This is a genomic window from Pseudoalteromonas luteoviolacea NCIMB 1942 (genome assembly GCF_001625595.1).
Classification (GTDB): Bacteria; Pseudomonadota; Gammaproteobacteria; order Enterobacterales; family Alteromonadaceae; genus Pseudoalteromonas; species Pseudoalteromonas luteoviolacea_A.
Map to the genome: position 1 here is coordinate 1 of NZ_AUXT01000153.1, position 57,671 is coordinate 57,671.

The 57,671-nt window shown below is 40.6% G+C and carries 48 protein-coding genes and 1 pseudogene; 26 read left to right on the plus strand and 23 right to left on the minus strand.

The window, feature by feature from the left end:
* The first annotated feature begins 215 nt into the window (after positions 1 to 215).
* From N482_RS25620 to N482_RS10330, 3 genes are all read left to right on the plus strand, one after another.
* Positions 216 to 317 (plus strand): hypothetical protein, encoded by a 102-nt coding sequence (locus tag N482_RS25620; protein WP_331245814.1) that lies wholly within the window; start codon positions 216 to 218, stop codon positions 315 to 317.
* An 85-nt stretch (positions 318 to 402) separates the two neighbouring features.
* Complete coding sequence (locus tag N482_RS24810) at positions 403 to 564, plus strand: hypothetical protein (RefSeq protein ID WP_196765330.1); 162 nt, start codon at positions 403 to 405, stop codon at positions 562 to 564.
* 546 nt (positions 565 to 1,110) lie between these two features.
* The gene (locus N482_RS10330) at positions 1,111 to 1,305 is read left to right on the plus strand and encodes a hypothetical protein (protein ID WP_063376962.1); all 195 of its coding nucleotides are present in this window, start codon (positions 1,111 to 1,113) and stop codon (positions 1,303 to 1,305) included.
* Between the two features lie 751 nt (positions 1,306 to 2,056).
* Here N482_RS10330 and N482_RS10335 read toward each other — a convergent pair.
* From N482_RS10335 to N482_RS10400, 14 genes and pseudogenes are all read right to left on the minus strand, one after another.
* A pseudogene (locus tag N482_RS10335) lies at positions 2,057 to 2,352 on the minus strand (transposase); the annotation flags it as partial.
* 262 nt (positions 2,353 to 2,614) lie between these two features.
* A complete protein-coding gene (asd, locus tag N482_RS10340; RefSeq protein ID WP_063376963.1) occupies positions 2,615 to 3,724 on the minus strand; it encodes an aspartate-semialdehyde dehydrogenase in 1,110 nt (369 codons plus the stop codon).
* Between the two features lie 782 nt (positions 3,725 to 4,506).
* On the minus strand, positions 4,507 to 7,221 hold the full coding sequence (locus N482_RS10345) for a TonB-dependent receptor plug domain-containing protein (RefSeq protein ID WP_063376964.1): 2,715 nt from the start codon (positions 7,219 to 7,221) through the stop codon (positions 4,507 to 4,509).
* A gap of 81 nt (positions 7,222 to 7,302) precedes the next feature.
* Positions 7,303 to 8,934, minus strand: a complete 1,632-nt coding sequence (locus N482_RS10350) for a hypothetical protein (protein WP_063376965.1) — start codon at positions 8,932 to 8,934, stop codon at positions 7,303 to 7,305.
* A gap of 200 nt (positions 8,935 to 9,134) precedes the next feature.
* Positions 9,135 to 10,436 carry a tetratricopeptide repeat protein gene (locus N482_RS10355; protein WP_063376966.1) on the minus strand — a complete coding sequence of 434 codons (1,302 nt, stop codon included), beginning with the start codon at positions 10,434 to 10,436 and terminating at the stop codon, positions 9,135 to 9,137.
* A gap of 21 nt (positions 10,437 to 10,457) precedes the next feature.
* Positions 10,458 to 11,063: an energy transducer TonB gene (locus N482_RS10360; RefSeq protein ID WP_063376967.1), complete on the minus strand. Its 606-nt coding sequence runs from the start codon at positions 11,061 to 11,063 to the stop codon at positions 10,458 to 10,460.
* Between the two features lie 9 nt (positions 11,064 to 11,072).
* Complete coding sequence (locus N482_RS10365; RefSeq protein ID WP_039610430.1) at positions 11,073 to 11,483, minus strand: ExbD/TolR family protein; 411 nt, start codon at positions 11,481 to 11,483, stop codon at positions 11,073 to 11,075.
* Between the two features lie 16 nt (positions 11,484 to 11,499).
* A complete protein-coding gene (locus N482_RS10370; RefSeq protein WP_063376968.1) occupies positions 11,500 to 12,027 on the minus strand; it encodes a MotA/TolQ/ExbB proton channel family protein in 528 nt (175 codons plus the stop codon).
* Positions 12,028 to 12,030: 3 nt separating this feature from the next.
* Positions 12,031 to 13,398, minus strand: coding sequence for a MotA/TolQ/ExbB proton channel family protein (locus N482_RS10375; RefSeq protein ID WP_063376969.1), 1,368 nt, complete (start codon positions 13,396 to 13,398; stop codon positions 12,031 to 12,033).
* Between the two features lie 12 nt (positions 13,399 to 13,410).
* On the minus strand, positions 13,411 to 14,163 hold the full coding sequence (locus N482_RS10380) for a DUF3450 domain-containing protein (RefSeq protein ID WP_063376970.1): 753 nt from the start codon (positions 14,161 to 14,163) through the stop codon (positions 13,411 to 13,413).
* 186 nt (positions 14,164 to 14,349) lie between these two features.
* The gene (locus N482_RS10385; RefSeq protein ID WP_063376971.1) at positions 14,350 to 16,239 is read right to left on the minus strand and encodes a methyl-accepting chemotaxis protein; all 1,890 of its coding nucleotides are present in this window, start codon (positions 16,237 to 16,239) and stop codon (positions 14,350 to 14,352) included.
* Between the two features lie 173 nt (positions 16,240 to 16,412).
* On the minus strand, positions 16,413 to 17,177 hold the full coding sequence (locus N482_RS10390) for a basic secretory protein-like protein (protein WP_063376972.1): 765 nt from the start codon (positions 17,175 to 17,177) through the stop codon (positions 16,413 to 16,415).
* A gap of 1 nt (position 17,178) precedes the next feature.
* Positions 17,179 to 19,533 (minus strand): GH92 family glycosyl hydrolase, encoded by a 2,355-nt coding sequence (locus N482_RS10395; protein ID WP_063376973.1) that lies wholly within the window; start codon positions 19,531 to 19,533, stop codon positions 17,179 to 17,181.
* A gap of 158 nt (positions 19,534 to 19,691) precedes the next feature.
* Complete coding sequence (locus N482_RS10400; protein WP_063376974.1) at positions 19,692 to 20,963, minus strand: sugar MFS transporter; 1,272 nt, start codon at positions 20,961 to 20,963, stop codon at positions 19,692 to 19,694.
* Positions 20,964 to 21,190: 227 nt separating this feature from the next.
* Between N482_RS10400 and N482_RS10405 the strand changes: the two genes are divergently transcribed.
* The 3 genes from N482_RS10405 (at position 21,191) to N482_RS10420 (ending at position 24,817) form a co-directional block, all read left to right on the plus strand.
* On the plus strand, positions 21,191 to 22,381 hold the full coding sequence (locus tag N482_RS10405; RefSeq protein WP_063376975.1) for an AGE family epimerase/isomerase: 1,191 nt from the start codon (positions 21,191 to 21,193) through the stop codon (positions 22,379 to 22,381).
* Positions 22,381 to 23,331 carry a carbohydrate kinase family protein gene (locus tag N482_RS10410; protein WP_063376976.1) on the plus strand — a complete coding sequence of 317 codons (951 nt, stop codon included), beginning with the start codon at positions 22,381 to 22,383 and terminating at the stop codon, positions 23,329 to 23,331. Before N482_RS10405 ends, N482_RS10410 begins: the two co-directional genes overlap by 1 nt.
* Before the next feature lie 394 nt (positions 23,332 to 23,725).
* Positions 23,726 to 24,817, plus strand: a complete 1,092-nt coding sequence (locus N482_RS10420) for an MBL fold metallo-hydrolase (protein ID WP_063377004.1) — start codon at positions 23,726 to 23,728, stop codon at positions 24,815 to 24,817.
* A 56-nt stretch (positions 24,818 to 24,873) separates the two neighbouring features.
* On the opposite strand, the gene rnd is transcribed toward N482_RS10420, so the two are convergent.
* The 3 genes from rnd to N482_RS10435 form a co-directional block, all read right to left on the minus strand.
* The gene (gene rnd, locus N482_RS10425; protein ID WP_063376978.1) at positions 24,874 to 26,007 is read right to left on the minus strand and encodes a ribonuclease D; all 1,134 of its coding nucleotides are present in this window, start codon (positions 26,005 to 26,007) and stop codon (positions 24,874 to 24,876) included.
* Positions 26,008 to 26,056: 49 nt separating this feature from the next.
* Entirely contained in the window at positions 26,057 to 27,706 is a 1,650-nt protein-coding gene (fadD, locus tag N482_RS10430; RefSeq protein WP_063376979.1) for a long-chain-fatty-acid--CoA ligase FadD, read from the minus strand.
* A 118-nt stretch (positions 27,707 to 27,824) separates the two neighbouring features.
* Complete coding sequence (locus N482_RS10435) at positions 27,825 to 28,700, minus strand: alpha/beta fold hydrolase (protein ID WP_081227879.1); 876 nt, start codon at positions 28,698 to 28,700, stop codon at positions 27,825 to 27,827.
* Between the two features lie 187 nt (positions 28,701 to 28,887).
* On the opposite strand from N482_RS10435, the gene N482_RS10440 reads away from it, so the two are divergent.
* Positions 28,888 to 30,180 (plus strand): alkaline phosphatase, encoded by a 1,293-nt coding sequence (locus tag N482_RS10440; RefSeq protein ID WP_063376980.1) that lies wholly within the window; start codon positions 28,888 to 28,890, stop codon positions 30,178 to 30,180.
* A 307-nt stretch (positions 30,181 to 30,487) separates the two neighbouring features.
* Here the strand turns inward: N482_RS10440 and N482_RS10445 are convergent, their stop codons facing one another.
* The 5 genes from N482_RS10445 to N482_RS10465 form a co-directional block, all read right to left on the minus strand.
* Entirely contained in the window at positions 30,488 to 32,569 is a 2,082-nt protein-coding gene (locus N482_RS10445) for an EAL domain-containing protein (protein WP_155730561.1), read from the minus strand.
* A gap of 86 nt (positions 32,570 to 32,655) precedes the next feature.
* Positions 32,656 to 32,946: a hypothetical protein gene (locus N482_RS10450; RefSeq protein ID WP_063376982.1), complete on the minus strand. Its 291-nt coding sequence runs from the start codon at positions 32,944 to 32,946 to the stop codon at positions 32,656 to 32,658.
* Between the two features lie 36 nt (positions 32,947 to 32,982).
* On the minus strand, positions 32,983 to 33,669 hold the full coding sequence (tsaB, locus tag N482_RS10455) for a tRNA (adenosine(37)-N6)-threonylcarbamoyltransferase complex dimerization subunit type 1 TsaB (protein ID WP_063376983.1): 687 nt from the start codon (positions 33,667 to 33,669) through the stop codon (positions 32,983 to 32,985).
* Complete coding sequence (locus N482_RS10460; protein ID WP_063377006.1) at positions 33,659 to 35,581, minus strand: ATP-dependent DNA helicase; 1,923 nt, start codon at positions 35,579 to 35,581, stop codon at positions 33,659 to 33,661. The genes tsaB and N482_RS10460 overlap by 11 nt, the downstream gene beginning before the upstream one ends.
* Positions 35,582 to 35,771: 190 nt before the next feature.
* Positions 35,772 to 36,002 carry a hypothetical protein gene (locus tag N482_RS10465; RefSeq protein WP_063376984.1) on the minus strand — a complete coding sequence of 77 codons (231 nt, stop codon included), beginning with the start codon at positions 36,000 to 36,002 and terminating at the stop codon, positions 35,772 to 35,774.
* Between the two features lie 348 nt (positions 36,003 to 36,350).
* Between N482_RS10465 and hisG the strand changes: the two genes are divergently transcribed.
* The 11 genes from hisG to N482_RS10520 all read left to right on the plus strand — a co-directional run bounded on the left by hisG (position 36,351) and on the right by N482_RS10520 (position 45,667).
* Complete coding sequence (hisG, locus tag N482_RS10470; RefSeq protein ID WP_063376985.1) at positions 36,351 to 37,250, plus strand: ATP phosphoribosyltransferase; 900 nt, start codon at positions 36,351 to 36,353, stop codon at positions 37,248 to 37,250.
* A 3-nt stretch (positions 37,251 to 37,253) separates the two neighbouring features.
* Complete coding sequence (hisD, locus tag N482_RS10475) at positions 37,254 to 38,549, plus strand: histidinol dehydrogenase (protein ID WP_063376986.1); 1,296 nt, start codon at positions 37,254 to 37,256, stop codon at positions 38,547 to 38,549.
* Positions 38,549 to 39,598, plus strand: coding sequence for a histidinol-phosphate transaminase (gene hisC, locus N482_RS10480; protein ID WP_063376987.1), 1,050 nt, complete (start codon positions 38,549 to 38,551; stop codon positions 39,596 to 39,598). Before hisD ends, hisC begins: the two co-directional genes overlap by 1 nt.
* A 13-nt stretch (positions 39,599 to 39,611) precedes the next feature.
* Positions 39,612 to 40,673 carry a bifunctional histidinol-phosphatase/imidazoleglycerol-phosphate dehydratase HisB gene (gene hisB / locus N482_RS10485; protein WP_063376988.1) on the plus strand — a complete coding sequence of 354 codons (1,062 nt, stop codon included), beginning with the start codon at positions 39,612 to 39,614 and terminating at the stop codon, positions 40,671 to 40,673.
* Positions 40,670 to 41,260: an imidazole glycerol phosphate synthase subunit HisH gene (gene hisH, locus N482_RS10490; RefSeq protein ID WP_063376989.1), complete on the plus strand. Its 591-nt coding sequence runs from the start codon at positions 40,670 to 40,672 to the stop codon at positions 41,258 to 41,260. Before hisB ends, hisH begins: the two co-directional genes overlap by 4 nt.
* A gap of 12 nt (positions 41,261 to 41,272) precedes the next feature.
* Complete coding sequence (gene hisA / locus N482_RS10495; RefSeq protein WP_063376990.1) at positions 41,273 to 42,007, plus strand: 1-(5-phosphoribosyl)-5-[(5-phosphoribosylamino)methylideneamino]imidazole-4-carboxamide isomerase; 735 nt, start codon at positions 41,273 to 41,275, stop codon at positions 42,005 to 42,007.
* Complete coding sequence (hisF, locus tag N482_RS10500; protein WP_063376991.1) at positions 41,989 to 42,768, plus strand: imidazole glycerol phosphate synthase subunit HisF; 780 nt, start codon at positions 41,989 to 41,991, stop codon at positions 42,766 to 42,768. The genes hisA and hisF overlap by 19 nt, the downstream gene beginning before the upstream one ends.
* A complete protein-coding gene (hisIE, locus tag N482_RS10505; RefSeq protein WP_063376992.1) occupies positions 42,759 to 43,370 on the plus strand; it encodes a bifunctional phosphoribosyl-AMP cyclohydrolase/phosphoribosyl-ATP diphosphatase HisIE in 612 nt (203 codons plus the stop codon). The genes hisF and hisIE overlap by 10 nt, the downstream gene beginning before the upstream one ends.
* Before the next feature lie 58 nt (positions 43,371 to 43,428).
* Complete coding sequence (locus N482_RS10510) at positions 43,429 to 43,926, plus strand: hypothetical protein (RefSeq protein ID WP_063376993.1); 498 nt, start codon at positions 43,429 to 43,431, stop codon at positions 43,924 to 43,926.
* Between the two features lies 1 nt (position 43,927).
* Positions 43,928 to 44,698 (plus strand): glycosyltransferase family 25 protein, encoded by a 771-nt coding sequence (locus N482_RS10515; protein ID WP_063376994.1) that lies wholly within the window; start codon positions 43,928 to 43,930, stop codon positions 44,696 to 44,698.
* Between the two features lie 417 nt (positions 44,699 to 45,115).
* Complete coding sequence (locus N482_RS10520; RefSeq protein WP_063376995.1) at positions 45,116 to 45,667, plus strand: YkvA family protein; 552 nt, start codon at positions 45,116 to 45,118, stop codon at positions 45,665 to 45,667.
* A 35-nt stretch (positions 45,668 to 45,702) separates the two neighbouring features.
* On the opposite strand, the gene N482_RS10525 is transcribed toward N482_RS10520, so the two are convergent.
* Positions 45,703 to 47,484 carry a M61 family metallopeptidase gene (locus N482_RS10525; RefSeq protein ID WP_063377007.1) on the minus strand — a complete coding sequence of 594 codons (1,782 nt, stop codon included), beginning with the start codon at positions 47,482 to 47,484 and terminating at the stop codon, positions 45,703 to 45,705.
* Between the two features lie 176 nt (positions 47,485 to 47,660).
* Here N482_RS10525 and N482_RS10530 point away from each other — a divergent pair, with 176 nt between their 5' ends.
* From N482_RS10530 to ilvN, 8 genes are all read left to right on the plus strand, one after another.
* Complete coding sequence (locus N482_RS10530) at positions 47,661 to 49,193, plus strand: GGDEF domain-containing protein (protein ID WP_063376996.1); 1,533 nt, start codon at positions 47,661 to 47,663, stop codon at positions 49,191 to 49,193.
* A gap of 15 nt (positions 49,194 to 49,208) precedes the next feature.
* Positions 49,209 to 50,552: a nucleotide 5'-monophosphate nucleosidase PpnN gene (ppnN, locus tag N482_RS10535; protein WP_063376997.1), complete on the plus strand. Its 1,344-nt coding sequence runs from the start codon at positions 49,209 to 49,211 to the stop codon at positions 50,550 to 50,552.
* 127 nt (positions 50,553 to 50,679) lie between these two features.
* Positions 50,680 to 51,450: a flap endonuclease Xni gene (xni, locus tag N482_RS10540; protein ID WP_063376998.1), complete on the plus strand. Its 771-nt coding sequence runs from the start codon at positions 50,680 to 50,682 to the stop codon at positions 51,448 to 51,450.
* Positions 51,451 to 51,525: 75 nt separating this feature from the next.
* Positions 51,526 to 51,924 (plus strand): DUF3192 domain-containing protein, encoded by a 399-nt coding sequence (locus N482_RS10545; protein ID WP_063376999.1) that lies wholly within the window; start codon positions 51,526 to 51,528, stop codon positions 51,922 to 51,924.
* Positions 51,911 to 53,599: a hypothetical protein gene (locus N482_RS10550; protein ID WP_063377000.1), complete on the plus strand. Its 1,689-nt coding sequence runs from the start codon at positions 51,911 to 51,913 to the stop codon at positions 53,597 to 53,599. Before N482_RS10545 ends, N482_RS10550 begins: the two co-directional genes overlap by 14 nt.
* Positions 53,600 to 53,800: 201 nt before the next feature.
* Positions 53,801 to 54,808: an isocitrate dehydrogenase gene (locus N482_RS10555; RefSeq protein WP_063377001.1), complete on the plus strand. Its 1,008-nt coding sequence runs from the start codon at positions 53,801 to 53,803 to the stop codon at positions 54,806 to 54,808.
* 496 nt (positions 54,809 to 55,304) lie between these two features.
* Positions 55,305 to 57,026 (plus strand): acetolactate synthase 3 large subunit, encoded by a 1,722-nt coding sequence (locus N482_RS10560; protein ID WP_063377002.1) that lies wholly within the window; start codon positions 55,305 to 55,307, stop codon positions 57,024 to 57,026.
* A complete protein-coding gene (ilvN, locus tag N482_RS10565) occupies positions 57,026 to 57,523 on the plus strand; it encodes an acetolactate synthase small subunit (RefSeq protein ID WP_063377003.1) in 498 nt (165 codons plus the stop codon). Before N482_RS10560 ends, ilvN begins: the two co-directional genes overlap by 1 nt.
* The last annotated feature ends 148 nt before the right edge of the window (positions 57,524 to 57,671 follow it).

Here is a 57,671-nt window from a genome sequence, read left to right on the forward strand (position 1 = left end):
ATGAATTCGGGGCGATTCATATAGCCAATTGAAGAGAGTAAGTTTAGCCTTTATATATCAAAGAACTAGGAATATTAAAAAATTTGGAGAACGAGGGAATATTCATGGTGTTTTGTGATCTTATGGATCGCCAAAAACAACACAACTAAACACCATGTAACCTTAAGAGCTGTATTCCATTTGCCGCTAAGAGCTTTAGAGGGGTTGTAAATTCCTTGCTCGCGATTATGGGTACTTCGTTGCAATCACCTAGTTATAGCTGTTTATGCAAACGTAGTAAAACACTTGATGTGCAATATAGATATCGTTGTCGATAGTTCCGATCTTAAAGTGTACGGTAATGGTGAATGGCATGCGAGAAAGCATCGTGCGAATAAGCGGTGAACTTGGTGCAAATTGCACTTGGCAGTTGACGCGACAAGTCACGATATTGTGGGCGCTGAACTGTCGATGGTCAATGTATCTGATGGTGAAGCCCTTACCGATTTAATAAGACCTTTTCACAGAAATATAGGCAGAGTTACTAGTGACGGTGCGTATGACACCCGCAGTTGCTATGAATAGGTTGCAGCAAAAAAGCGATTATACGGGTGCCACCAAGAGAAAGTAACCAATATTTGGAAGAAGGACACCCCAGAAACAATGCAATATTTATGATGCACCAGATAGGGTTTAGGGTTAACGCAGTGGAAAGTTAATTCAGTGTACCATCTACGTTCACTTGTTGAGACGGCGACGTATCGTTTTAAACAATTAATGGGGGATAAGCTTAAAAGTCGTCAGTTTAATAATCAGCATACTGAAGAATGATTAAAGTGAAGGCAATAAATAAAATGAATGGCCTAGGTATGCCCAGATATCGGCAATAGAGTTAAAACTGAGAAATTGATTAGTAGTTAGCTATTTGATCAACAAGGCCGAACTTAGCCCAAACAGCAAAAGTAACAACGTTAAACTCAGCAATTCGATGGTTAGTTTTTATATAAAAGAATAGGGTTCAAAGCCTGATTTTACTCGATAAGAAGAAATTATTCTAGTAACCAGCATTGTTGACATTAAGCCACATAATTTAATATTGTGTTCAATGAACTTTAAAGAATGGATGTATCAATGGACTACAGCAATTTATTAGATGGTATTATTCTATTAACCAGTGGTATCACAATTTATTTATTTGGCTCAGGTAAATTATTCTCGAGTCTTGGCGGCCGTGAAAACGCCAGTATCATGAAACTGGTTGTAACAGTTGGATTATTGATATCACTTGTAGGTATCGTGCAACTAGTAACGCACATGTTGTGGTAAAAACATAGAAAGCTGTCTAAAAAAGCAAAATACGATTTGCTTCGCAGAGACTTATGTTTTCATTAGAACGTGTCTGATTTTTCCAACTACTTTAATCGTAGTTTTTATAACTATCGGTTTCTAGATTATAGGAAGTTCCATTTTTCAAAGAGAATTAAGTTTATAACCTCGTATGAGTTTTGAGCAATTATCAAAGATAAAGCTTGCAAGGCATAGCCAAATTTAAGGCAGTCAGGAGTAAATCAGGTTATTCGCTGTCTCAGAGATTACTTCTATTTTTCTCAAATAATGAACTAATAGCACACAAATAGCCGTTTATAATTACCCATGAGCTGTAATGTATTTAGAAAAACGAGTCGTTGAAGGTATGTAGGTACAACAGTGTCGAGAAGTATGACCACTCACACTGTGTCCGATACTAATCAGTATCGGACACAGTGTGAGTAAAAAAAGAGTACAGAGATCAATAGGCATATATAACTCTGATAATTCATGACTAAACACTATTTAACATAACATAAATTATGGGATATAATTTATGTGCTGCTTAGAGCCAAATAAATGCCCTGTAGTCTGTCAACTATAACAACAATGAGACCTTATAGAAATTGACACCATATCTGCATCAAATAATATTGACTAGCACTGAAAAGCACTATCGACTCTCTAGCTTGCAACACGTTTTCATCCAAGATGAAAACGAATCTTGAAATTGTGTTATGTCTATGCGCTCATCACTCGAGCGATTATGCTGCGCCATCACTTTACGTTGCGATGGCTTCACCACTTTTTTTGTAACGCTTCCTGAACTATTTCCGCTTTTAACCGCTCTTCAGCATACATTTTTTTCAGGCGACGATTTTCTTCTTCTAGCTCTTTCATACGAGCCATAAGTGATGCGTCCATCCCGCCATATTTAGCACGCTACTTGTAAAAAGTAGCACTACTCATGCCGTGCTCACGACATAGCTCTGGAACAGGAATGCCCGATTCTGATTGTTTTAGAATAGCCATTATCTGGCTGTCACTAAATTTTGATTTTTTCATGTAGATCCCCCTTCGTCTAATTTACGAGAAAATTCTACTTTTAAGGACTGTTATTTTTAGGGTAAATTACCTTATGAAGAATACACTTTTATCAAGTACCCTATTAGCTGGTATGAATGGTTCTTAGATAGAGATTTCCAACCAGCCTCCGCAATAGCGACTGATTGTGATGGTGTGGACCATACATACAGCTTACACGAGTTCCTTTTTTAACCACCATTCTGTAAAAAACGCCTAGTTTTTAAGACTAAGCGTTTTCAATTTAGCCCGTGATAATACGCAGCATTCTACGTAGGGGTTCAGCAGCCCCCCAAAGGAGTTGATCACCAACTGTAAAAGCACTGATATATTTATCGCCCATTGAAAGCTTTCTGATCCTACCGATAGGGATATGCAAAGAACCTGTCACATTAACTGGTGTAAGCTCTTGCTCTGTTACCCCTCTTTCATTCGGGATCACTTTAACCCATTCATTATGCCCATCCAAAATCTTTTCAATTTCGCTGACTTCAATGTTCTCACGTAATTTTATGGTCAGCGCCTGAGAATGACAACGCATTGCACCAACCCTGACACACAGACCGTCCACAGGTATTGGTTGCTTTATAGAGCCCAATATTTTGTTTGCCTCAACCTCTGCTTTCCATTCTTCTTTACTCTGGCCAGACTCCATTGGAACATCAATCCAAGGAATAAGGCTACCTGCAAGCGGTACGCCAAACTGATCTTTAGGGAGTGAGTCAGATTTAAGTTTATCTGCAACTAATTTATCTATTTCTAAGATTGCTGACGACGGGTTCTCCAGCTGTAACTTAACGCTGTCATGTATGTCACCCATTTGTGAGATTAATTCTCTCATGTTGCGAGCACCAGCGCCTGAAGCTGCCTGATAGGTCATTGGGCTGACCCATTCAATTAAGTCTTTTTCGAACAAACCACCCAAAGCCAATAACATCAAAGAAACAGTGCAATTACCGCCGACAAAAGTTTTAACACCTTGCTCTAACCCCTGCTGAATTACATCGTTGTTGACGGGATCTAAAACAATGATGCTATCACCCGACATGCGAAGTGCCGATGCAGCATCAATCCAATACCCTTCCCAACCTGCGTCGCGCAATGGTTGATATATTTCCCTTGTATAATCACCCCCTTGGCAAGACACAACAATATCCATTTTTTGCAAAGAAGGAATGTCAAAAGCATTATTGAGTGGTTTAACTTCACCACCAAACGCAGGACCTAGTTGTCCAGCTTGAGAAGTTGTGAAGAAATGCGCGTTCAGATGAGCAAAGTCACCCTCAGCTATCATACGCTCCATAAGAACAGAGCCAACCATGCCGCGCCAGCCAATAAATCCAACATTATTCATTACATTACCCTTATTTTGATTAAATTTCTCATTGCGTGAGGGGTACGTCTAGACGTCTAAAGTATCAGAATAAATCCACCAGCTCTAGTACTTTTTGTCGTGAATTTTAAATCTATACATCAAGTTCAATACACGGTGATTAAGTGCGGCGTTATCAAGTCATTTATTTTTGATACATAACCACACCCAGTGCGCTACAGGAGCAAGGTGAACTAAGTAGGTAAAACCCCGATGCAAACATAAAATAATTGAGTACCTAAGGCAGTTCGGTTGTACACAATCAAGATTGTACTGAAGTCATTATTCTTTAGGAGGGTTAAAAAACCCCGCAATTAGCGGGGTTTGGATACAACATGTAAAGGTTGCGTCCGAGCTCAATGCAGCGCATCAAACTAGAACTCTGTACAGAAGAAATGTTTAATTAATGTTAACAAAGCTTCTAAAATCGGTAAGGATATGCGATAACCCTTTTGTGTTAGCCATTATGAGTCACTTTAATACTATTTTCAAGTAAAATTCTTTCATAAAATTGATCTAGGTTATAAAAAAAATCTAAATTTTATATATGTTTACGATTACGTAAATGTCATATTTTTCACGTGAAAGTCTTTCTATTTATTAGCTTTTATTTTTATCAATCTTAATGACGCGAATCAGCTCATTATATTTAAAAGATTTTTAAATATTTATATCACACACAATTGTGAATAATTAATTAATAGTTCTTAGTAAATAAAAAAGCCGCTATAACGCGGCCTTTTGTTAGCTGATATATTCAACAATTAGAATTCTATTGCAAAGTCTAAGCTAACTTGTTGGGCAGTCTCATTTTGACGAATTAGCACGTCGTTTTGCTCAACTTCAAAATCTTGATCTAGAAGATTTTTCACCTTGAATGTTACCGTTGTGCTAAACGTTGGGTAGTAGCTATAAACTAAATCCAATGAATTAATCGGCTGCTCGTAAGCATCATCAAATCCATTGACACCAGCGGCTAAAATACGGTCACCAAAGACATTGTAGATTACAGATGCCTGATGGTTTCCATCATGAGAGTCATAATTTAACTGTAAGTTAGCTACGTATTCAGAATGGCCCGTCATTCGACGTTTAAGATTGGTTAAATCACCACGCGCACTCTCTAGAATTTCAACCTCTGAATCACTCACAGTAAGGTTACCAGATGTAAAGAATGCACCACCTAGGAAGTCAGAAGATAACTCCACTAACCACTCAGCTTCCACACCATATACGTAAGCAGAATCGGCGTTCTCAAACTCAAGTGTAAAACGACCATCACGCTCGTTAAGCTGAGCTTCAATCGGTTTGTCGATATCCTTGTAGAATGCACCTACTGAGAAGTTGTCACCGCTTTCAAAGTAGAATTCAACACGTACATCAAAGTTATCTAAGTTACTTGATACAAGTGTTGGGTTACCCAACGTTCTATAGTCAGTTAACGGATCTTGATATTGAACCGGCGTCAATTCACGAAGATCTGGTCTTACAATAGTCTGACCCCAACCCGCACGCACTTGATAAGTTGGTTGACTATAAGTCATCGACAATGAACCAAACGTATCATCTTGCATTACTGTCGCTTCTTGAATTGCTTCTGCACTTAACTTATCTTGAAGTAGTGCAGGATCAAAAGCTGAACGAGAGTATGCAAGCGCTACCTGTCTAAAGTCTTCATATCTTAGACCACCAGACACTCGCCAATCATTTGCAAATACGTAGTCAAAACTACCATAGTAAGCATCGATTTTCTGTGCCGCGATGTAGTCGTCGGCAGTCGGTTCCTGGAATTGAATTTCAATGTCCGTATTATCTACTCGAGAATCATCTCTGAAGTAGCTACCAATACCCAGTGATTCATTTCTATTTGTTGCAAGCGTTAACTCTTCAGACGGACCAAAACGATACTTGAAGAAATCGGTACGGTATTCTCGTGTTTTATCAACAAAGTAACCGCCACCTTTAATTTCAACTTCAGAAGAGTCAAAGTAAAATGCTTTTGATAAGTTCCAACCGTAGTTTTCTACTTGGTCTTCCATATCAACAAAGCGATATAGAAACGGGTCACCACCAAGTGCACCACTTGTATAAGTTTCTGTATAAACGCCGTCTGTATAACGATCTCTCGCTGTGATCTCTAACTCACTAGGGATGTTTGTTGTCGCCGTAGAGTCAGTATACTGCCAGTCAAAACCTACACCTTTGATAAAGTCATACTCAATGTTGTGAGTACCGCGAAGCTGAACTACCTCTAGCTCACGCTCTTCAAAGGACGTCAAGTTTTTACGTTGAATCTCACCGCTTGCAATACTTAGTGACTTAGAAGGCTCCTGGTACAGCGAAATTGATGCTTCGTCTTCTGTGTCTTTTAATGTCATGTAGCTTGCATTTAAGTCATGACCATCTAGTTTATAGCCAAGGTTTAAAGACGTATTCAGCTTAACGTTCTTCTTAGTAGATTCTTTGTCGTTTCTAGACGAGTAACACTCTAAATCAGACTTGCCGCAATCATCAGGGTTAACTTCAGTCGAAGAAAGTACCGCAGTATAGCCTTTACTGTGGCTCCACTCGTGATCGTATGCCGCAGAGAATAAAAACCCTAATGAACCACCAAAACCGAATAAATCGTCAAAGCGGTCACCATACACTAGTTTACCACCTACATCGGGATCTAGGCTTTTTTCAACCATTCCAAAATCACGATGCAGTGACTTTGTCAGGGTTTTATTTATAGCAATTGCCTCATCCTGAGATATATCAGTACCACGCAGTTTAGATTCTACAGAGCGAATGTTTAGAACAGAGATATCCGAAATACCGTTTACATAACGATTAAGTGCATCAGTCATGGCTTGAGGCATAGCTCTTAGACCATCATCTTCACCCATCCAATCGTCGTCACTACCATTGTAAACAAAACCTTTATCGTTGGTGTTTTTGTGTGCGACACCTACTTCGATCTTAATTACACGGTCATTTGGAATACTTTTTGTTCTGATATTAACATCACCTCCACCAAATGCAGCTGGCATGTCTGGTGAGTATGCTTTTTGAACAGCAAGTGATTCGATAATGCTTGAAGGGAAGATATCTAGAGGTATAACGTTACGCGTTAAGTCTGGACTTGGTACCTGAGCACCATTTAATCTCACACTTGAATATCGCTCACCAAGGCCACGAACATAAATAAACTTATCGTTTACCAAGCTTAAGCCTGTTACACGACGCAACGCAGAAGCGGCATCGCTATCACCAGTTCTAGAAATTTGTTCTGAACCCATGATATCAGCAACAAAGGCTTGGTTTTTGCGCTCTTCAATAACCGCGCTTGCACTTCCTTTTAGGCGGCTACCAACAGCAACGACTTCTTCAATTTCTTGAGTAGTCTCCTCTGCCATTACACTTGCAGACAAAGGGCTCAAAAGAGAAAGCAAAGAAATAGTTATCAAATTTGTTTTGAACACTTTGATTGGTTTCATTTGTAATTCCTCTAAACCAAATATTTATTCACAAAGGGCGCTTTAAAGCGCCCTTTAACTGTTTATTAGATATGGCTTAGATTATTGAGTACGCTTTACTGACTCAGCTATAAATTTAGCCCACTCAGTGTCAGTTTCGTCTTCACCTAACGCACCGATGTAAGTTACGTCAGTGAAGAACGAGTTATCTTCGCTTAGCTTAGAAGACTCTACAGCTACGTTATTACCATCTTTGTCTTTGATAGTACCGTTAGTTGTAGCCATGTCAGCACCAAGTACATTCTCGAAATTAGTAAAACCGATAAGCTGATTACCGCCGCCAGTAAACCACTGCGCGATATCAAAGCTTGCTAGGTCACCTTCAAGTGCTGTATGAATATCTTCAAAGTTTTTAGCACATGCAAAGATTGAGCTGTGGAACTTTATGTCACCTGCTACAGCATTAGCATGGATACCAGCTGAGCTAGAAGCATCTTTCTCGTTGTACAAATCGAAACAACCTGCGCCGTCTTCAGTACCTTTACTTACAAATAACATGTTGTGAAGTTGAGCTTTACCCCACTCTTTCATTTCCATGCCAGCACCGTGACCACGAGGACCTTTCACACCGTTACTTACAACTGTTGCATTAGCAATCGTTGGGTTTGAACCTGAAGTTGCGCGGTCAGAGCCTTCTGCTGATGTAGGGTCTTTCTTACCGCCGTCAGTTTCGAAACCGTGGTTACCTTGGTTAAGAGTTTGAACAAGGATGAACTGACCGTTACCTTTCCAACCAGTGTCCCAGTCAATCCCGTCATCCGCAGTATCTGTAACTACGATGTGCTTGATATTAACTTGACCACCGAATAGCTCGATACCATCATCATAACCTTGGTGGATATGTACGTACTCAACCGTGGTGTTTGAGCCAACAGCATTTAGTGTGATTGAGTTTAGCTCATCACCCTCAACACCGTTACCAGCGAATTTTACAACAACATGCTTCAATGTACCGCTGTCATCAGTATCGTCATTACCACCGTAGTATGAAACCACCCCTTCAGCAGCAACGTTACACATACCCGTTTCAGCTTCAGTCTTAGAACACTCTACTGTTGTTGCCATACCGTTGATTTGAATGCCACCCCAGTCCTGCATCGCCGGAGTAGTTGAATCATCTTCGTCAATCTCAAAGAAAGAAGTGAATGTAATCGGTTTGTCGACTTCACCAATAGCGTGAATGTTTGCACCACGTGCAATACGTACAAAGTTTTCTGCCTTGGTAAATGCTATTGTTGCACCTGCTTCAATTGTAAGCGTAGGGCCGTCAAGGTTAACAGAACCGCCTTTTGAAGTATCAACATCTTTACCGATGAACAAAGCGCCTTCAAAGATATGTGCGCCATTGTCTGGTAGTGCCTTGATAAGGAAAGAAGCATCAATATCTTTTGCGTTGCTTGCGAAAGCTTGGCTGTACTTACAGTTTTTGCCGTCTTGCTCACCTTTGAACTCTGTACCGTCTAATGTGTATGTAGCACAGTCTAGCGTAACTACTTTATCTGGATCGGGATCAGTACCTGTGTCCGGGTTAGGGCTTGGATTTGTTACATTATCTACAGAGTTATCAACTCGGTTATCGTTCGTAGTTGGGTTAACGTTGATGTCGCCACCACAGCCAGCAAGTACAAGAGCAGAAGAAATTAAGCTTACTTTAAATAAACCAGAAAGGTTCATGTTGGTCTCCAAGAAATATAATTGTTATAACCGTATTTATTTGATGGAGTTAGATTATAGTTTACATGTTACACATTGGTTACAGATTTTATAACTTAAAATGACAAAGCTAATTATAATTAAAAACTTAATATGTCATAAAATAATAAAAGCCACCCGAAGGCAGCTTTGGCGTTGCGAATATAAAATAAACAAATTTACTAAATTGCTTGCCTCAAACTTTCCTGATGCAGCTTCTCTTTTTGTACATATTTAATCCATTGACGCGCAAGTTTTGCTGATTTTTTATGCTTTTCAGCTTGCTCAAAAGCAAGTATTGAAGCATCAAAGTTTTTCATATTATATTGCGCCATTCCAAGCGCAACATACGCATTGGATTCAAAGCTCAAACTCCCTTTATCAAGTGCGTTTCTGGCGGCATCAGCCGCATCATCGTAGCTTTCCATGTTGATATAGACCTCAGCCAGACGCTGCTGGAAGTTTCCATGATCAACCAATTTGTCCGCTGCTTCGAAAAATTCGATTGACTTCTTGTCGTCCTTAGCTTGGACATACGCTTCAGCAATAAATGATAAATTCTTAGCAGAGCTCTCGATAATATTTGAATCAATACCTGACTTTAATGTCTGTGCTGCTTTAAATGGTAAACCACTATAAAGATATACTTGAGACAGCTGTAATACTTCAGTTTTAGTTTTAATAAAACCTCTTTGTTTAGCTGTTTCCAATATCGCTAGCTGTTTTGACTCTTCGCCTACTTCACCATACATGCCGCCAAGTTGGACCCAATACTGAGGTTTATCAAATAATCTCACCATTTTTTCGATGGTTTTTATTACATCCTCAGGCTGATTTAGGGAATAATATAGTGCTCGTTGTAAAACCAACCAATTCTCTTTTGGTACTTCGCTTTTATATTCAGCTAAGTCAATCGCATTATTTATATTTTCTAAAGCTTCTTTATAATTTTTGCTCTGGTATAAAGCTTGCGCTTTTAAAGTATAAAAACTGCTTTTAATTGGTTGAGTATTTAACTTTTCCCAATCGTCTAAATATTCAACCGTTTTAGCATAATCACCGTTTGCCATAGCCAACTGTGCAAGACTAAAAGTTGTTGATAGTTTTAAAGACTCTGGGATTGCTTCTTCGGCGACCACTTTTTCAAAAGAAGCGATGGCTTGTACCAAGTCATTCTCGTTGTAATATATGAAGCCATAAAAGTTATACATCATCGCAACTTCATATGAATTCATACTAGAGGCCCGCTCTTTAATAGAATCTAAAACTTCTAAGCCTTCTTGGACATGGCCATCATCAGCCAACTTTTGAGCTCTTGCCAATTGACTGTATACTTTTTCACGTAGTGCAGGCACGCGCTTCGTTTTAGTCTGTGCGTAAGCCGTTGCAATCGACACCTCTGGCACTAGAGAAGTTAGTGTAACAGCCGTATTGACCACTACAATACTCACACTGAGCACAAGTAAATTTTTAATCACTTTCATAATTCAAACTCCTAAATTCCACTAACCATTAATTTGGAATGAAATTTTATTTTGAACGCCTGCAACTTCTACGGCTTCACCATTTACTACACGAGGTTTGTACTTGAATTTTAGTGCAGCTTCCAACGCGGCTCGGTCGAATATATTCTCAGGCTCAGCTTGTAGTACTTTTGGATCACGTATCGTACCTTGCTTGGTCACCACAAACTCTACAAGTACATACCCTTCAATACCTCTAGACAACGCACGGCGCGGGTAAACTGGCGCAACCTTTACAATTGGCAAGTACTCGCCATCACTTGACTCCAATGCCAAGCCACCAGCTAAGTCAACATCCGCATCCACATTTGCAGAAAAGTCAAAGTTCGAAGCACCCGCTTCTAAGTTATTAGACTGCATTTGAGGTGCATCCATCGGAGGTGGCGGCTCTTTCGGCGTTGGTGGCTTCTCTGGTTTTCTTTCCTTTTTCTGAACTGTTTCTTCTTTTTTCAATCTCACAAAGTCAAGCACCTTGCCTTTTACTGGCTCAGTGGCAGTACCCTCGCCACCAGTTATAAGCGCTTGCATCCCTAGAAATAAAAAGAAAGTAACAACACCAGCAATCAATAACGCAACAATATAACGCATCGTTTTACCTTAAGATTCTTGGGCGGCGATTGACACATCAAAGGCACCAGCAGCTCGTGATGCATCCATTACCTTGATTAATATCTCAGTAGTCGCTTTTTTGTCTGCTTGAATAACAACGCTACCTTGAGGGTTTTCAGCTTTTAAACGCTCGATATTGGCTTGAACAGCTCTAATATCGATTTGACGTTTATTAATCCAAATCTCTCCCTTGTCTGAGATTGCCACTAAAATATTTGCTCTTTGCTTTTTAACAGCTGTTGCAGCCTCGGGGCGATTGACGTCAATTCCAGCTTCTTTTACGAATGAAGCCGTTACGATAAAGAAGATAAGCATGATGAATACAACGTCCAACATTGGCGTCATGTTAATTTCTTCTGTTTCTTCTTCTTGAAAAACTTTTGCTAATGGAGCTCTCATTTTTACCTCAAATTCTTTAGTGATCTAACAGTAGCTTGTCTTCTAAAAGCTCAACTTCTCGTTTTGCTTTTCTTTGCAAGTAGGTCGATGCAAACACACCTGAAAGCGCTGCTACCATACCCGCCATAGTCGGAATCGTTGCTTTAGATACACCGGCAGCCATTGAACGCGCGCTACCTGAGCCTGTTATTGCCATTACGTTAAATACTTCAATCATACCTGTTACAGTACCTAGCAGACCAAGTAGAGGACACAGCGCCACCATAACGTTGATAAAAGGTAAGTTGGTGTTCAATTCAATACCGGCTTTTGAAATCATTGCTTGACGGATTTGCTCTGCATTCCAGCTATTTCTTTCGCTGCGACCTTTCCAGCCATCAACAATCTGCTTTTTATAACTACGGTACTTCCCAAAGAAATACATAAAGCGCTCCAAGATAAGTAGCCACATAGCAAATGTAACCGCTCCGATGACCAGGAGAACCTGGCCACCCGTATCGAGGAACTCTTGTAGAGCAGTTATCGCATCTACTAGAAGTACCATTGATTACGCTCCCTTCTCGCTACGTTCAGCGATAATACCAGCGCTCTGCTCTTGTAGAATGAGTAGCAGATTGCGAGAGCGAGTATTTAGAATGGTGTATAAGAATACCGTTGGAATTGCTACAACAAGCCCAAGTACTGTCGTTACAAGCGCTGTTGAGATACCACCTGCCATCAATTTAGGGTCGCCGGTACCAAATAGAGTGATAGCTTGGAAGGTATTAATCATACCCGTTACAGTACCTAGTAAACCTAGAAGTGGTGCAACAACAGAGATGATCTTAATCAGTGTCAGGTTACGCGTGATTTTCGGCATTTCTCTCAAAATTGCTTCACTTAGTTTTAGTTCCAGTGTGTCATAAGCAACATCAGGATATTGGTCTTTAACCTTCATTACGCGACCAAGCGGGTTATCATCTTTGGCAACCTTATCTTTAAGTTGGCGTTTGATTTTTGCCCCCATAAGCATAAGAGATACAAAGCGTTCAAGAGCAATTAGTAACGCCAATGCACCTACGGCAAGAATTACATAGCCAACGACCCCACCTTGCTCAACTTGTTCTTTTGTATTGGGCGCTTGCACAAGCAATCCTAGGATTGAACCACCCGTTGGGTCTAAAGCAAAATCAACCTTACCAGAGGTTGCTCCCTGCAAATCCCCAGCACTTTGCTGGAAACGCGCGACAGGTTGACGAGTTAACTCAGCGATTGTATTTGTCTCTGGGCTGTAAGCTAGGTATTTGCCATCAGCAATTAGGTTAAATGCACCAACGCGTAGTACTTCTTTGCTGACTTTAGAACCACCATCAACGATAACTTCTGAGGTATAGCGAGATACTTTGCCTTGCTCTGTCATTTCACGTTGCAATTCAAACCATACTTTTTCGATATCCTCAATGGATGCTAACTTAGACGTAGAGCCCATCTTTTTGGCCATTTCATCCATAACACCGCTACGATTTGGAAATTCTGCAGATACAACCGATGTTCTAAATTTTGAGCTAGCATCACCTGATGCCTGCTGAAGCACACCAAACAACTCTTTTAGTGACCCCATTCTTTTTGAAAGCGTGTCGCTTAAGTTACCCAGTTTAATTTCGTTCTCTTCGAACTGCGTTTCCATGCGCTCAGAGCGGCTCAATTGATTATTGCGCTCAGATTTCAGCTCATTAAGCATTCTTATTTGCTGGCTTTCTTGCGATTTAAATTGCGCTTCACGTTGTTTATTTTCTTGTGTTTGGGCAACTTGTCCAGCTTCTAACGTTTTAAGAAGAGAGTCCAAGTCCATTGCTTTCTCAGCAAAAGCCGAACTAGATAGAGCAAATGCAGAAACGAACAGTGCTTTACGGCTAAATGATTTTAAAAAGCTCATTAGTTATACCTCTTATTGAGCAGCTTGGATTGGAAGAGTTAACATATCCGGCGCTAGCTGTTTGCGAGCAATGCGAACACCTTTGTTGATTTGACTAATATTTGTGTTTGGCAGCGCATCAAACTGTTTAGTATCTTTATTCCAGCTACCCGCTTTTGCCGAGTCTTTTGTAACGTATAACAACTCAAGGCGGCCAATACGTAGCATGTCTACTTCACGCTCTTGACCATCAACATCAAGTAATGTTGTATACGCTTCGATTGTACGACCATACTCAACTTCTACTTGATAAGCTTCAAGCACACGTCTGAACTTCTCACTTGATGTGATGTCCGCTCTGTCCATCATCGTTTTAAGCGTTGCGATACGGTTTGTACGTTCTTCTTTTAAGAAAGGCACGTCAAGCTCTACAAACTGCTCAAGTCCGGTGATCATTCGAAGCATAAGCGGCGTGATCTGACGTTCAATAACTGACACTTGGTCCATAGAAGCGTTGATTGCAGCCATTTCTTCAAGTTGGTTGTTAATTTGCTTATCTAATTGGTTGTTATAAACAACAAGGCCTTCGATTTCCTTGTTTAGCGTTCTGAATTGCTGCAGACGAGACTGCATATTATCTGAGATCGCATCGATCTTATTTTGAGAAGTTAGCGCTGATTTATTGATTTCAGAGCTAGAGTTTATTACTTGATTGAGATCGTTTGCCTGCGCACTGCTTGCTACTGCAAACGCGCCCGCTAAAAGCAATTGGTTAACGCACTTCATCTCACACACCCTTTATAATATTTGCTTATTCAAATTTTGAAGTGTGTGCAGTTTAATTGCGAAAAATGACAACCGTGTTGCGTAATAAATACAGTAATGTTACAGCTGTAATATTACTGTAAAGATGGGTTTATTCGATATATTTGAATATTTAAAAGGGCTGCAAAAATACAGCCCTTTGTTTATTTATACTTTAAATTTACTCATCATGTTTTCGAGTTCATCAAATTGCAATTTTAAAGTTTTGCATTCGTCTAGCGTTTGTTTAAGGCTTTCACTGCCCTGTACACAGAGATCGCTAATACCGTGAATGTCACTATCCAATGACTGGATAACTGTATTTTGCTCTTGTGTCGCGTTTGCTACCGCATCGTTCATACCGTCAATAGATTCAATAGCATGTGACACTTCTTGCATTTTAGTGCCAGCCGATTGCGCTTTTTCAGCACTTGCACTTGAGTCCTCGATACTTAATTTCATCACCGATACCGCAGATGCAGATCCTTGTTGTAATTCTGCAATGGTATTTTCGATTTCTTGTGTTGACTCTTGGGTACGCTGAGCGAGTTGCCTTACCTCGTCAGCAACAACCGCAAAGCCTCGACCCGCTTCCCCGGCTCTGGCAGCCTCGATTGCCGCATTAAGAGCCAGTAAGTTAGTTTGTTCACTGACTCCTTTAATAACTTCAAGAACCTGACCAATACTCGCGGTCAATCTATCTAGGCCATCGATAGTAGATTGTGCTTCTTGCATTTTAGAGCTTAGTGCACCAATCTCTTCAATATTTGAATTTAGTGCAGTTTGGCTTTCATCAGACAGGGTATTGGCTCCCGTCGCAAGTTCTGATGCATGTTTTGCATTATTTGAGATTTCTATAGCACTTGAAGACAGCTCATTTATCGCTGTTGCGACATTATCTGTCCTTTTTGTTTGTTCGGTATAGATGTCTAACGCATCTTGCGTTTGGCTCTGTAGCCCATCCATAACTCGTTCAAGCGCGAAGGTTGTGTCTTTAACTTTAGAGATGCTCTGATGTATCTTTTCAACAAATAGATTAAAGTAGTTCGACAGTTCACCAAATTCATCTTTGTTCTCGACGACCAACCTACGAGTAAGGTCGCCCTCACCTTGCGCAATATCTTTAATTGCCTCATTTAAGTGATTCATAGGTCTCATCAGGTATTTAAGTAGCAACTGCATCATCACAACTATCACCACAACACCCAATAGCATATAAATTAGTGCCATATTTCTGAATGATGAAATAGATGAGTAGGCGATTTCTTTGTCTATGACAACACCTAAGTACCAGTCGACATTTTTAATTCCATGCATTTTGACAAATGACACGAGCTTTTCTGTCTCATCTATTTCTAACTCAATAAACTCTTCTTGTAGTGCTAACTTTTGACCAAACAAACTTTGCATATTCTTATCGTTAAGCTGGGTATTCGGGTGACCCAAAATACGGCCGTCGCCGTCAATTAAGAAGCCATAGCCGAAGCCTAAGAAATCAATTTCATTTATGATTTCTGTAATAGTCGCCATGTCGATATCTCCACCAGTTGCACCAGCTAATTGACCATTGTGATAAATCGGCACAACTGCCGTGATGGTCAATTCGTTCGTTGTTGCATCAGTATAAGGAGAGGTAAAAGCGGTATCTCTTTTTTGCATGGCTAGCTGATACCACGGTCGTGTTGTTGCATCAAAATCGCTAGGTAAATTAATCGTTGGGTCGTTTAAGACAAAACGCCCATTTGGTGTGCCAATAAACGTATTTTTAAAATGCCCCGCATTTGCTGCTGTTTGTAACCTTCTGCGAACCTCTTCTTCACTATCAGATCTTTGATGCCCCTCTGCGACAGACTGAACTATATCCAACCTATCATTTAACCAGTTTGCAATATTTTGCGAGACGGACTCTGAAATTTCTTGAAGAACGAGAGTGAGTTGATCTTGCGTCTGCGAACGCATCAAGACAAAATTATTTACGGTGAACAGGCTCAAGACTATGACCAGAACTACCGAAGCTGCGAGAGTGATTTTGGTGGTAAATTTGAATGCGCTAAACATGCAGATCCTGTTTTTCTTATGTACTACTGACTAGTTTGTATCAAATATCAAAAGCTTTGTCCCTCCTTATCGACAGTTTTTATGTAAATATTATAATTTTATTGAATTATTTTTAATAGGTACGAATAAAGGCAAGTAAAACTTGCCTTTAACATAGTGAAAAAGAACTAAAATTAGATTGATTTTTGATAGTTAGACCAAGCGTTCTCGAGGTTAATGTTCTTCGCTTTGGAAAAGCTCCCCCAGCTCCACTTCTTCTTATCATGAGGATCTAATTGGGCATTTAGTTCAACCAACAAATCAGGGTGATGATTCGACTCTAACCAGTGAAGGAAAAATGCCGTCGTTTTATATCCGCTGTCATAATTACCACCATGCCTTCGACTTGAAAAGTCAACGTAACCACCTTTCATCCTGACGACATCGGCTATTCCCTCAATCACCGGACCAATCTCTTTATAGTTGTGGTCATCAAGCTGATAAGCATGTGCAATCTCATGATACAGAATACCGATAAGCTCGTCATACACAGCCTGTGGAGAATGAGTTTCTTTGTACTTGTTTAGATATTGTGCACTAATATGTATTTTAGCACCTGAGAAGTCCCCTTCTTTATAAGCTACGCCATCCATATCTTCCAACACAACTTCTAAAAGCGGCAGCTTAGGCGCTTTGTGTTCCTCTTTATAGAGAATGCGAGCCACATTATATGAAATCTGTTTAACCAGATTCACATCAACATGCTGCCAAGCGGTTACTTGCTCTTGGCTAAAGTAACGTATTTGTACATTGGGTAAGTCGAATGCCAACCAATTAACATCCCCATTAAACTGGACTGGTTTAATCTCGGTACTAATTTCTTCAGTCGCGGCCGTTGCACTGTGAGCCATCAAGCCCACAGTCGAAACAAATGCCAGAATTACAGCTTTTGCATTCATATTATTTGTATTCAGACAGTGAAGGTGGACGAGCATTATGAGCGCTACCCCAAGCTTTGTTAGGCTTATCACTCATCACGTACTTTAATTCGCCGCCAGCCATAATATCTGCATGTGTTAAGTAATTTCGCTCTAATGGCTTACCATTCAAGCTTACAGACTGAATGTACTTATGAGTTTTGCTTAGGCCTTTTGCCGTAGTAGTGAACTTTTTACCATTTGCGAGTTTTAACGTTACCTTTGGTGTTTGAGGCGCGCCAATTGCGTATGATAAGTCGCCTGGAGACACCGGATAAAAGCCCATTGCAGAGAAAATATACCAAGCAGACATTTGCCCTACATCGTCGTTACCCGCAAGTCCATCTGGCTTATCTGAGCTAAGCGTATCCATTATTTGACGAATACGCTCCTGAGTTCGCCAAGGTTTACCAGCGTAGTTATACAGGTATGCAATGTGATGACTCGGCTCATTACCATGTGCATAGTTACCAATAAGGCCGGCAATATCTTCATGCTCTTTGATCATATCGGCAGACAGTGGTGTATCGAATAAATCATCCAAACGCTTTTCAAACGCATCGTCACCCCCCATCAACTCAATTAACCCTGCTACATCTTGCGGTACATAGAAGCTGTACTGCATTGAGTTACCTTCAGTAAATGGGCCCATATACTTTGCTTCATATGCGTTAAAGTCCCTATTCCAGTTACCTTTGATATCTCTACCACGCATAAAGCGAGTTTGCGGATCAAAGACATTTTTATAGCTCATTGCACGCGCATAATAACCTTGGGCAAGTTTGGTTTTGCCCATAGATTCAAACATGCGCGCGATTGCATAATCGTTGTAAGCATATTCCAACGTAATAGAAACTGACTCAGGCAACACATCCATTGGTACATAGCCGTACTTTTTATACTCTGGAATAGCATCGTAAACTGGGTTGTTTGCCGTACTTTGAATCGCTTCAATAGCCAAATCAATATCGTAGTCCCTTATGCCTTTTAGGTATGCGTCAGCGATTACAGAAACAGCATGATATCCAATCATTGTCCATGTTTCATGGGCATGGAAAGACCAGATAGGCAGCATTTTTTCGTAACTTTGTTGATAGTGAACAAGCATTGACTGGATCATGCCAGACACGCGATCTGGGTCGATATAGGTCAATAGAGGGTGTAACGCACGATAAGTATCCCACAATGAGAATAATGTGTAATGCTCAAAGCCTTTGCCATCATGGATTTCACCATCCACGCCACGATATTGGCCATTTACATCTTGATAAATGCTCGGCGCTTGCAGCGCATGATAAAGCGCAGTGTAAAACTGGCGTTTCTCTGAACGTGTGCCCTCAACGTCCACTTTATCTAAATATTCAGCCCAATCTTGTTTCGCTTGCGCTCTGACTTTTTCAAAATCCCAATGAGGAATTTCAGCGTTAAGGTTCTCAAGTGCATTAGAGCGGCTAACAGCCGAAAGACCGACTTTCATGTATACAGGCTTTTTATTAACACCCTTAAATGACGCAACAAATTTAACAGCTTTACCCGCAGTCATCTTAACTGCTGTGTTTTCGATAGTTGAATGCTTTTGTTTACTATCAAGACAATTCATGCATCTGTAGCGCATGTTGTCCCGATTAATAAATTGGTAGTCGTCGATCGGCTGTGAAAATTGAATAGCAAAGTACATTTGCCTATTACGTGCCCAACCATTTGTTGCCCTGTAGGCCACTAAAGTTCTGTCATCAACCTTGCGGATATCGCTCCATATCACTTTATTTTCGAAATTATAAATGGAGCTAGTTAGGTCAAATAAAATGTGCCCATGATCTGCGCTATTGAATGTGTACTTGTGCATTCCAACGCGCGTTGTCGTAGTCAATTCAGCTGTTACGTCATAGTCTTGCAGTTCAACACCGTAGTAACCGGGTTCAGCCCATTCGTTATCGTGTGAAAATCTTGAGCGATATCCTGAATCAGGTTTTTCAGCAGTACCCGCGTCCAACTTAACTTCACCCGTAATAGGCATTACTAGTAAATCACCAAGATCTGAATGGCCAGTACCAGAAAAGTGTGTATGCGAAAAGCCGACAATTGTTTCGTCATCATAATGATAGCCAGCGCAGCGTTTATATATTTCCGGTTGCGGTGACACGCCTCGCATAGGGTTATCTGTGTCAGGGCTTAGCTGAACCATTCCAAATGGAACTACAGCACCTGGAAATGTGTGTCCATCCCCACCTGTACCAATAAACGTATCTACCCACTGAGTGTTTGATTCGCGTGCTTCACTTACCGCTGAAAGTCCGGCAAGTGACACCATAGCTGCGGCCCAAATTGAGCGATGCATGTGCCTCTCCTTTATTGTAAATTATGTTTGGATCGTTCCAAGCGGTTTTAATATACAACGTCTATGAATACGTATTCAATAGTATTGAGATAGAAATTTATAAATTTAAGACAAAAAAGGCAAGCGAACGCTTGCCTTATATTCAGTGTGGGGTTGATTTAGGCGACTTTATCTTGCCACTGCTTTGATAGCTTCATTACATTAACACCATACCATGCTATGAACACATAACATACCAAAGGCACCACGAAGCTGATTTGAATATTCATTCTGTCAGCTATAACCCCCTGGAGCAAAGGAATAATCGCGCCACCGACAATTGCCAAACACAACCAGCCAGAGCCTTTACTTGTTAAAGAGCCTAAACCTTCGATTGCAATTGTAAAAATAGTTGGAAACATGATTGAGTTAAACAAACCAATGGCTAATACAGAGATCATCGCAATATTGCCGTCTGTAGACATCGTCAGAACCAGTAACAGCATTACGCTAATAGCGTTAAATACCAAGGCTTTAGAAGGTGCAATCACTTTCAATGCCTGCGAACCAATAAAGCGGCCAACCATTGCTCCACCCCAATAGTAACCAAGCAATTTAGCAGCTGTTGGGGCATCGATACCACCAATGTGTTCTTCAGCAAAATAATTTACAATAAAGCTACCAATGGATACTTCTGCACCTACATAGCAGAAAATAGCCACAACTCCCATCATTAGATGGGGCGCCTCTTTTAGGTTGTGGCCTTTAGCTTTACAGTCTTGTTCTTCTGTATGCTCCGCAATCGTCGGAAGCTTTAAAAATGCGAATACGACCGCAATTGCCACTAGCACTGCTGCAATAACCAAATACGGCACTTTAACAGAATCGGCACTAGCCGCTTCAACCGCCATTGCGCCACCAGCACCAAACAGTAACATACCGCCGGCAATTGGCCCCAAAGTCGTCCCTAAAGAATTAAGTGCTTGAGCGAGGTTTAGACGGCTTGAAGCTGTTTTAGGCGTGCCAAGTGCTGCAACATAAGGGTTTGCAGATACTTGTAAAATTACAATCCCTGACGCCATGACAAAAAGCGCCGTCAAAAAAATCCAATACTGATGGACAATTACCGCAGGATAAAACAATAAGCAGCCAAACGCGGCTACAAGTAATCCAACAATGATACCTTTTTGGTATCCAAATCGTTTTACGAGGTTACCTGCTGGCAGTGAAACTACAAAGTATGCAATGAAAAAACAAAACTGAATTAACATCGCCTCAGTGTAGTTTAGGTCAAAGACGCTTTTTAACCTTGGAATTAAAACGTCATTAAAAACAGTAATAAAGCCCCATAAAAAAAACAGGGTTGTCATTGCTGCTAGCGGGAAAAAGTAGTTTTTTTCGTTGTTCTGCGCGCCTGCAACAAAAGTTTGATTCGTGTTGATTTCACTCACTCAGGTTACTCCATGTTAAGGGATGTAATGATTCTACACATTGTTACAAGAAAATCACAAATGTTTTATTGGATCGTTCCATTATTTTTTTTAAGATGCTAGAGTAACTAGATAAATGAGAAAATACAGGTTAGTAAACTTTTTGAAATACCAACATGGCAACCGCCATGACAGTGCTTTTTGGAAAGTCAAAAACCGTTTTGCGATTAGAAAGTGGAGCTTGATTAATGTCGCTTGATTTCAGAAACAAAGAATTTTTGCAGCAGCATATTGATAAGACAATGGCATTTTATCACCCGAGATGCGTCGATAGCACAGGCGGTTTTTATCAATTTTTTAAGGATAACGGCGAAGTCTACGACAACTCTACCCGCCATCTAGTTTCAAGTACACGTTTTGTTTTTAACTACGCTATGGCTTACCTCAATACATCTAAACAGGAATACTTAGAGCTTGTTAATCATGGGATTGATTACTTAGAACGAGTTCATAAACAACCAAATGGTGGTTATGCTTGGTTAATTGAAAATGGTGAGCCAAGTGATTTGACGAACCATTGTTATGGTCTGGCTTTTGTACTGCTAGCTAATGCTATGGCTCATAAATCGGGCGTAAAATCAACACTTACCACCATAGAACATGTTTGGCAACTTTTGGAACAAAAGTACTATCAAGCTGAATATTCGCTTTATTTAGACGAATATGATGCAAAGCTCGAAAATGCGGATAAATACCGTGGTCAAAATGCAAATATGCATATGTGTGAAGCGCTGTTAATGTGCTTTGAAGCAACAAAAGATAATAAGTTTTTAGACAGGGCTTACACCCTTGCTCATACAATGACCGTAAAGCAAGCTGACTTAGCTCAAGGCCTCGTTTGGGAACATTACGATAGCAACTGGCAAATCGACTGGGACTACAATAAAGAAAATCCCAAGCACCTATTTAGACCTTGGGGATTCCAGCCGGGCCATCAAACTGAATGGACTAAGTTGTTGCTTATATTAAACAGACATAAGCCAGAAACTTGGATGGTTGAGAAAGCAAAGTTTCTATTCGACGAAGCGTTAAAATCCGCCTGGGATGAACAACATGGCGGGATCTGTTACGGATTTGCGCCAGATAAATCCATTTGTGACGGCGATAAATACTTTTGGGTGCAGGCGGAAAGTTTTGCAGCAGCTGCACTATTGGCATTAGCTACAAATGAAGAAAAATATTGGCAATGGTATGACAAAATCTGGCATTACAGTTGGGAACATATGATCGACCACCAATATGGTGCTTGGTATCGTATTCTTACCCAAGACAATCGCTCTTACAGTGACGAAAAAAGTCCGGCAGGAAAGACAGATTACCATACTATGGGCGCTTGTTACGAAGTCCTCAGAGCCTATCAATTACAAGAGAGTAAATAATGAGTGTTATCTGTTTCGGCGAAGCCTTAATCGACTTTCTGTCTAATGGAAAAGAACCCGAAGCGTTTACAAAATACGCAGGGGGGGCACCAGCTAATGTATCAGTCGCTGTGGCAAAGCAAGGCGAAAAAAGTGCCTTTTGCGGCATGCTTGGTGATGATATGTTTGGCCACTTCATTAATGAGGAATTGCAGAACCACAAAGTGGACACACAATATGTGAGGTTCACAAAAGAAGCACAAACAGCACTTGCTTTTGTATCTTTAGATAATGATGGCGAGCGTAGTTTCAGCTTTTATCGCCCTCCAGCTGCCGATTTGCTATTTAGAGCTGAGCATTTCGAGCCCGATATGTTTACATCAAAAAAAATACTACATGTGTGCTCTAATAGCTTGACCGAGAGAAATATTTATCTCACTACTGTTACGGCAATGCAACAAGCGAAAAACAATGGGCTGTTAAAAAGCTTTGATATGAATTTGCGAGAAAACCTTTGGCCATCTATGACCCATTGTTTGGAACGTATTTGGCATGTTTTATCTCAGTCTGACGTGGTAAAGCTGTCGTCGGAAGAGCTAGCATTTTTAAATGAGCACGCCCACCCTGAGCAAGATCAGCAAAAAACCATAGAAGCAGTATTGAAGACCAATGTACGGCTTTTATTAATTACTGATGGACCCAATGATATTAGGTATTTCACGGAATCTTTTTCTGGGTACATTTCACCTCCAAAAGTACAAGCAGTAGATACCACAGCTGGTGGAGATGCATTTGTAGGTGGTTTGTTAGCGGAGCTTTCACGTAAACTATCGAAAAGTACTTTTGTAGAACTATACAAAAGCGAAAAAGAGATTATCGATATCATCAACTTTTCGGCAAAATGTGGTGCCTACGCGGTAACGCGTTTCGGTGCCTTTTCATCACTGCCAACCAGGCATGACATTGATTAACCGTTACTCTGACTATGCGTGAGACAGGCTCAGGGATGAGCCTTTTTATTTAACCTAGTTTATAAATACGACAAAAATTTATCGTAAAACCAGTAAACGATAGGCCCACAAACACACCATCCAATCATAAAAGGCCTAAAAAACCCTAGCCTTTGTACATCGAGCTCCTCAACAACAGACATGTTATAAGCAGACTTTAAAGGGAAAACTTTTCGATACACTTTAAATATTGTCAACCCAACTATAAACGGTACAATGATAAGCGCAAAAAATAATAACACTGCATACCAAGTCTCGTCAGAAACACGATCCATAATCACTCGCTGTTGCTTTTTAATGGCTCAGAATAGAATTTGGTTGCATGAATTACAACAAGAACAATGAAGTTTCATTTATGAAGAATTACCTCCCTTTTTTCTTAGTTCCTCTTTTGGTAAGCTGCGCAACCCCAAACAAAATAGAAAGGTTGTCACCTATAAAAGATGTCAAATACAAACAAACAGAAGAATATACACATCAATTTGCTAACACCTATAAAAGGCCAGAGCGCTACCCACAAACCTGCGAGCAAGACTGCTATCCAGATAGTAAAGACATTCAATGTGAAAGTCATATGGAACAGTGCAAATACATTGGTAGCAACCCGGCTTCAAAAATAGAAGAGACTGCTATCTACAGTATAAGGTGGCTTGGGCACGCAAGTTTTGTTATCACTACTCAAACCAATGAAACAATTCTAGTTGACCCTGTTACAAGGCAATTTGACTGGCCTATAGATTGGGCTTTTACAAATCTTGCCGGAGGTTTTTACCGAACCCCCCCTCCCCGTGTCACTAATGAAAAGCTGGCTTCAGTGCAGGCTGTTATTTATTCACATATTCACTACGACCATTTCAACAAATCTGATATCGAAGAAATTGGTAATAACACAAAATACCTTACTCCACTTAACTTTGCTGACTATTTTCCAACCGGAGGCTACGATATAGTCGAGATGCCCTGGTATTCAAGTTACAACGTTGGTGAAACCACATTACATTTTGTGCCCGCACATCACTTCAGTAATCGAATCGTCATTCCTTTTATTACAAACGATGATGACGAGACTCTGTGGGGCGGTTGGCTACTAGAGAATAATGGCAAAAAAGTATTTTTTGCTGGAGACACAGGCTATTCTAGCCACTTTAAAGACATTCATAAAGCGTATGGAGACATCGACGTTTGCTTAATTCCAATTGCATCTTATCATCACGAAGAACATGGGAAGTGGTACCGCAATGTCCACCTAACACCAGAAGATGCGCTTGTTGCTGCTGAAGATTTGAATTGTGGTGTTATGATCCCTTGGGGCTATGGAAATTCAAGCTGGAAGATGGGCGACCACACCTCTCACTCAGCATTATTTAGATTACTCCATATGAGAGAACGACTAGATAGTAAGATACCTTTGTACATACTTAACGAAGGCGAGGGAGCAAAGTTTTAAAACGCCCCCCAAGCTAGCGAAGTATTTTTTACCTCGCTAGCACAGTGTACATCTTATTACTCCACTTCCCACTCGTGTAAAGCATCACCAAGCAATTGTTTGCGCCAACCTTGAAACAAATCTGGTTTAATCATTTTTTTACGCTGCTCTTTAGACAGCTTCCAGTTCCAACTGATAACTTGGTTGATCTGTTTTTTCGACGCCAGCACGTCAATCGGGATGCCCTGCTTTTGAGCCTCGATAGAAATGAGTCCTTTAATATCTTTGGCAGCTTTTTTATACCCAGCAAAGTCAATTAAGCGCTTAACTTTTTTGGGCAGAACATCGTCAGACACTGACTTTCCTGCATCTATGCACGCAAGAATTTCTTTACCAGAACGATTCACTTCCATCGCTTCAACTTCTGGGATATTGCGCATACTCGCAAGAGATGAAGGACGTCGCTTGGCGATCTCAACCATATTGAGCTCTTTTAATATAAAGTTTACCGATATATTTTTCGTTTCAGCTTTATTCAAACGCCAAGCTGCAAGCTCTCTAAGAACCGCCAAATCCCTGCCCCGCAGTTGCCATACATTTTTGATATTTAAATAGACATATTCATCAGGTGTACGGAACGCGCGCTTTTCAGATATCAGTTTACTCTCTGATATAACGATATCGTTAAAGCCATTTTGCTGAATTTTTTCCACAATGCGTTCGTAGCATGGAAGCAAATAGTATACATCCGCAGCGGCGTATTCCAGCTGTTTACTAGACAGAGGCCTTTTCAGCCAGTCGGTACGAGACATACTTTTGTCAATCTCGATACCCAATAAGTTTTTCACCATATTGGCAAATCCAACGCAGTTACCTTCACCTAATAACTGCAACGCAAACTGTGTATCAAAAAGCGGTGATGGACATATACCTGCAAAGTTTTGAAAGACTTCAATATCTTCTGATGGAGAATGGATAACTTTCATGATGTCAGGTGCAGTAAATAAAGCCCAAAGTGCTGAAAAATCAAGTTCAATTAAAGGATCTATCAACGCTAAATGCTCACCGTCATAGACCTGAAAAAGAGCGCTTTCAGGGTACAGTGTTCTTCGACGCATAAACTCGGTATCAATGGCCAACACCTTACTACCCGATATTAGATTGATAAACTCATTTAATTCAACTTGATTCTGAATAAACCGATACTGCACTTTTACTCCTTCGCTATAGCGAAAAAAAACCGGCTTTCGCCGGTTTTTTTTATTTTAACGCCCTACGTAGAATTTTTCCTACGTTCGTCTTTGGCAGTTCATCTCTAAACTCAACCATTTTCGGAACTTTGTAGTTTGTTAGGTTTTCACGACAATGCGCTATTATATCTTTTTCTGACAAAGATTGATCTTTTCTGACAACAAAAACTTTTACTTGTTCGCCACTTACTTCATGAGGTACACCTATCGCCGCAACTTCCAGTACGCCATCGTGACTTGCGACAACTTCTTCTATCTCATTCGGGAAGACATTGAAGCCAGAGACTAAGATCATATCTTTCTTACGATCAACGATATAAAAGAAGCCTTCATCATCATATGTTGCGATATCGCCAGTCGCAAACCAGCCGTCTTGTAAACACTCAACAGTCGCGTCAGGTCGATTATAATAACCCGCCATAACCTGAGGACCTTTTACCAACAATTCACCAGGTTCACCTTTTGGCGCTTCGTCACCATTTTCCAAAACCACTTTAAGATCTGTGCTTGGTGCAGGCAAACCAATTGACCCATTGTAGCCTTCTAAATCAAGAGGGCTAATTGTCACCAACGGCGCACATTCGGTTAATCCGTAGCCTTCTAACAAACGTGACTTTGTCACAGCCTGCCAACGCTCGGCAACTGGCCGTTGAACGGCCATGCCTCCGCCTAGTGATACTTTTAGGTTTGAAAAATCTAAATCCGCAAAACCGTCAGTGTTAAGTAAACCGTTAAATAGCGTGTTAACACCCGTGATTACGGTAAACGGGTACTTAGCCAAGTCCTTAACAAAGCCCACCATGTCTCTCGGGTTAGTAATCAGGATATTGTGACCACCATACTTCATAAAAGTTAAGCAGTTAGCGGTCAATGCAAAAATATGGTAAAGCGGTAAAGCAGTAATAACGACTTCTTTGCCCTTATCTAACACTTTATCCAAGCAACCCGACACCTGCTCCAAGTTTGCAACCATGTTGCCATGTGTAAGCATTGCGCCTTTAGAAACACCAGTCGTACCACCTGTGTATTGCAAAAATGCAAGGTCGTCTTGCGTTACTTGAGGCTTTTTATAGCCACTCAAGTCTGCCGCGACGACTTGTGAAAATGGGATTGCGTTAGGTAATGTATACGCTGGTACCATTTTCTTTATTTTCTTAACAACAAAATTGACTAGGTGCTTTTTCACACCCCCGAGTAAATCACCGATTTGCGTCAACACAATGTGTTTTACGTCGGTTGCGGGTAACGCTTTTTCTAATGTGCTGGCAAAGTTTGCCAATATAAATATGGCCTTTGCTTCTGAGTCATTAAGCTGATGTTCTAACTCTCGTACTGTGTACAGTGGGTTTACGTTAACCACCGTACAACCTGCGCGTAATACACCCAATATAGTGATAGGTGTTTGCAATAAATTTGGCATCATAACAGCGATTTTGTCGCCTTTGCCTAATTTGAGTGTATTCTGTATATAACTTGCTACAGCTTTAGTTGCATTATCAATCTCTTGATAAGTAAGCGTTTTGCCCATATTTGAATAAGCTGGTAATTGGGCATAATTGGTGAAACATTCGTCTATTAATTCTAGCAGCGAGTTGTAGTGTTCTGGGTCAATCGTTGCCGGCATACCTTCTGGATAGCGCTTTAGCCAGATTTTTTCCACTCTTAGCTCCTGTATTCTCGTTCTTTTTTTATATTTACCTTAAAGCAAATAAGGCTCTTAAACAATTGAGTAAATACTCTAAACCTTGGATGTTCCCATATTTCTCGCAAAGTTACAATCAACAACCACGCGCCTTTTCAATGTGGGAGACGATCTCAAGTACTATTTGTTTGGGGTTTTCCATGTGGCAATGATGTCCACCAGCAACATTGGTTACTTTAACCCTATCAAAACACGAAAGAAATTTTTTCATGTTGTCACGCATCTGTGCATATCCATGTTTAGGTAAGATAAGCATAGTGTCTACTGAAATTTTATCTAATAAACTCTGCGCCTGTTCCTGATTAAAGCGCATAGTTGATGTCAATTTTAGCCTAGGATCTGAAGTTAAGGCATACTCTTTACCATTACTTTTTATACTGCGTGACATCAAAGTTTCCGCAAGCTCCTCAGAGAAGTCAGATACACTCGCACGTGCTTTAATAATACTTTGTCTGTCTGAAAACCACCTAGTATTTTGCTCAGACAACCTTTCTCGTTCATTAAATGCTTTAAGCAGGTTTTGCTTTGCACTTTGTGAGCTTTGGTATATCAGGCCAATACCATCGATCAAACTCAAAGTGCGTACCTTATCAGGGTATAAGCTTGTTAACAAATTTGCGATTAACGCCCCCATTGAGTGGCCAACAAAATGCGCTTTGTCTATGTTAGCCGCTTTCATAAAACAAATAACATCATAAACATATTCAACAAAATAATATGAAGCGTCAGGAGACTTCCAAGCTGACTTACCGTGGCCCGGAAAATCTAACAAATACCATGTAAATTTGTCTGTCTCTTTTTGCGTAAGCTCATCTGCAAGCGGTTTATAACTATTACCATTGTCTAACCATCCGTGAAGACATATTACGGCTTCACTACCACTGCCTAGCTGTTGCCAAGCGAAGCCACCTTCTAAATAGTCTTTCATCTTGTTTTTTTTATTAATCAACATTTAAAGATATTCATCATAACCACATTTCGATATGATCATACGCGATATAATCTGAGCGTTTAAGCTAATAATTAAAATTTGTTATCACACTTCAATGTTCTCATCTGACGTGTGTGCTTACATGCTTGTTACACACATGTGTATAAAAAACGCTTACAATCAAACACGGGAAATCGAAGGAAAAACTATGTCACGCAAATTATCGGCTGTTGCAGCGGCAGTCTCCTTACTAAGCAGTAGCCAACTAATCGCGGCACCAAAAAACATCATCTATATGATTGGAGATGGAATGGGCCCAGCTTATACAACTGCGTATAGATATTACAAAGACGACAAACAAACTAAGACTGTAGAACCAACGGTTTTCGATTCAATTTTGGTCGGTATGGCTCATACCTATCCTGATGACAATACAGTGGTAACGGATAGTGCCGCAGGCGCTACGGCTCTGAGTACCGCAACTAAAAGCTATAATGGTGCCATTGCAGTAGACACTGAAAAGAAACCATTGAAAACCATGCTACAAATGGCAAAAGAGCGAGGGAAAACAACGGCGCTAGTTGCAACTTCACAAATCAATCATGCAACGCCTGCAAGCTTTGCAGCTCACAACGAGTCACGCAGAAATTATAATGAAATCGCTGATGACTACATTGATGTAAAAGTGGCCGGAAAACTACCTGTTGACTTAATGCTTGGGGGCGGAACCAAGTACTTTATTCGTGAAGATAGAAACCTAATTTCTGAGTTTCAGCAATCAGGGTATCAATATTTAGATGACCTAGACGCGCTCAATACGATTAATGCAATACCGGCCATTGGGTTGTTTGCCGAACAAGGTATGCCTTATGCCATCGATAAGCATCCGAAAAGGCTAGAGAAAATGACCGAAAAAGCCCTGTCGTTGCTTGATAATGATAAGAACAAACAAGGTTTTTTTATTATGATCGAAGGAAGCCAAATTGACTGGTGTGGTCACGCTAATGACATTGCATGTGCAATGAATGAAATGGATGATTTTGCAAAATCTATTTCTATTGCTAAGGCCTATGTTGATAAAAACCCGGATACGCTCCTGATCATTACTGCTGATCATTCAACCGGTGGCTTAACTCTAGGCGCTGACGGCGACTATCGCTGGGAAAGAGATGTTGTTGCAAATATAAAGGCATCAGTGAAAAAAATTGCGAAGACGATTAAGGACAGCAAAAGCATAAAAGAAGATTGGAAGGCTTTAACTAACATAGACTTTACCCCTGAAATTGAAAAAGCGCTTAAAGAAGCAAAAGCAGGTGGTGAACAGGCGTTGTACACATCTATCAATAAAATTATCAATGACGCGAGTTTTACAGGCTGGACTACAGGCGGACACACTGCTATTGACGTTCAAGTATTTGCGCACGGAAATGGCCGCGAACATTTCATTGGCTCACAAAATAATACGCAAATTGCTGAAAAACTGATTTCATTTATAAAATAATGCATCTAGTAAGGGCCACGAAAATTGGCCCTTCTTACTTTATCTACCACTCTAAAAGTACCTCCAACCACCAGTGCAGGGTAATCATTCAGCCCCACAAAATCTCACCCCCAAAAATTAGGTTACAAATTGAGCCAAAAAAAATAATTTATTGACACCTTATTAGGTCAATAACTAAGCATTTGAAATTTTGACGCTTTATTATATTTTCACACTCTACAGTATGACTTCTGCTTTGACTGCCAAAGTTTAAATCCATTTAGGTTTAGATTCTCTTCAACTAAAAATGATCAATCTGAATTAAGCCTTACGTGCTCGTCGCATGATCATTATCTGCATCTGTTTTTTGAGCAACGGGAGAATTTTCGCCTAAACCTTTAGTCATATACAGATATATAGCTTCTTCAACCGGCATCGCTTTAAAGTATAGAAAACCTTGCACACAGTCTATGTGGGATTGCTTCACCACTTGCTCTTCATCCGTTGTTTCTACCCCCTCAGCTACGAGTTTAAAACCTAGCTTTGAGATCATTTCGGAGAGGTTTGTATATAAAGAAATAGACTTACTATTAAGCTGCTCAGGTAACAAGCTCCTATCAAGTTTAATAGTCGAGATATTCAACTTAGATAAAACCGACAGACATGAGTAACCAGTTCCAAAATCATCCATTGCGCAATCAATCTTATTTTTCTTTAAGGAATCTACTACCGATACAGTCTTATTAAAGTCCTCTATGTAACTAGACTCTAGCAACTCGACTTCAACCTGCTCAGGGAACTTCGAAAATGCCTTGATAATACGGCGATAGCCACCTGTCAGAAGGTTTTTGGGTGATATATTAAAACTGATTTTAGGATGCAGCTGAAGTTTTGAAAATTGTTCCAAATCTATCTCAAGCTGGTCGATGACATAGTTATCGATAATATGTAGTAAATTGTGCTGCTCAAGCGTTTCTAAAAACCATGGTCCAGATATCGTGCCGTCTTTGTTGGTGAGCCGAAGCAAAGCTTCAAACCCTACAACTTGCTTATTATAGGGGTTGATTTTAGGCTGATAAAACAAGGTCAATGCACCTTGATTTAACGCTTCTGTAACCTCTTTCAGACTGTGAGCATTAATCTGTTCTTTTCGCTGAGTAGCACTGTATGAGCCCTCTGCACCCTCTTCAATTAGCCTGCCCGCAGTGTAGCGTTTCATCAGCACATCTAACGCCTTACCAGACAAATTGTTATCACGGTTAGCTTTAAGAAATGGAAAGTAAATTAAAGCATTTAATAGCACTAAAAATAGCTGTAGTAGTATTCCCCTAAAGCTTTCGGTTAATAACCAAGCATTAATAAATATAGGCGTAAACCAAGGTATTTCGTGTACATATTGGATAGATACAAAACCAGAGTAAAACGCAAAATATGCAATGCTCGCATTTATTAAAGGACAAAGTAAAAATGGTAATAATATGTATGGGTTAAAGACAATAGGTAACGCATAAATCATTACCTCACTTATATTAAACACCGCTAAAGGAGATGAAATAGCCGCGATTCTTTTTTCGTGTTGACCTTTTTTAAGAAAAACTGCAGCGACTATCAATCCCCATATACAGCCAGTGCCGCCTAAAATCACAAAGCCGGTGAAAAAGTTATAACTGATTAAATCTGGAAGTACATAATAGCTAGTCAATTCGCTAGATACCAATATATGGTATGTATTATCTCCATGCACCCCCATAAACCAAAGTAAATGAGCTATTAGAAGCTGCATTGACAACTTCTCAAACACATTCCAATGAGGGTTTAATGAACGCAGTGTTTCCACAGATGCCTCGGCGGCAAGGTCAATGTATGGAAATAAAAGTAAAACTACAATGGTTACAATAAGGTATGGCAAGATGAGGTTCAAATGCTTTCTCAAAAACAAGCTAATTGAGCTAACTCCAACCAAACGGAAAATCTTTAATCTTTCTAAGTAGGAGAGAAAGTAACAACACACGACCGGCATCAGTAATGAATACAGCGCTCCCATTCGGTGATTTATGGCGAGTTCATTACCTGAAATAGTAATATAACCTGTTGTCGCAGTAAAACAGGTGAAGACCAAAATTGGGCTTGCAATTGTATGAACTTTCAAGTTTTTAGAAAGGTAGTAACTGAAAGACATTAAGGTTAATACTGGGAAAATCCCCCATACTAGAGTATTAAAATCTTCTAGAAATTGGTGCTCAACCCCCTTCATCGATATATTTAGCCATTGATTTATAAGGGAGATAAGCGAGGCAACAATGAAAAAAGGAATTAATGCAATATACCCTTCCCGCAGAGAAAGAATTACGGTGTTAGATGATATTTTGAAGGCATATTGATTAAATTTACTCAGCAACGCTTTTGTCACATCTAGGTTTTTCTTTTTACATTACCCAAATAAATTTAGAATACAATCGCTACTTGTAATTTTTTACTGAAAATTATTCACGCTGCTCAAGCGTATACGTCAACACCGAGGAGTGACTGAACTTCAGAGCGTCTAAGCTGATTTTGAACTGATGAATATGCTTGAAGTGCTTTGCGTGAATTAAAATCAGGTTGGTCGTATATAACGTCTCGCCTGTTTTGTTGAAACTGCTCTGCTAATTTAACCCCTTCTTGGCTAAACTTAATCTCACTAGCAGGGTTAGAAGTAGATGGGCGTGATTCGGTAGGATTCTTCAACGCTCTTGAATCCAGCTGATATGTATGTTGATTTTGAACTACTTGATTAATTCTCATCATTCACGCCCACTTTGTGCCTAATTTAAGGATAGAGGTTTATTCTCTACCTGGCAATTTTTTCCACGTTACTGTGTCTCTTACGTAATGTGGCTGTGCATCTTGTGGCTCTACTGTATCGCCATTTTTAAAGGCTGCATCACCTAATACCAACATATACTCAGAGCTCGGTAATGTAATGTTTTCTAATACATTCACCCCGATATTGGTCGCGGTATCTGGGTAGCTTTTCCATCCCGTCCCAACCGCTGCTACATTATTGAAATTGGCTTCAATTGATTCAGGCTTTACTACAATTTCTTCTCTTTTGGCAGTAGCAAGACCGTTTGTACTTTTTTCAAAGTGACCCAGGTACACTTCACCCATTCGAGCATCTATCGCACTGATCACTTCATTGCATCCATCTGAACCCATTGCTTGCTGCGCCATAGCCTGCAAAGTGGACACGCCACAGAGTTTAAGATTAGCAGAGTATGCTAAGCCTTGAGCTACTGAAACCCCTATTCTTACACCAGTAAAACTACCTGGACCGCGACCGTATACAATACCATCTAGATCTTTTAAAGTGCAATTCGCCTTAGCGAGTAAAGACTCCACCAACGGTAAAATTTTTTGACTATGTTGTTGAGGACAGACTTCAAAATGAGTATGAGTTTCCCCATTAAAATGAAGCGCGAGGCTTAAAGCTTCTGTTGAAGCATCTAGGGCTAGCAAGTTATGTTTCATGTGTATCTATATTCTCTAAAAAGTTTAAAGCCTTATCTAAGTCTCTAGTGCGAGTCATATCAGGCAGGCTCTTAATAAACGTTTCACCGTATTTTCTCGTAACTAAACGATTATCGCAAATAATCAGTACGCCTTTATCACTCCTGTCGCGGATCAAACGCCCCACGCCTTGTTTTAGCGCAATGACAGCTTGAGGTAACTGAATGTCTTCAAAGGGTTCTTTGCCACTTATCTCTGCATCTTTCATTTTTGCTTGCAGCAGCGGATCATCAGGGGATGTAAACGGAAGTTTATCGATAACAACACAGCTTAACGCATCACCTCTAACATCGACCCCTTCCCAAAATGACGCCGTACCCAATAGAACTGCATTACCGTGTCGTACAAACTGCTCTAGAATAATACGCTTTGAAGATTGTCCTTGCATAAATACAGGGTATTCTGTTGCAGTACTGATCCCCTCGTATACCAAATGCATTACTCGATAGCTGGTAAAAAGCAAAAAAGTCCTGCCTTTAGCTGCATTAATGACTGATTTAGCTATTTTTACCAAAGAATGTGGCATCAATTCGTCTTTGGTTTCTGGTAGGTATCTGGGCAAGCACAACAATGCCTGCTTTTTATAATCAAATGGACTATCGACAATTTTATGAAAATCGGGTTTTAGTCCTAAACTCAAATTAAAATGCGTTAAACTATTGTCCACAGACAACGTAGCTGAAGTGAATACAAATCCGGCCTCTGTCTTGGTAACCAACTCTTGAAAACGCCTTGACACGTCAAGTGGCGTAATGTGGATCGTCACAAACCTTCTCGTTGTTTCGAACCAATAACTATAGCCAGTTTGCGTAACATCAAAGGCTCTTTCTAATTGTCCTTTAAATGCAATAACACGCTCAAACGGGTGCTCTATCTTCTCGGTTCTATCTAAACACAATTTAAGAACTTTATACAAAAAGTCCAAATTGCTGATAACACGATGAAGCGCCTCACAAATGACTTTATCTTGTAAAGCTTCTCGCCAATCTCCCCTCGCACCATCTCCACCGAACACCAATCTCAGATCTGCAATACTCGTTGTAAGCTTGTTCAGTGTTTTACCCAGTTGTAACATATCCGGAATATCACTAAGGTAAATCACGCGGATATCATTTACCAAATCTTGTAACTGTTTGGTGCTAATTGTTTCACCAAAATAATCACTTGCAATTTCATTTACTTGGTGAGCTTCGTCAAAAACATATGTGTCTGCTGTTGGCATAAGCTCGGCGAAACCAGAATCTTTTACTGCCATATCGGCAAAAAATAAGTGATGATTAATCACAACCAAATCAGCTTCCATAGCTCTTAAGCGTGCTTTTCTCACATAACACTCAGCAAAATCTGGGCATTCTTTTCCTAAACAGTTATCAGCCGTTGAGCTTACATATGGTAATACCTTGGCATCTTCTTCTATGCCTACACAATCAGCAAGATCACCACTTTGCGTCTCTGTCGCAAATTTAGCAACCATAGCTAACTGATGCATAACATCCGAGTCATCTGTAGGCACGTGAGCAACATGTTGATTGAGTCTATACGTACATAAATAGTTAGCACGCCCTTTGAGCAAAGCGGTCTTGCGTCCTTTTTTCAAAGCTTTTAAAAGGCTCGGTAAATCACGATGAAATAACTGCTCTTGAAGCGCTTTCGAACCAGTTGATATAACCACTTTGTTGTTATTCACCAATGCAGGCACCAAGTAGGCAAATGTTTTACCTGTGCCGGTTCCAGCTTCTACAACACACTGACCGCCATTCTTTACGATATTATCGATTGCCACGGCCATTTCAATTTGCGGTAATCTTGGCTGATACCCCTTAAAGTGTTGAGCAAGGGGACCTGTGGATGAAAAGTACTGTTCTATGGACAAAGAAAACACTAGCGCTGCTTGATAAGTTGCGCAATTTTAATTTTAAAACCGCCAATGAGCAAGCCACACGAGTAAACAACTTATATTATCAACCTTAACTGCAATATTTTTAGGAATACGCAACCCCTTACTACCTCTTGTATGTAGTGCCAAATGCCCCACTCTTTCTCGAGTTTTTATTTATATCAAATTACGCCCAAGTATCTAAATGCTCTTGCTCGTCAGTATCTTTTTTTTCCTCATCATCGTCGTTTGCTGGCAAATCTCGTTTGTCTTTCAATTCACTATCAATTTGATTTGCTAGAGACTTCCCCTTGATCTTTTCCGCTTTATTATCCAAAACGCCTACGATCTTAAACGGGCCATTGTGCGCAACTTGCAACCTAACTATAGGTGCCATATATGTTTTAAAGACATCCATCAAGATTTCCCCTACACCACAGAAGTGATTGACCTACATACTTATTATCGGCTGATATATTTTATTCTTTAATTAATACCAAAAAGTTCTTGCTCTTTTTAGCGCTTTCATGATTATCTATAAGCAGTTAATCGAATTACATAAAATTTTTACATCATAGGTAACACAATGTTTTTAAATCTGACAGCTGTACATCATCACCATCATACATCGGGATAGCCTGTCAGGTATTTCGCTGGTGGGTTATTCCTAAAAGGAACCTCCGGCGAACCAAGTAACAAATTCAAATTTATTTTCGCCCTGAGGTTCCCTCGGGGTTTTTAGTTTTTAATATTAGGAAAATAAATTATGAATACTTCTACACGCTTACGTATCGCAATTCAAAAATCAGGCCGCTTATCAAAAGATTGCCAGTCCCTTTTAAAACAACTGGGCATTAAGCTCAATTTACGTGAACAACGTTTAATCGCACACTCAACAAATATGCCAATTGATGTGCTTCGCGTACGAGACGATGATATTCCGGGTCTAGTCATGGATGGCGTATGTGACCTAGGTATCGTTGGTGAAAACGTACTGGTTGAAACACAAGCAGAGCGCAAACGAGCTGGACAACCGAATGAAGTTAAAAAGCTCTCTAAGTTAGACTTTGGCTATTGCAGATTGGCGCTAGCTTGGCCTCAAGAGCTTGAGCAACAGCCTAAAGAATGGTTCAACGGAAAGCGTATCGCGACGACCTACCCAGAAATTCTTAAGCAATATCTCGAGGCGGAAAACATTGATGCAAGTGTGGTAATGCTAACGGGTTCTGTAGAAGTAGCTCCCCGTGCAGGTCTGGCTGATGCAATTTGTGATCTCGTTTCAACTGGCGCAACACTTGAGGCAAACGGCTTGATGCAGGGTGAGACTATTTTGGAGTCAAACGCATGCCTTATCCAAAATGCGAATTTAAACGACGATTCAAAACTATCGCTCATTAATAAACTCCTTCCTCGACTAAAAGGAGTCAGACAAGCGAAAGAAAGTAAATACATCATGTTACACGCACCGAAAGCAAAGCTTGACGAAGTATGCGAATTACTGCCAGGTACGGGCCAACCTACGCTGCTCGCACTAGCTGGTAGCGATGATTATGTTGCGCTGCACATGGTCAGTAGTGAAACTTTGTTTTGGGAAACCATGGAAGAGCTCAAAGGGTTAGGTGCAAATTCCATTCTAGTAATGCCAATCGAAAAAATGATGGAGTGATTCATGCTGGTTTGGAATGAGCTCGACAGGCAATCGAAACAATCAGCACTAACCCGCCCAGCGGTTAGCGCTGGGGTTGAGGTGCAAGCAGCGGTTGAAACCATAATTTCAAAAGTAGCAGCGCTTGGAGACGATGCGCTCCTGGAACTTGCACAACAGTATGATGATAGACAGTCTCCTCGACTGCGTGTGCCAACGTCTGAAATTGAACAAAGCGCATCACGCCTCAGTGACGAATTGAAGCGTGCCATCGACCAAGCATATGACAACATTCAAAAGTTTCATGCAATGCAATTGCCGCAGCCAAAGAAACTTGAGACGCAACCAGGTGTGACTTGCGAATTACGTTATCAAGCGATTGATGCGGTTGGTATCTATGTGCCGGGCGGAAGTGCACCTTTGCCTTCTTCCGTATTGATGCAAGGAGTTTGCGCACAACTAAGTGGCGCACGTGCGATTGTGCTCGCTACACCAGTACAGGGTGATGAAACAATCCACCCAGCCATTTTGTACGCTGCAAAAAAATGTGGAATAGAGACGATTATCGAGAGCGGCGGCGCAGGTGTAATTGCTGCAATGGCCCTAGGTACAGAGTCCGTGCCTAAGGTAAGCAAAGTGTTTGGCCCAGGTAATGCCTATGTCACCATGGCAAAGCAGATCCTGTCTCAATCAGTGCCGGGGTTTGCCATAGATATGCCAGCTGGGCCTTCTGAGGTATTAGTCATAGCTGACAAAACTGCTAACCCAGCATTTGCAGCAGCTGACCTTTTGTCTCAAGCAGAGCATGGGGCAGATTCTCAAGTTCTGTTGCTAAGTGATGATGAGACGTTTATCAAAGAAGTAAATGCTGAAATCGACCGTCAACTTGCATCGCTAAGTCGCGCCGAGACAGCAAAAAAGGCAATGAAAAACAGTTCGCTAATTTTGGTTGAATCTATTGAACAAGCATTTGAATTATCCGCTGAGTATGGCCCCGAGCATTTAATTTTACAGTGCCAAGACGCCTATAACTGTCTTGATAGAGTGAAAAATGCAGGCTCAGTGTTTGTTGGAGATTACACTCCCGAATCTGCCGGTGACTATGCGTCAGGTACTAATCACGTATTACCCACTTATGGTTATAGCAAGACTTATTCGAGCTTAAACCTAATGGACTTTTATAGAACGTACACAGTGCAAGAAATTACAAAAGATGGATTAAGCTGCCTTAGCACAGCGATACTGCCCTTAGCAGAAGCTGAGGGTTTAGACGCACACGCGAATGCCGTTGCAATAAGATTAAATGGTGGAAAAAGCTAATGTCAAAATCATTATTACCAAAGAACATAGCTGAATTAAAAGCATATAGCTCAGCCAAGAGTGAAAAGCTAACAGGGACAACATGGTTAAATGCCAATGAAAGCCCTTATGCAAAAGAGTTTAAGCTCAGCATAAGCAACTTAAACAGATACCCAGAACCACAGCCCGAAAAAGTCACCAATGCGTATTCCAATTACTCGCAATTGAACGCTGAGCAAGTATTAATGACCCGTGGCGCTGATGAAGGGATAGAGCTTTTAATGCGCACCTATTGTGAATCGGGTAAAGACAGCATAGCAATTTTCACACCTACATATGGAATGTACAAGGTGTCTGCGGATACACAAAATATTGCGATAAACGAACTCAGCCAAAATCTACTGTTAAACGCTGATGTAAGTGAAATTTGCGAGTCAATTGCTGGCGCAAAATTGGTGTTTATTTGCAACCCAAACAATCCAACCGGTAGCCTTACTCCAGTGAGTAAAATTGCAGCTTTAGCTAAATCTTTGTCTGGTAGAGCGCTAATCATCGTAGATGAAGCTTATATAGAATTCTGTCCTGAGCAAAGTGCTGTGCCTTTGCTACAAGACTTCGAAAATATCGCTGTTCTTAGAACACTATCGAAAGCATTTGCGTTAGCGGGTCTTCGTACAGGCTTCTTGCTTGCAAATACTAATCTGTTGGCACCAGTTAGAAAGGTAATCGCACCCTACCCTGTATCCACAGCGGTAGCTTTGATTGCAGAGCAAGCTCTGAGCACGGACTCAGTGACTCAAATGCGACGACAAGTCTCGATTTTGAATCGTAACAAAGACAGTCTAAAAACAGTACTTAGTAACTCACCTAAGGTCACCCAAATATTGAGCGGTGAAGGCAACTTCATTACTTTGCAACTTAGTGATAAGTGCTTTATTGAGACTGCAATGCAACAAGGTACCATCATGCGTCCGTTTTCTTTATATGGTGAAGACAATTGGTTACGCATTTCCATTGGTAGTGAGCAAGAATTAGAACAAGTCAGGCTCTGGCTTGAGCAACCAGAGTAAGTAAGGAAGTAGAATGAGTACGCCGTATCTATTTATAGACCGAGATGGCACCTTGATTGAGGAGCCAGTGACAGATAAGCAAGTAGACAGTTTAGAAAAATTAGCCCTACTGCCTGATGTGATCCCAGCAATGCTTGCATTACAAAATGCCGGCTACAAGTTAGTTATGGTTTCGAACCAAGATGGCCTAGGCACTGCTAGCTTTCCTGAAGAAGATTTTGCAGCACCGCACAATATGATGATGGGTATATTTACCTCTCAGGGTATCAAGTTCGATGAAGTCCTTATATGTCCGCACTTCGACGAAGACAAATGTGACTGTCGTAAGCCTAAAACTGGTTTATTAACAAACATCATGCGCTCAGGGAAAGTGGACTTATCACGCTCCTATGTAATAGGTGACCGTCAAACAGATATTGAGCTTGCCAAGAACTTATGCATTGAAGGCATTTTGTACGAGAACAATTGGCCTCAAATTGTCACCAAGCTCACGACTCAAAATCGCGAAGCAAAGATAGTCAGAAATACCAAGGAAACGCAAATATCTGTTGCCGCTAACTTAGATCAAAGCACAAATGGTGAAATCAGCACAGGGCTTGGTTTTTTTGATCACATGCTTGACCAAATTAGAACACACGCAAACATTGGCTTAGAAGTTAAAGCCAGCGGCGACCTACACATAGATGAACACCACCTTGTTGAGGATGTCGGGATTGCGCTTGGACAGGTTATAAAGCAATCGCTTGGCACCAAATCTCAGATAGCGCGCTATGGTTTTGCACTCCCAATGGATGAATGCAAAGCTGAGTGCCAACTCGACCTGTCAGGTCGTGCGTCTTTTGTGTTAAATGCAAGCTTTAGCCGAAACATGGTGGGTGACTTAGATGTACAAATGGTCGAGCACTTTTTTAGGTCGCTCGCCGACAATGCTCAGATCAGCTTAATTTTAAGTGTCACTGAAGGGAATTGTCACCACCAAGTTGAAGGCCTGTTCAAAGCGTTTTCTCGGGCACTCAGAATGGCTATAGCAAAAGACACAACGCAACAAACAGCAAGCTCTAAGGGGTGTTTATGATAGCCATTATTAATACCGGCTGTGCAAATATTAATTCGGTGAGGTTTGCGTTTGAACGTCTAGGCGTAACACCTGAGATTATCTCAGACCCCTCCCAATTAAACGGCTTTGAACGCGCAATATTACCTGGAGTTGGGCATGCAAATGTCGCGATGAAACGTTTGGAGGAACAAGGCTGGCGAGAAGCAATCGAACAGTATGAGAGACCATTGATGGGTATATGTTTGGGTATGCAATTGCTATGTGATTACAGTGAAGAAGGGAAAATTGAAGGACTCGGTGTGATCAATGGACAAGTTACACAATTACAAACTGGCAAGCTTACTAGCCCGCATATGGGGTGGAATACGATTCAAACTGTCAAACAACACCCTTTAACTGCGGGCATCGTTCCTGATGATCAAGTTTATTTCGTTCACAGCTTTGCGCACACCGTAAATAGCTCGACCTTGGCACAATGCGAGTATGGTCAACCCTTTTCTGCCATCGTTGCTAATGACAATTATGCTGGTATGCAATTTCACCCAGAAAAGAGCGCCAAAGTGGGCGCAAAACTATTAAATAACTTTATGCAATGGCAAGTTTAATAAGGATAAAAAATGATTATTCCAGCTTTAGATGTTTTAGATAGTCAAATCGTCCGTCTTTACCAAGGCAAATATGATACGGCTCAATTTTACCCTTTTGACTTGCAAACCCGGCTCCATGAGTACCAAGAATCTGGTGCGATTAAGCTTCACCTAGTTGACCTAGAAGGCGCAAGAGATCCAAACAAAAAGCAATGGCTCCAAATACAACGGGCAACAAGCCAGTTGAACACGCCATATCAAGTAGGGGGCGGTATTCGCTCCTATGAAGATATAAAACAATGGTTAAAAGCTGGTGCTGGACAAGTCGTCATTGGTTCATTGGCGGTTGACCAAAAAGAACAACTTGCACAGTGGATCGAAGAGTTTGGCCCAGAGCGATTCGTTATTGCATTAGATGTCAACAAAACCGAAAACGGCTGGTCCGTTGCGACCCATGGCTGGCTAAGCAACTCCGAGGTTTCTCTGTTCGAGCTAATTGACTTTTATATACAAGTTGGTGTTTATGACTTTTTGTGCACTGACATCAGCAAAGACGGCACCATGACCGGACCTTCTTTTGAGCTTTATGAGCAAATTGTTCAATATAATCCAGCAGCAAAGGTTCAAGCTTCTGGTGGCGTGAGCTCGCTGCAAGACATTCAACGCCTAGTTAAAATTGGAGTGAGCGGAATTATTTTGGGTAAATCTTTACTGGACGGTGCATTTACTGTTGAGGAGGCCATCGCATGTTATCGAAGCGAATAATTCCTTGTTTAGACGTAAAAAACGGCCAAGTCGTCAAGGGCGTGAAATTTAAGCAACACGAAGTGGTTGGCGACATTATCGAGCTCGCCAAAATATATAGTGAGCAAGGTGCTGATGAGTTAGTGTTTTATGAAATTAGCGCGAGCGTCGAAAAAAGACTGCTTGATTTAAATTGGGTAAGAGATGTCGCAAGAAATATTGATATTCCGTTTTGCGTCGCGGGTGGTATCAAGTCTGTTGAAGATGCAGCAAAAGTGCTCGAACAAGGTGCAGATAAAATTTCAATTAACAGTCCTGCAATCGCCCGCCCTGAACTTATAAAAGAGTTACACGATGAGTTTGGAAAGCAATGTGTCGTTGTAGGCATTGACAGTTTTTATGATGCAAAAAGCGGTGAATATCTAGTTTATCAACTAACAGGCGATCCGGATGCATCTAGTCAAACTCGATACAAAACACAAGAGTGGGTAACTAAAGTACAAGAGTTAGGAGCGGGCGAAATTGTGTTGAACTGTATGAATCAAGACGGTGTGCGCAAAGGCTATGATTTAAATCAGTTACAAGAAATGAGAGCACTGTGTGACATACCCCTTATCGCATCGGGTGGTGCTGGGAAAATAGAAGACTTTTCCGCAGTTTTCAATCAAGCAAATGTAGATGGAGCACTTGCCGCCAGCGTATTTCACAAGCAAGTAATTCAGATACCAACACTAAAACAGTATTTAGCAAACAATAAGGTAGCGACAAGACTATGCAGCTAACTCCATCTAATATCGACGCAGTCGATTTCGAAAAGGCAGACCTCATTCCCGCAATCGTACAGGACTACGCCACGGGTGTGATTTTAATGCAAGGTTTTATGAATAAAGAGGCATTACAAACTACCTTCGACAAAAGGCTTGTGACCTTCTTTTCTCGATCTAAATCTAGGCTTTGGACAAAGGGAGAATCATCTAACAATGTATTGACCCTAGTTGAAGCACATACAGATTGCGACTTTGATAGTATTCTTTTACTAGCAACGCCAGCTGGGCCAACGTGCCATTTGGGTACACAAAGTTGCTTCGCGGATGCGAAACCCGAACTCGCATTTTTGGGAACACTCGAAAAAGTTATATCAGAACGGAAAAACGCTGATCCTAGCGACAGTTATACGGCTTCTCTGTTTGCTAAAGATCTGAGTCGCAGCTGTCAGAAAGTTGGTGAAGAAGGCGTTGAAGTTGCACTGGCCGCTATGAAGCACGACAAAGAGGAATTACTTAACGAGTCAGCTGATTTAATTTACCACTTGTTAGTACTTTTACAACGTAGTGAGATCAGTTTGTCGCAAGTTGTCGATACATTGGCCAAAAGGCACCAATAACCTACCTCAGAAGATATGACCATGGTATGCTTAGGGAAAATTCGAAAAGGAAGCTGCCATGGTTTTTCGCCATCTAATATACTCTCTTGGCTTTATTGCACTGACTGCCTGCAATTCACTACCAAGTGACGTTCAGAAAAAAGTTGAAAATATGACTGACTGTGAAAAAGTCAATGCGCTCATTTCTGGCGCTGATGACGGTTTTGCAATTTTGAAAGGCAGTGAGATCAATGGCAAGTTGATGAAGAGTTGGCAACCAAAGGCACACCTACTCAAAAATAGCTGCCAAATCAATTTATATACCAGCGGTAACACGGCTTATGAATGCAACAAATCATTTGCAGGAAAAACCGAAGCATTAGTCAGATTTGAACAGGTGAATGAGCAACTTAAAACTTGTTTGAGTGCAGATTGGACTGAAAAGCAACACTATGGTGATGATACCAGTCGTTCAACTTTTACCAGCGAGCATTCTGAAACAAAAGTTGCTGTTAATTTTGGTAGCACGCTAGATAAAAGTAAACCTTGGGCTGTCAGTTTGGAAATTGTTAAGTAGTATGAGCACACAACCTCCTATATTTTTAATAAACCTTGATCAAAGTGAAGATCGCCTTGAAAAAAGCGCTAAGCGATTAGCAGAACAAAACATTACTTTCGAGAGAATTTCAGGCGTATATGGTAAATCACTCCCCGACTCTGAAATTAACAAGCACTATAACGCTCAGCTTAATCGTGAACGCTTCTATAGAGTGCTTGGTAAAGGCGAAATAGGTTGTTATTACAGTCATAGAAAAGCATGGCAGACCATTGTTGATAGGAAGCTTGACTATGCAATTGTTCTAGAAGATGACTTTAGAATTGCCGGAGATTTGAAACGTGTGTTTGACACACTACAAACGCTAAAATTTGACTGGAAATTGATAAAGTTAGCAGCTTACGAAAACCGTGAGAGGCCGATAGAATTTAACCACCCTTTAAACTCTGAATTTAATTTAGTTGTGCATAAAAAAGCAATGACAGGCTGCTGTGCTCAAGCAATTACTTTAGAAGGTGCCAAGGCTTTACTTAAAGCAACAGATCAGTTTGGTCGACCTGTCGACACAGATATTCAGCACATTTGGGAAACGAAAGTACCTGTTTATTCAATGATGCCATATTACATTGAACAAGACTTAGAGTTTGAAAGCGATATAGCAGCAGCCACTGGCAAGTCAAAAATTAAAAAACGCTTTTGGCAAAGGAAAAAACTCCAAATTTGTGAAAAGATACAAAACAAGAAGCATACAAAACAGATTATAACCGACCTTAAAAAAGCACTCTCATATTAGGGTGCTTTTTCTATTCTCAACCTCTGCTAACTAAACTTTCAAAGTGAACAGGTATTTAGGCACAACTTAAAAACCACAATGAGTTAGTTTTAACTGTACTCGAACATAGTGGCAAACTAATCTTTTAGTTGGTTCACGTTTTAACGTCTCATTCAATCAAAATTATGGGGTTATTTAATAACCTCATAATAATTAATAGGTTATGTAATAAGTTGTTTAAATACATAAGTATACTAATATTTTTATGCACCTGAGTGTAAATCAACCAACTTTTGACTTTTTTTCAATTATTGTAACTTTATGCTTAATTTAGTGTAGTTTTAATGGCATAGTGACGTCACTAAAGTAGGCATTTCAAACATTTATTTTAGCGACCTACTGGATATAAAAAGAAACAAGTGCATAAGGGAGAACATAATGTCCATCCAAGTAAACTTTGAATTAACCGATATCGATTTAGAACACTTTCGTTCAATGATGCAATCTGCTATCGAGCGTAGCACCCACTTGAGCGATGAAGAAATCATCAGCAAAGCGCGTGAATTGGTTGATCAAATGGAAGGAACAAACGTTCCTGAATTCGTTCGTACACGTATGATGTCTCTATCAGCACTTATCGATGCAGTTCAAGACGAAGAATGGCAAATGCCGGAAGATGAGAAAAAAGAGATTATGTTGTCTCTTGCTTATTTTGGCGAACCAGAAGATATCGTTCCGGATAATGTGCCTGTACTTGGTTATATTGATGATGCGATTATGATTGAGTTAGTGCTACAAGACCTATCCCTAGATTTGAAAGCATATAGAGAATTTTGTGGCTTCAGGGCAACCGAAGAAGCAAGACGTGGTGAGCACGCAAAAGTGAACAGAGAAAGTTGGTTAGCTAGTACTCGTGCACAGATCCGCTCTTCTATGCGCCGTAACAGATCAGGTGCTAAGAGTTCACGATTCTTCTCACGGATTATGTAATGTAAATAAAGGGCGCTATAAGCGCCCTTTATACTCTAGTTGTTCACATTTGGGTGAGTAACACCGGTCCAAACTTGATATAGCTTGGCTTGTCTTTTTGAAGGTGATTTTACCGCTTTTATCACTTTGCTACGACTATGCCCTTTGCCAAGTTTGAGCTCTACTGAAGTAAGCTTGTGTCGACGAATGAAGTGTATTGTCACGACCTCTCCAGCTTTAAACATCGACAGTGTTGTCGCCATATCTTTTCTAACTTGATGCTTGTTAATAGCAACGATTTTGTCTCCAGCCGTCAAGCCAGCAGCCCATGCATTTCCTTCTCGTGCGACGTGCGTTAATTCAAGAAGCTGTCCTACACTTTTCGATGTACCATCAAATTTGGCTACTTCTGTAGTACCTGGCGGGTAAACGTATTCAAGGCCAACTATATCAAACAGGTTGTCAAAATCTAAAATTGCTGGACCATCTACATATTCAGACCACCACTTAGAATAATCGCGTCCACTGACTTCCTTAAGAATACGTTTCACATCGTCTGTATTAAAAGACTTCGGTAATTTGTGTTGTTTGTATAGCTCCGTATGTACATCACGATAGCTTACTTCACCGTCACTTTTATCAATTAAATCGATATCCAAAGCCATTGATACGAGTGCACCTTCCGAATAGATATTCGTACTATAGTTTTTACCATGATCCCCACCTTGATTGATCCATTTGTCAAAGCTGGTATGGGCCACTGGCTGCACTTTTCGCCCAGGCGTTTGCATATGGCGATTTACCGTTCTCGTTAACCCTTGGTAAAACTCTTGATTAGTCGTTATTCCTGCACTAAGTAACAGGTAATCCTCTAGGTAACTTGTGGACCCTTCGACTAACCATAATAACTCTGAGTAATTTATGGAAACATAATCATAGGGAACGAGACCAGACGGACGGTAATGTTTTACATTCCATGTGTGAATAAACTCATGTGCAGCAGTTGAAATAAAGCCTAAGTAATCACTTCTTGAGGCAAAACGGTCACGATGGCGCTGAATAATTGTTGAATTCAAATGCTCTGTCGCGCCTCGAGCACCGCTTGTCGCATGCACCATGAACACGTATCTATCGTATGGGTAATCATGCCAAATTAAACTCCCTGTTTTCACGAGTTTTTTTAGGTCCGCCAACATCAAATCGACATCGTAATTGCCCTCGCCCCATATTACCAACTCGTAGTTGCGTCCATCAACCGAAAACTTATGAAGCTCATTGATACCAGTTTCAATCGGAGAGTCCAAAAGAATGTCATAATTGTCAGCTTTAAAACTATGTTTAGAGTCAGCAAAATTCATGCCTGATACAGAACGCCATTGCTGCGGCACGTCTAATTCCACAGTTATTGGGTCTTGCCTAAATGAATCGCTGAACATGAAAAAGCCAGATGCATCAATAAAAGCATGCGTGTCGTCAATGTGCCTCGAACGCATAGCTAACTCATTTGCATACACTTGATAAGAAACAGAGATTTCTGTTGGTTTGTCTAAATGTACACGCCACGTATTTTTATCTACTTTATTCCATTTCAGTGCATTGCCTAGCTTGTCCTGCGCGTTAAAAAAACGGATCCCATTGGCCATATCCAAGATTTCATAGCGACCTGTTCGCCAATCAGGCAATTGAACATCCAAATGAGCCTGTGCAGATTTCGGAAAGGTAATGTCTACATTCCCAAGGTGATGCTCAGGCTCAGGAATAGATAAACGATACTGAACATCTGCAAATGAAAAATGACTCGCTAAAGCTAAAGTCAGAAGGGAAAGTTTTGTTTTCATATTTATTAAAAATCCATGAGTTTTCTTAAAATTAGCAAAACTGAGAGCACGAACGCCATTAAAAACGTTGAACCAACACAATAAAAAGCCAGACTGTAAAATAATTTCTTCCACATTTTTCAGTAATTTGTTGTAAACTTGCTAGTGATATAGTTAAAAAAAGATGTTGGACTTTTGTGACTGATAAAACTGTGCTACTTGAAAAAAAACTGTCTCAAGCTATTTCAGCGAGAAAAGCCTTAGAAGAAGCGAAGAAAACCCAAGTTACCATGTTGTGTGACTTTGCAAGTAAGTTGTCTTTTGGTTGCAGAGGGCAAGATGTTGCTTTGGATAATCAACTCGCTAAATTTAGAAGCGCCCTTTCCAAAGGCACTGAACTAGAGCAACTTACACCGGTTATAGAAAGTGCGATATCTCAGTTAAAGCAGCAAGAATCAATCTATGAGTCTAATGAGCGAACACTCAAAGGGCACATTCAAGGCGCCGGCAAACAGCTACAAAAGCTCAAAGGTTTGCCTGACGATACAAGAAGAAAGTTGCGTTATTTGCTCGACCACGAGTTAGACAATATAAAAGCAAATGTAGATTACGTCCCTCTTTTAGATAAGTTGCTGCAGTTTTATATGCAAACATTGCAAGCTAAAGCCGGACCCGAGTTTTCGTCATCTAATAGCAATCCAGAATTGGCAATGGAATTATTAGCTTTGACTAATGAGCTTGTTTTCGAAGAAGATGTCTCCGAGCAAATCAAACAAATAAAACAAAACTTGTCAGCGGACGACTCGGTTGACTCATTGCTCATGAACGCCGTCAGCATTATACGAATTTTCGCTAAGTCTATTGCACGTGAAAGACAATCAGCGCAAGGCTTTTTAGTTTCATTAAATCAAACGCTAGAAGAGCTACACAAATCGATTGTAGAGACAACAAATCAGTCTAAGTCAGTCAATCAAGAAGTGTCGGCGTTAAACAAGCGCATCGAAGAAAAAATCACAAAGCTTAATGTGCAGACGCAACAAGCTACATCCATCTCAGAACTTAAGTTATTGGTGGATAATGAGCTTAAAGAGCTCAGCAAAGATTTAATTGAGCGTGAGAATATTGAACGAAAAGACAAAGAAATCTTGCTAGAGAGCTTCGATAAGATTAACGATCGCATCAATGTCTTAGAGTCTAAGGTAACGAACTATAAAAAACGTCTTAATGAGCAAAAATTTAAGAGCCTACTTGACGGCCTGACAAAATTACCTAATCGAGCGGCATTTGACGACAGATACAACCAAGAGTTTCACTTGTTTGAAGTCCATAATGGCGATATAACCTTAGTTGTTATCGATGTAGATCATTTTAAGTCCATTAACGACAAATACGGTCATAGTGCTGGAGATAAAACATTGCAAGTCATTGCAAGGGCGTTGAAAAAATCAATTCGCAAGGCTGACTTTATTGCCCGTTATGGAGGTGAAGAATTTGTATTGTTGATGCCAGGAATGCCATTGAGTGAAGCCAAAGCGCCACTTGAAAAAATAAGGAATACGGTTAAGGCGATACCATTTAGATTCAAAGAGAAAGAAGTACAAATTACAATTTCTTTAGGGGCAACCCAGCTTAAATCAGGAGATACTACATTAACCGCATTTGATCGTGCAGATAATGCCCTCTACGATGCAAAAAACTCTGGTAGAGACAGGCTTTGCTTAAGAGAATAAAAAGGAGAAGTGCCTATGCATGTACAGCTAAACCCAACAGGTGTTCTTAATCTATTATCGCAACTAGAAGTTGATTTGTTGCAGAAATCATCGACTTTTGAACGATATAAACTTTTTAGAAACTGCGTTTTAGCAGTGCTGAACGTAGGCAGTCATACCGACTCAAGCTATGAGATATACAAAAAATTTGAAGACTTTGATGTAAAGCTTGTAGCGAGAGAACGCGGTATAAAAATCGAACTAACCAACCCTCCTGAGTCAGCATTTGTTGACGGCATGATTATAAGCGGTATCCACGAGCATATATTCTCTGTTATCAGAGACATCCTATTCATCTGCCAAAGGCACCAAGAAGAGCTGGTAGAAACAAAAAATATCACTCATATGGTTTTTGATATGTTAAGAAATGCTGGCGCATTGCAGGTAAATACCGATCCTAATATGGTAGTGTGCTGGGGTGGACATTCAATTAATGAATCTGAGTATAAATACACTAAAGAGGTCGGTTACCAGCTTGGGCTCAGAGGTCTAAATATTTGCACAGGCTGTGGACCAGGTGCCATGAAAGGTCCCATGAAGGGCGCGACAATCGGGCATGCAAAGCAACGTATTACAAATAACCGCTACTTAGGTTTAACTGAACCAAGTATTATTGCGGCCGAGCCGCCCAACCCTATTGTAAACGAGCTGGTTATCCTCCCAGATATCGAAAAGCGACTAGAGGCCTTTGTTAGAACAGCACATGCAATCATTATATTTCCTGGCGGCGCGGGTACGTCAGAAGAGCTACTGTATATATTAGGTATACTGCTGCACCCAGACAATGAAAAGCAGGTTTTACCCGTAATACTAACCGGCCCGGCGTCAAGCGCAGCTTACTTTGATGAAATAGCTAAATTCGTTGAAAAAACGCTAGGTAAAGAAGCGCTTAGTAAATTCAGAATTATCATTGATAACTCAGAGTTAGTAGCCCAGACCATTAAAAATGAAATGCCCACAGTACGAGAGTATCGTAAGTCAGAAGGCGACGCCTACTACTTTAACTGGACTCTCAAAATAGAACCTCCATTTCAAATGCCCTTTGAGCCAACCCACGAAAACATGGCATCTTTGGATTTACACCTTGACCAACCTAAAGAGACACTTGCAGCAAATTTACGCAGAGCATTTTCAGGTATTGTTGCCGGTAACGTGAAAGATAACGGCGTTAAGGCAATCAAAGAGTACGGTCCATATATTTTGGATGGAGACAAGTCCCTAATGAAAGACATGGATAAGTTACTCCGTGCGTTTGTCTCACAGGGTCGAATGAAGCTGCCTGGTAGCAAATATGAGCCTTGTTACAAAATAGAATCATAACCAACTTCGATACTATATTGATTTAAATTCATAAATTCTAGTCCATGTACCAGAGGAGCGATGAACTCCCTTCCACCCTCTGGTACAATACACCAATGTCTAACCGATTTATTTTTTCAATTGTTATATGGCTCACTTACTTTTAATAGATGCACTTAATTTAATCCGGCGTATTTATGCCGTTGATTGTGAACAACCAGGGTTAACTGAAGAGCAAATTATTAAAAGCTGCCTTCATCGGGTAAAGAATGCGACACGTAAGTTACTGAAGACCACTAAAGCAACACATGCCATAGCAGTTTTTGATGGGGATAAAAGTTGGCGTTATCACTTGTATGCTGACTACAAAGCCAACCGAAAACCAATGCCCACAGAGCTTCAAGTCAACTTAGAGGTCGTCTCTCAAGGTTTCAATGACAATGGTGTTAAGGCTTACTTTCCACAACAAGATGAAGCTGACGATATTATTGCTACACTCGCTCATAAATCGGCGCTACATAATGTGCAGGCAACCATCGTATCTACAGACAAAGGCTTTCTGCCGATGTTAGAGAAGAATATTCAAGTTTATGATTACTTTAAGCAGCAGTACATAAGTGAAAAAGAAGTGGAGTCTAAATTTACTATCTCCAAGGACAAGTTACACGATTACTGGGGGCTGATGGGTGATAAAACCAATGATATACCTGGCGTCAAAGGAGTAGGCAAAAAAACAGCATTGGAAGTTCTGTCACAATACGGCTCAGTAGAACATGCACTTCAAAGCGCGACATTGAAAGAAAGCGTAAGAAAAAAACTAGAAACAGACATGGACAACTTTGTACTCAGCAAGTTATTAGTTGCACTGCGAACAGATATTGAAATGGGATTTAAACTAAGTCAGCTAAGGTTGACCTAATTGCTTTAAACGCAAATCGGTTGTTATGGCCAAACGCTTGAGTTAGGCTATTTTGGCTGTTCTCAGGTGATATAAATGATTAAAAAAGTTCTACAATATATTTTTCTAGGCTTAGCTGTTTATGCTGGTATCGTCTTTCTTGTCATCAACTTTTACAAAGACGACCCTCGCGCAATGGTATGGAAAGATAGAGAAGCGTTCAATAAACGTTTCATAAGCAAGTTAAAACCGAATGCAGAGATGGAACTTCACACAGTATTAGACAATTTAGGAAGCCCGGATCTAACCTATGTTAAATCTGATGATAAAGACGTGTATCAAATCGTTTTTTACCGGACACAATTAATGAAGCCAGATGGTATAACGACGCAAGACGAATGCACCGGGATGTTGTTTAAAAATGGTCAGCTCATGTTATGGGGAGCAGGTGCCATTGTAGCGTACGAGAAAGCACTTAATAATGTCACAAACTAATCACGAAGTATCAAAGCAACTTTTCGAACTAATTCAAAAAACGGAGATAGTGCTCAGACTTTATTATAATAAAAATAAGTGGTCCAACATTTTTCCTACTTTGGCGGAACTGGCACAGCTCTATAGAGAAGTCTACAGAATCGCGCCCAACGCACTACATAGCTATCTATCATTTTATTTTGAAGAGTACTCCCCTACCACCAACTTGGTCGTCAAAAAATGTATTTTGGTCTGCATAATCTCTGAGGGTCAAGGCTACTCTTCAAAAATTCAGCAAGAGTTGCTCGTTGCTTGTATAGCAAGTTTCATTTGCATCAAAAATGAAAATGACAAATTGCAGAAGGGGCTCCCCCTTAGTGAACAGGGTAAAAAGCTATGGAAAATTCGGTATCAACTTGCTGTTAAAGTACTTGAACACGGTGGCTCTATCAATAAACAAGCTGCACGCGTTCTCGCAAGGCTTCAGCCTTACTGTGAAACATTGCGAAGTAAAAATCTCACTCCACTATACGATAATACGACCCTAGTAGTCGCCATCGCCCAAATTGTTGCTTTTGCTATTGCCAAAAAAGGCTGTAAGCGTAATGCTTTGAGCCTTGCTATCAAGCGTTTATATCTAACAAACACAGATGAGTTTGTACGTACCTCATTATACAAAATGGTTGAGCAGTTTAGTTTATTGCCTGTTGGATCTTGTACTAACTATGAAGGTGATACCGCTGTATTACTTCTCAAAAACGACCAACAGGTTTTATGTACAATAAAAGACAGTAAGCTTACCAAGTTAATTAAAACCAAAAAGCCATACGACTTTGAATTTAGGCAAATTGCAACAACAGATAAGCAACTCCTGTACAAAGTTTGGGGCCATATAGAGCTTCCTTCTATTGGGGCAAAGGAGTCTAACTTTGATAATACCTTTGCTGTAATAGAAAAGCTAAATACAGGCAGTTTTGGGAGTTTTAGAGCGATTGAAAAAACCATCACCCCATTTCCCCATATTGAAGAAGCACTCACACAAGCCGCTAAGCTTTATAATAGAGAAGCCCAAAAAGGGGCCAACATTCGACATAGCTTGACGATGGTAGGATTAAATACCGCCACATTGCTGTGTCAGCGCGTTTTAATAGAACAGGTAATCTCTCAACTTCGTCACCCTTTCGCACAGGATGTGTGGCATAAATATCAGCAAATCTCCCTAATACTAGCTACTTTGATTAAACGTGCTTACGGGCAAGAATTTGAAAGCATTCTCTCACCAATAAGTGCCGTTGTCGCTTTTATGCTTAAACATCATGATATTGATATTAAGAGGTTTACCTATACAGAAAAAGAAAAAGACGGCACGAAGCCTTACTCACTGTCTCGGTTATTTGGCTTTCCTCACTTCGATGAACAAAAATTGCTGACTTATTTTGAGTCTCACTTTGGGGATAGCGCAGCGCACCAAGCATTTCAAAATTCAGAAAATGAAAAGCACAATGCATTAAGTGACGATGCACAAACGTTTGTTGCTGTCAAAATACTTGCTATGTACTGGAATAGTGCGAGCTTTGAACCGACAGCATGGCAAAAGACTGTTTTGGAAGAGCAAGTGCTAAAATTTGGTTGGTCAGATGTTGCTCAGGTTCAAGAAGCGATTCTCACACTGGCAATGCACAGTATTATTGAATAATATTTATTCTATAAATATAAGATATAACAAACATAACTTTAAGTTATGACCATTTATCATTCCTTACTGGAATAAGGATGAATAAATTGCTATAAAACGCGCTTAATTTTTCAAGCGATAACACACTTTTTATTTCATTGACTACAATAAAGTGGTCCTTCTATTAGGTGTGTGCAATTTATTTTGATAAAGGAAAACTAAATGGCTAAGCAAACAGTTACTGTTATTAGAGGCGATGGTATTGGTCCAAGCATTATTGATTCAGCTATTGAGATCTTAAATGCTGCAGGTTGTGACTTTGAATACGAATATGTAGATGCAGGTCTTGAAGCCCTAGAAAAAACAGGTGAACTACTTCCACCAGCAACTCTTGAAGCTATTGAGCGTAACAAGCTTACCTTAAAAGGTCCTTTAACAACGCCTGTTGGTGAAGGTTTTACTTCAATCAACGTAACACTTAGAAAGCAATTTGGTTTATACGCAAACGTACGCCCAGTTAAGTCTTTCGAAGGTACACAGGCTCGTTACGATGATATCGACATCATCACTGTTCGTGAAAATACACAAGGCATGTACTCAGGCCTTGGCCAAGTTACTTCTGAAGATGGCACTGAAGCGGAAGCAATGTCAAAAATCACTCGTGACGGTGCTGAGAAAATCGTGACTTTCGCATACGAGCTAGCACAGCGTGAAGGTCGTAAAAAAGTAACTGCGGTACACAAAGCAAACATCCTAAAGTCGACTTCTGGCCTGTTCTTAAAAGTAGCGCGTGAAGTGGGTGAGCGTTACCCTGAAATCGAATCTGCAGAAATGATTGTAGATGCGACTTGTATGAAGCTAGTAATGAACCCTGATGAATTTGATGTCGTAGTAACAACTAACCTATTCGGTGACATCATTTCTGACCTGTGTGCAGGTTTAGTTGGTGGCTTAGGTATGGCTCCGGGTGCAAATATTGGTGAAAATGCCGCTATCTTTGAAGCTGTACATGGCAGTGCACCGGACATTGCTGGTAAAAACCTAGCTAACCCGACATCAGTTATTTTGGCATCAATCCAACTGCTTGAGTACTTAGATATGGGCGAAACAGCTGAGCGTATTCGCAAGGCTGTGGCTGACGTAATCAAGTCAGGCGACCGTACTACACGTGACCTTGGTGGTAACCACGGCACTACTGACTTCACACAAGCTGTGATTGAGCGCCTTTAATTAGTGCTCAGCGAATAGCGCCCTGCGCTATTCGCTACCATTACTCCCTCAACGCAATCTCTACTGTACTCCATTCCACAATATCTTTTTTACATAACAGCAATCCTGCTCACCCTTACAATGCTTGCTATAAAACCCTTTAAAAATACACTTTTATTGCCATTAAGGCAGCAAAACACTTGGTTTGATTATGCGAACAGGTTAATTTTTAAAAATTGAAATACTACATTTCAAATTTATCAACGCTAACAGGGGATATATTATGCAAATTTTCACTCAAACTCCTTGACAGAAAATCAAATTGGCCTTTAAATGAACTGGTGTTTAGATTGATTAAGTAGATATAGAAATGACGTTTACAAAACTCGCACAGCTTGTCCTCGTGGTGGTCTTGGTTGAAAGTCCATAGGGGCCTGTGTGAGTAAACGCTTTCATCGACCCCGCCATTTGCGGGGTTTTTTTATGCCAAAATTTAAATTGACTGAGGAATGAGGTAATGAATGAGCAATATAATGGCTCCGAGTTAGTTGTAAAGGCACTAAAAGATTTGGATGTACAGTTCATTTTCGGTTATCCCGGTGGATCTGTGTTAGACCTTTACGACGCGCTTTTTGAGCAAACCGACATCGAGCATGTTTTAGTTCGTCATGAGCAGGCAGCAACCCACATGGCAGATGGCTATTCGCGAGCAACAGGTAAAACCGGGGTCGTATTAGCTACGTCTGGACCTGGTGCAACAAACTGCATCACAGGCATCGCCACAGCCTATATGGATTCAATACCAATGGTTGTGCTATCAGGCCAAGTTCCCTCAAATTTAATTGGTGACGATGCATTCCAAGAAACAGATATTGTTGGCTGTTCAAGACCTATCGTAAAACACAGTTTCAATTGCCGAAACGCCGAAGACATTCCATCAATACTGGCCAAGGCGTTTTACTTGGCTAGCTCCGGTAGACCTGGACCGATAGTCGTAGAATTACCGAAAGATGTATTAAATCCACAGCTAAAGTTCCAATACCACATGCCAAATCAATTGGAGATGAGGACGTATAACCCGAATACTAAAGGACATGGTAAACAAATTAAAAAAGCGGTTGAAACTATCCTCAGCGCGAAAAAACTCGTTGTATACTCTGGTGGCGGTATCATTCTGTCAAATACCTCAGACAAACTGACAGAGTTGGTAGAAAAGCTCAACGCTCCTATCACTAACACGCTTATGGGTTTAGGTGGGATAAGCGGTAGCCACCCTAACTTTATCGGCATGCTTGGCATGCATGGCTCACTTGAAGCAAATAAAGCAATGGCAAATGCCGACGTAATATTGGCCCTTGGCGCCAGATTTGATGATCGAGTAACAAATAACGTAAGTAAGTTTTGCCCCAACGCAAAAATTGTACATGTAGACGTCGACCCAACTTCTATTTCCAAAACAATACAAGCGCACATCCCAGTAGTTGGATGTTTGGATATCGTCATAGAACAAATTCTTGAGGGTATCAACCAAAGTAATACATCGATTGACCGAAGCGCCCAAGAGGTTTGGTGGAATGAAATAACAAGTTGGCGGGCTAAAGGCTGCTTAAATTATGACAAAGAAGTAGACAGGCTAAAACCTCAGACGGTTATTGAAAAGCTATATGAAATAACCAACGGTGACGCATACATTACATCTGACGTAGGTCAGCACCAAATGTTTGCAGCTCAGTATTACCCATTCAAAAAACCACGCCAATGGATCAATTCAGGTGGTCTGGGAACCATGGGCTTTGGCCTTCCAGCTGCGATGGGCGTTAAAGTCGCATTCCCTGATAATGAAGTTGTATGCGTTACTGGTGACGGCTCTATACAAATGAATATTCAAGAGCTGTCTACTTGTTTACAGTATGGCCTGAACGTCAAAGTTGTCTCACTAAATAATCGCTCTCTTGGGATGGTGCGCCAATGGCAAGATATGCTTTATGATGGAAGACACTCAAGCTCCTATATGGAATCACTACCTGATTTTGTCGCACTAGCCGAAAGTTATGGCCACGTTGGTATACAAGTCGACCACCCGGATGAATTAGATGGTGCGCTGCAAAAAGCATTTTCAATCAATGACCGACTCGTCTTCCTTGATATTAGAGTAGATGAAAGCGAGCATGTGTACCCTATGCAAATTAAGCACGGTGCTATCGATGAAATGTGGTTGAAAAAAGGAGTAAAAGCATAATGAAACGTATTTTATCTATCTTGCTAGAAAATGAACCGGGCTCACTGTCTCGAATTGTAGGTTTGTTCTCACAGCGTGCTTATAACATCGACAGCTTAACCGTTGGAACAACAGACGATAAAACGCTTTCTCGTATAACAATTACAACACACGGTGACGACCGTGTCGTAGAGCAAATTACAAAACAAGTTAATAAACTAGTCGATGTATTGAAAGTTTTGGATTTAACCGAAGTTAGTCATGTTGAGCGAGAGCTACTGATGGTGAAAGTATATGCACGCAATGAAACAACACGTGCGGCGATAACACGGGTTAATGACGTGTTTGGCGGTACTATCATTGATATGGGCAAACAGAGCTATACACTTCAGCTGACAAGTAGTAGCGATAAAATTGAAAATTTCTTAAAGATGCTGTGCCACGAGAGCGACCTCATCGAGGTAGTTCGTTCCGGTTCAGTTGGGATAGGACGCGGTGACAAAGCATTGAGAAGTTAAAAACAAAAAAGAAAGCATCGAGCTAATGCCATTCACTTAAGATGAGCGGCATTTCTTTTTGTAGGGTAAGCTTCTTTACCCATCCAGGGAATGTCCTTTACCGTCTAGGAAGGTAGTGTTCAAAAATCTGTGTCATTTCATAAAAATT

What these genes read in the sequence shown, in the direction of transcription:
- N482_RS10345 (WP_063376964.1), bottom strand. Translation starts at nt 7,221, where the DNA reads ATGAAACCAATCAAAGTGTTCAAAACAAATTTGATAACTATTTCTTTG.
- N482_RS10375 (WP_063376969.1), bottom strand. Translation starts at nt 13,398, where the DNA reads ATGAGCTTTTTAAAATCATTTAGCCGTAAAGCACTGTTCGTTTCTGCA.
- hisD (WP_063376986.1), top strand. Translation starts at nt 37,254, where the DNA reads ATGCTGGTTTGGAATGAGCTCGACAGGCAATCGAAACAATCAGCACTA.
- hisH (WP_063376989.1), top strand. Translation starts at nt 40,670, where the DNA reads ATGATAGCCATTATTAATACCGGCTGTGCAAATATTAATTCGGTGAGG.
- N482_RS10520 (WP_063376995.1), top strand. Translation starts at nt 45,116, where the DNA reads ATGTCCATCCAAGTAAACTTTGAATTAACCGATATCGATTTAGAACAC.
- ppnN (WP_063376997.1), top strand. Translation starts at nt 49,209, where the DNA reads ATGCATGTACAGCTAAACCCAACAGGTGTTCTTAATCTATTATCGCAA.
- N482_RS10360 (WP_063376967.1), bottom strand. Translation starts at nt 11,063, where the DNA reads ATGCGTTATATTGTTGCGTTATTGATTGCTGGTGTTGTTACTTTCTTT.
- hisC (WP_063376987.1), top strand. Translation starts at nt 38,549, where the DNA reads ATGTCAAAATCATTATTACCAAAGAACATAGCTGAATTAAAAGCATAT.
- N482_RS10525 (WP_063377007.1), bottom strand. Translation starts at nt 47,484, where the DNA reads ATGAAAACAAAACTTTCCCTTCTGACTTTAGCTTTAGCGAGTCATTTT.
- N482_RS10420 (WP_063377004.1), top strand. Translation starts at nt 23,726, where the DNA reads ATGAAGAATTACCTCCCTTTTTTCTTAGTTCCTCTTTTGGTAAGCTGC.
- hisG (WP_063376985.1), top strand. Translation starts at nt 36,351, where the DNA reads ATGAATACTTCTACACGCTTACGTATCGCAATTCAAAAATCAGGCCGC.
- hisA (WP_063376990.1), top strand. Translation starts at nt 41,273, where the DNA reads ATGATTATTCCAGCTTTAGATGTTTTAGATAGTCAAATCGTCCGTCTT.
- N482_RS10330 (WP_063376962.1), top strand. Translation starts at nt 1,111, where the DNA reads ATGGACTACAGCAATTTATTAGATGGTATTATTCTATTAACCAGTGGT.
- N482_RS10365 (WP_039610430.1), bottom strand. Translation starts at nt 11,483, where the DNA reads ATGAGAGCTCCATTAGCAAAAGTTTTTCAAGAAGAAGAAACAGAAGAA.
- N482_RS10510 (WP_063376993.1), top strand. Translation starts at nt 43,429, where the DNA reads ATGGTTTTTCGCCATCTAATATACTCTCTTGGCTTTATTGCACTGACT.
- N482_RS10370 (WP_063376968.1), bottom strand. Translation starts at nt 12,027, where the DNA reads ATGGTACTTCTAGTAGATGCGATAACTGCTCTACAAGAGTTCCTCGAT.
- N482_RS10380 (WP_063376970.1), bottom strand. Translation starts at nt 14,163, where the DNA reads ATGAAGTGCGTTAACCAATTGCTTTTAGCGGGCGCGTTTGCAGTAGCA.
- asd (WP_063376963.1), bottom strand. Translation starts at nt 3,724, where the DNA reads ATGAATAATGTTGGATTTATTGGCTGGCGCGGCATGGTTGGCTCTGTT.
- N482_RS10550 (WP_063377000.1), top strand. Translation starts at nt 51,911, where the DNA reads ATGTCACAAACTAATCACGAAGTATCAAAGCAACTTTTCGAACTAATT.
- N482_RS10555 (WP_063377001.1), top strand. Translation starts at nt 53,801, where the DNA reads ATGGCTAAGCAAACAGTTACTGTTATTAGAGGCGATGGTATTGGTCCA.
- ilvN (WP_063377003.1), top strand. Translation starts at nt 57,026, where the DNA reads ATGAAACGTATTTTATCTATCTTGCTAGAAAATGAACCGGGCTCACTG.
- N482_RS10355 (WP_063376966.1), bottom strand. Translation starts at nt 10,436, where the DNA reads ATGAAAGTGATTAAAAATTTACTTGTGCTCAGTGTGAGTATTGTAGTG.
- hisIE (WP_063376992.1), top strand. Translation starts at nt 42,759, where the DNA reads ATGCAGCTAACTCCATCTAATATCGACGCAGTCGATTTCGAAAAGGCA.
- hisB (WP_063376988.1), top strand. Translation starts at nt 39,612, where the DNA reads ATGAGTACGCCGTATCTATTTATAGACCGAGATGGCACCTTGATTGAG.
- tsaB (WP_063376983.1), bottom strand. Translation starts at nt 33,669, where the DNA reads ATGAAACATAACTTGCTAGCCCTAGATGCTTCAACAGAAGCTTTAAGC.
- N482_RS10405 (WP_063376975.1), top strand. Translation starts at nt 21,191, where the DNA reads ATGTCGCTTGATTTCAGAAACAAAGAATTTTTGCAGCAGCATATTGAT.
- hisF (WP_063376991.1), top strand. Translation starts at nt 41,989, where the DNA reads ATGTTATCGAAGCGAATAATTCCTTGTTTAGACGTAAAAAACGGCCAA.
- N482_RS10560 (WP_063377002.1), top strand. Translation starts at nt 55,305, where the DNA reads ATGAATGAGCAATATAATGGCTCCGAGTTAGTTGTAAAGGCACTAAAA.
- N482_RS10410 (WP_063376976.1), top strand. Translation starts at nt 22,381, where the DNA reads ATGAGTGTTATCTGTTTCGGCGAAGCCTTAATCGACTTTCTGTCTAAT.
- N482_RS10435 (WP_081227879.1), bottom strand. Translation starts at nt 28,700, where the DNA reads ATGTTGATTAATAAAAAAAACAAGATGAAAGACTATTTAGAAGGTGGC.
- N482_RS10385 (WP_063376971.1), bottom strand. Translation starts at nt 16,239, where the DNA reads ATGTTTAGCGCATTCAAATTTACCACCAAAATCACTCTCGCAGCTTCG.
- N482_RS10390 (WP_063376972.1), bottom strand. Translation starts at nt 17,177, where the DNA reads ATGAATGCAAAAGCTGTAATTCTGGCATTTGTTTCGACTGTGGGCTTG.
- N482_RS10515 (WP_063376994.1), top strand. Translation starts at nt 43,928, where the DNA reads ATGAGCACACAACCTCCTATATTTTTAATAAACCTTGATCAAAGTGAA.
- N482_RS10545 (WP_063376999.1), top strand. Translation starts at nt 51,526, where the DNA reads ATGATTAAAAAAGTTCTACAATATATTTTTCTAGGCTTAGCTGTTTAT.
- xni (WP_063376998.1), top strand. Translation starts at nt 50,680, where the DNA reads ATGGCTCACTTACTTTTAATAGATGCACTTAATTTAATCCGGCGTATT.
- N482_RS10450 (WP_063376982.1), bottom strand. Translation starts at nt 32,946, where the DNA reads ATGATGAGAATTAATCAAGTAGTTCAAAATCAACATACATATCAGCTG.
- N482_RS10395 (WP_063376973.1), bottom strand. Translation starts at nt 19,533, where the DNA reads ATGCATCGCTCAATTTGGGCCGCAGCTATGGTGTCACTTGCCGGACTT.
- N482_RS10350 (WP_063376965.1), bottom strand. Translation starts at nt 8,934, where the DNA reads ATGAACCTTTCTGGTTTATTTAAAGTAAGCTTAATTTCTTCTGCTCTT.
- N482_RS10465 (WP_063376984.1), bottom strand. Translation starts at nt 36,002, where the DNA reads ATGGATGTCTTTAAAACATATATGGCACCTATAGTTAGGTTGCAAGTT.
- N482_RS10440 (WP_063376980.1), top strand. Translation starts at nt 28,888, where the DNA reads ATGTCACGCAAATTATCGGCTGTTGCAGCGGCAGTCTCCTTACTAAGC.